The following is a 45812-nucleotide window of genomic DNA, read 5'->3' as shown; positions in this document are numbered from 1 at the left end:
AGCAGGGCGCGCCGGGCGCCCTTGGCCGCCGCACACGCTCGCCAGGCCTTGCACAGCCGCACAAACGGCCCTCACACCGCTCCCGCTGCGCATCGGCTCCCGCCTCCTCGCGCCACTGCTGCAATCAGCAGCCATGCGCTCCCCACGGTCGATCGGCGGTTCGTTCACGGCTTGTCAGCCCTCCAGCGCCGCCTCCAGCGTGTCGTGCAGCGCCTGGTACTCCTGCGTCAGCTTGTGGCGCGGATCCAGGTGCACCAGCGGCAGGCCGCGCTCGTGCGATTCCTTGACCAGCACGCTGGAGCGCAGACAGGGGTCGAGCACCGGCAGGCCCTCGTCGCGCAGCTCCTGCACCAGGCGGCGCGGCAGGCTGGCCCGGGCCTGGAACTGGTTGACGACGATGCCGCTGATGGCCAGCTCGCGGTTGTGGTCGGCGCGGATCTCCTCGACGTTCTCCAGCAGCGCGTAGAGCGCGCGGCGCGAGAAATCATCGCAGTCGAAGGGGATCAGGCAGCCGTGGCCGGCGATCAGCGCCGAGCGGGTGAAGAAGTTCAGCGCCGGCGGCGTGTCGATGTAGATGCGGTCGTAACGACCGAACTCGGCGTCCTCGGCTACGGCATCGAGCGCATCCAGCGCCTCGCGCAGCTTGAAGATCTTGTAGCGCGATTCCAGCTTGCCGTGCAGCTCCTCCAGCAGCGGCCCGGAGGGCATCACATGCAGGTTCTCGAAGCCGGTGGCGTGGATGAACTGCTCCGGCCCGCGGTCGCGCATCGTGAACTTCAGCGTCTGCTCGAAGTACTCGGCCACGCCCTCGCGCGCAGGCTCGCCTTCGGCCACGTCACCGAGCAGGTACTGGCTGCTGTTGCCCTGGGGATCGAGGTCGATCAGCAGCGTGCGCCAGCCAAGCTGGGCGCTGATCGCCGCCAGGTTGCACGCGATGGTGGACTTGCCCACCCCGCCCTTCTGGTTGAACACCACGTAACGCATCGCCGCCGCTCTCCTCGCAGGTCAGCCGTCGGGGCTGTCCGGCGGCCGTTCAGGATCTGTGTCGCACCCTGCACCGGCCGCCTTGCGGAACACCCGGGACAACGGCGCACGGGGCCGTCCTCGCAGCCGGCCGAGGTCGATTGTGCACCGCACCAACCGCGCGCACGCGCATCACCCGGATGCGGGTTCTCCATCAACCGGAATCAGCGTGGGGAAACCTTGCTTTTCGTCATGACACCGTCACGCAGGGCCCGCATACTTCATCCTGTCTGAGCGACAACCGACTGCACCAATGGGCAGGACACCGGAACCCGTCACCGGCGCCAGATCCGGTCAGGCTGCGAGCGAATCTCCAGCCTGTCCTTGTGCAAGGGCCACCATCGTGTGGCCCTTGGCCTTTCCGGACCGCCTGCCGCACCGATCGGGGTCGCGGCAGGCGGTCGATCCACCCGGCGGGAACGTGCGGCGCCGGCTGGCCGTCCGCCGGGCAAGACGCCGCGTTGGACGGACGTCATGGGCAACGGGCGGAGCAAACGCGGAGCGCGGCGGGGCCAGGGCCTCCTCATGCGCCCCGAAATCGTCGCCCCCGGCCCCGCCGCGCTCCGCGCCGACACGCCCTGGCATCCACGCCCCCGCACCCGTCCCCCGTCACCGACCCGCGTGCCGTGCGGCCGCCAGCGGCCAGGGTCGGGGTGGGCCACCCGACGATTTCGGAACGCATGAGGAGGGCGGCCCACCCCGATCCTGGCCGCCCGCACCGATCACCGCCCGTACCGATCACCCACCCCATCACCCGCCTGCACCGAGCCCCCACCCCGCGCATTTCTCCACGGCCGACCCGCCCGACAAAAACCCCACGCGCACGCCCGCCCGGTCTCTGGCACAATCCGCCGCTTCCGCTTCAGACCCAGGGTCAACCCTGAGTCGACGGAAACACGCTCATCCCCTCTGACCCCCTTCAAGCCGGGCCCGAGGCCGGACGCCCACCCGTGGCGCCACCGGCCCACCGTATCGGGCACCCTGGGCCACGCAGCGGACCGCAGTGCCAGTCTTCCCGGACTGGCCCGCCCGCCGACACAGCCCTGCCGCGTCTTGAGTCCCTGGTTGGCGGCGATGCCGTCGCTGTGAGGACCTTGCAGGGCTGATCAGGCCACCCACCCGCCGCCGCGCACCGCCGCAGCGCCCGGGATCCACGGGTCAGGCCATTCCAGGCTCCGCATCCGCCTGTCATGCGACTCCACCCCGGTGGTGCATGGTGCCCGAGTCGCACCGTTGCGCTGCCGAGCGGACCGCTGTCGTGCGTCCGCGCCCGCCCCCGGCTCACCCCGGGTCGCGCAGCGCATGCACACGGCAGCGATCCGCACCGGCCCACCGTGCCGGGCCCGGTGCCCGCACGACAGCCGGATCCCGACCCTAGCTGATCCATGTCTCTCGAACTGAACACCTCGCTGACCGCTGACGACCTCGACCTGGGCGCTGACGCCAGCGAGACCGACACCGGCGACACCACCGCCGTGCCGGGCGCCGCCTTCGCCGAACTCGGCCTCGACGCCTCCATCGTGCGTACCATCGTCGCCGGTGGTTACAACGACCCCACCCCGGTGCAGGCCCAGGCCGTGCCCGCCGCCCTGACCGGCCGCGACCTGCTGGTCTCCTCGCAGACCGGCAGCGGCAAGACCGCCGCCTTCGTCTGGCCCGCACTGCAGAAGATCCTCGAAGCCCGCCGCGCCGGCCGCGCCGAAAAGCGCCCGGCCCCGCAGCCGGCCGTCAGCGAGGAAGGCCAGCCGCAGGGCGAGCGCCGTGGCGCCAACCGCCCGCGTGGCGGCTTCCCGGCCCCGACCGGTCCGCGCGTGCTGGTGCTCGCCCCCACCCGTGAGCTGGCCATGCAGGTCAGCCGCGCCTGCTCCACCTACGGCCAGGCCCTGCAGGGCCTGCGCGTGGCCCACGTGGTCGGCGGCGTGCCCTACCACGCCCAGGTCAAGGCCCTGCGTGGCCCGGTCGACGTGCTGATCGCCACCCCGGGTCGCCTGCTGGACCTGATGGGCTCGGGCACCTGCCGTCTGGACGACGTGCAGATGCTGGTCCTCGACGAAGCCGACCGCATGCTGGACATGGGCTTCATCGACGACATCCAGGCCGTCGCCGATGCGCTGCCGGAAGGCCGCCAGACGCTGATGTTCAGCGCCACGTTCGCCGGCAGCGTCGGTGGCCTGGCCCAGCAGCTGACCCGTGATCCGCAGCGCATCAGCATCAACAACCACAACGACACGCACAGCCAGATCGAGCAGCGCCTGCACTGGGCCGACAGCCTGACGCACAAGAACGCGCTGCTGGAACAGCTGCTGACCGACCGCGAGATCGACCAGGCCGTCATCTTCACCAGCACCCAGCAGGATGCCGATGAGGTGGCCTGGAAGCTGGCCGACATGGGCCACGCCGTCGCCTCGCTGCACGGTGGCATGCCGCAGGGCCGCCGCAACCGCGTGCTGCAGGGCCTGCGCCAGGGCCAGCTGCGCGTGCTGGTGGCCACCGACGTCGCCGCCCGCGGCATCGACGTGCCGACCATCACCCACGTCATCAACTACGGCCTGCCGATGAAGGCCGAGGACTACGTGCACCGCATCGGCCGCACCGGCCGTGCCGGTCGCTCGGGCCTGGCGATCACGCTGGCCGAGCGCCGCGACGTCGGCATGATCCGCCGCATCGAGCGTTTCACGACGCAGACCATCACCCCGGCCGTCGTCGCCGGTCTGGAACCCAAGCTGCCGCCGCCGGCCGCGGCCGGTGCCGGCCCGCGCCGTGAAGGCTTCGGCAACCGCGGTGGCCGTGGCGGCTTCGGCGGTGGCAACCGCGGTGGCTTCGGTGGCCGTCGCGAAGGCGGCTTCTCCGGCTTCGGCCGCGACAGCTTCCGTGAGCGTGACGGCGGCGGCCAGGGCGCTCCGGCCGGCGGCGGTCGCTTCGAATCGCGCGGCCCGCGCCCGGAAGGCCGCACCGACGGCGGCTGGCAGGACCGCGGTCCGCGCCGTGACGAGGGCTTCCGCCCGGCACGCGAAGACGGCGGCGGGTTCCGCGGCGCTCCGCGTGAGGACGGCTTCCGCCCCGCCCGTGATGGGGGCGAGGCCCGCCGCTTCGACCGTCCGACCGGTGACCGTCCGCAAGGCCAGGGCTTCGGCGACCGCGGCCCGCGCGGCCCGCGTCCTTTCGGTGACCGCCCGCAGGGCGATCGCCCCTTCGGCGACCGTCCGCGTCACGCCGACGGCGGCCCGCGCGGCCAGGGTCGCGGCGAGCAGGCCGACGGCGGTGACCGTCCGCGCCGCGGCGGCAAGCCCGACTGGCGCTGAGCCCGGTCCGGCGCCGGTCGAGGCCCCGGTGCTTCGGCCGGCACGGCCTTCGGTGAACGGCCTGCCGCGGCCTCCCCGCGCCTGACCGGACCGCCTGGCGATGCCACGCGACCGCGCCGGCACCGCGCCCCCTCGAAACGCCCCCGCTCCGCGGGGGCGTTCGCGCTTCTGGCGACAATCGGCGCCCCACGTCCCGCCTGTCCGGCCCCACCGGACCGTCCGCAGCACCCCATGGCCGGCATCCACATCACCGACATCGAAGCCGCGATCAACTGGTGGCGTGCGCGCCTGCCGCACGACGAGAGCCCTGGCCACGCGCTGGCGCCCGAGGTGGCGGCCCTCGCCGAGGTCTACGCCCTGCTGGTCTACTACCACGAGGAGCTGGCCGACGAGGGCTCGATGCCGCCGGCCGCGCGGCAGGCCTGGCTGGCCTGGTACGGCCAGACGCCCGATGCACCGTGCATCGCGATCTGCTCGACCGCCCAGGGCGATGCCGTCTGCAAGGGCTGCGGCCGCCACGAGGACGAGGTGCAGGACTGGCCGGTCTACAGCCCGGCCGAGAAGCGCGCCGTCTGGCGCCGCATCACGCTCGACGGCAGCGCCTGGCGCTTCAACCGCTATGCCGAGCGGGCCGCCCTGCACGGACGGTCCGAGGGCGATGCCGCACACCCCGGGACCGGGACGCCAGGCGGGCCACCGGCCGCCGCCGCACCGGACCGCCACGCCCCCCCGCACGGCTGATTCCGCTCCCCCCACGGCGACCGCTGCCGATGCCCACTCCCGTACACCGCTTCACGGCCGATGCCCGCCGCATCCTCACGCTCGCCTGGCCGGTGATCGTCGGCCAGCTCGCCGTGCTGGCCTTCGGCACGCTGGACACCGTGCTGCTGGCGCGCCACGCGACGGCCGATCTGGCCGCGCTGGCCGTCGGCGGCTCGGCCTACATCATCGTCTTCATCGGCCTGATGGGCGTGGTGACGGCCGTCAGCCCGATCGTCGGACGTCTGCACGGCGCCGGCCGCCATGCCGAGGCCGGTCGGCAGCTGTGGCAGGCGCTGTGGCTGGCCGGCGGCCTGACGGGCATCGGTGCGCTGGCGCTGCTGTGGCCGGACGCCCTGCTGCGGGCCTCGCGGCTGTCACCGGCGCTCGACACCCAGGTGCGGACCTATCTGGCCTGGCTGGCGCTGGCCCTGCCCGCCGCGCTCGGTTTCGCCGCCTTCCGCGGCTTCTCCAACGCCATCTCGCGGCCGCGGGTGGTGATGCGCCTGCAGCTCGGCGGCCTGGCGCTGAAGGCGCCCCTGGCCTGGGCCCTCGTCGGCGGCGTGCCGGCCCTGGGTGTGCCGGCGCTCGGCATCACCGGCTGCGGCATCAGCACGGTCGTCGCGTTCTGGGCCCAGGCCCTGGCAGCCATCTGGCTGGCCCGCCGCGACCCGCAGCATCACCGCCATGCCCTGGGCGCCCGCGGCGCCTGGCGACCGGATCCGGCCGCGCTGAAGGCCCTGCTGCGGCTGGGCATCCCGATGGGTGCGGGCATCGCCGTCGAGATCACCGGCTTCGCCGCCATGGCGCTGTTCATCGCCCGCCTGGGCGAGACGGCCGTCGCCGGCCACCAGATCGCGACCAATCTGGTCGGCCTGCTGTTCATGCTGCCGCTGGGCCTGTCGCACGGCACGGCGGCGCTGGTCGCCCAACGCATCGGCGCACAGGATCTGGCCGACGCCCGACGCATCGGCCACCACGGTCTGCTGCTGGCGCTGGGGCTGGCCTTGCTGGCCGGCGGCGCGGTCTGGCTGCTGCGCGGCCCCATCGTCGGGCTCTACACCGACCGGCCGGACGTGGCCGCGGCCGCCTTGCCGCTGCTGTCCTGGGTGCTGGTCTTCCACGCCGTCGACGCGGTGCAGACGCTGACCGCCTTCGTGCTGCGCGCCTGGCACGTGGCGCTGCTGCCGATGGGGGTCTACCTGCTGGCGGTCTGGGGCGTGGGCCTCGGCGGTGGCCAGTGGCTGGCCTTCGGGGCCGATGGCGGCGCCACGGCGGCGGGGGCCTGGCTGGCGCGATGGCCTGCCGACTGGCAGGGCGCCCGCGGTTTCTGGATCGCCAGCACCGCCGGCCTGGGCCTGGCCGCGGTGACGCTGACGCTGCTGCAGTGGCGCGTCACACGGCGCGCAGCGGCGCGCGTGGCCGGCTGAGCCGATCGCGGCGGCGGGCGCGTCACGCCGCGCTGCGCCGCCATGGTGGTCGAGGCCGCCGGCCTCAGCCCGCCGCCGACCCGCCGTGCCGCGGCAGGCTCAGCACGAAGCGGCTGCCGCCGCCGTCGCGATCGGTGCACGTCACCCGACCGCCATGGCGCTCGGCGATCTGCCGCACCAGGCTCAGCCCCAGGCCGACCCCGCCCTCGCGCTCGGCATGGCCGGGCAGGCGGTAGAAGGCCTCGAAGATGCGTTCGCGCAGCGCGACCGGCACGCCGGGGCCGCGGTCCAGCACCTCGACCTGCCAGCAGTCCGCGCCCGGCGCCGCACCGGCCTGGCGACTCAGGCGCAGCAGCACCTCGTCGCCGCCGTAGCGCCGCGCGTTCTCCAGCAGGTTGCGCACGGCGCGGCGCAGCAGGCGCTCGCTGCCGCGCAGCTCGACCGTGTGGCCGACGGCCGAGGCATCGATCTCGGCACCCACCCGCGTCGCCTCCTCGACGGCCAGGCCCAGCAGATCGACCGGATCGTCGGCGGCCACGTTCTGCGCGCCGGCGTCGAGCCGGCTGGCCAGCAGCACCTCCTCGACCAGCGCATCGAGCTCGCGGATGTTGGTGTGGATCTCGTGGCGCAGCGCGTCCCGCTCGGATTCGGGCATGGCATCGACCATCTCGACGGCCATCTTCAGCCGCGCCAGCGGCGAGCGCAGTTCGTGGCTGGCGTTGGCCAGCAGGTTCTGGTGGCTGCGCACCAGCTGCTGCACGCGCTCGGCACTGCGGTTGAAGGTGGCGGCCACGGCGGCGACCTCGTCGCGGCCACGGTCGTCGACCCGGCGCGACAGATCGCCGGCGCCGAAGGCCTCGACGCCCGCCTTCAAGGCCTCCAGCCGGCGCGTGAGCCGGCGCACCACCGGGTAGGCGCCGGCCGCCACGGCGACGAACAGCAGCAGCATCAGCACCAGCGGCACCAGGGTGCGCGGCAGGTCGAAGGGCAAGGGCGGCAACAGGGGCAGTGGCGGGCGCAGGCCGTCGGGGCCTTCACCGCGCACCCGATGCGGGCCCGCGCTGCGGTCCGGATCACCGCCCGGACGGGACGGCGGCCCACTGGCCTGATCGGCCAGGGGATGCGGCGCGTCACCGCGCGACAGCGGCCCATCGCCCGCCGGACCGCCGTCGCGCAAGGGCGGGCCTTCGGGGCCCAGGCCATCGCCGGGCGGCCCGTGGCGCAGGGAGCGGCGCGCCAGCCACAGCTGGCGGCCATCGTCGAGCCGCACCGGGTAGGCAGTGGCATCCTCGCGCGCCATGCGGCGGGTGTAGGACGGCGCTTCGGCGATGCGCTGGCCGCGGGCGTCGTCGAGCGCCAGCGGCACCCGCAGGCGCTCCGACCATTCGAGCAAGGCGGCGCGCTGGGTCTGCGCGTCGGCGCTGGCCGGCGGCAGCGCGTGCTCCAGCAACTCGCCCCAGGACTGCACGCGCGCATCGGCCGCGGCCTGGATCTGCGCCCGCTCGGCGTCGAAATGGCGCTGCCACAGCAGCCCCGAGACCAGCGCGAACAGCGCCAGCGTGGCGATGACCGTGAGCCAGATGCGCAGATAGAGCGAGCGCATGCCTCAGCCTCGCGCCGGCGCGATCACCGTCACCTTGACCGGCGTCCACGGGCGGCGGGTGCCGCGGCGCCCGGATGCGGCACGCGGGCTCAATCCTCGATGTCCTGCTTGCGGGCGAACACGTAGCCCGCGCCGCGCACCGTCAGCACCCGCTTGGGCGCCTTGGCATCGTCCTCGATGCAGGCCCGGATGCGCGAGACATGGACGTCGATGCTGCGGTCGAAGGCATCCATCGGATGGCCCTTGAGCGCGTCCATGATCTGGTCGCGGCTGAGCACGCGGCCGGCGCTCTTGGCCAGCACCACCAGCAGGTCGAACTGGTGGCCGGTGAGGTCGCAGGCCTTGCCGTCGATGCGGGCCTGGCGGGCGCCGAGGTCGATCTCCAGGCGGCCGAAGCGCAGCACGTCGTCGGCCTCGGGCTCGGGCTGGGCACGGCGCAGCAGGGCCTTGACGCGAGCCAGCAACTCGCGCGCCTCGAAGGGCTTGGACAGGTAGTCGTCGGCGCCCAGCTCCAGGCCGACGACGCGGTCCAGCGGCTCGCCGCGGGCGGTCAGCATCAGCAGCGGCAGCCGACGGGTGCGTGGCTCGCCGCGCAGCTCACGCGTGAGGTCCAGGCCGTCGCCATCGGGCAGCATCAGGTCGAGCACCAGCGCGTCGTACTGGCCCTGACGCAGGCGCTCGCGGCCCTGGCCCAGCGAGCCAGCGACATCGACCTCGTAGCCGTTGCCCCGCAGATAGCTGCCGACCATGGTCGTCAGGCGGGCGTCGTCATCGATCAGGAGCAGGCGGGAAGCGGTCATGGCAGGCGAAGGCAAGGGCACGGAAGTCACGGCATCGGCACCCCGGCCGGAGCGGGAGCACCTGGAGGATCCGACCGCCCTCAGGCACCGGATCCCGGGCCCGGATCCGGGCCTCGATCGGCGCGATTGTCGAGCCGCCGCGTGCAGCCGCACCGTCCCCAAGGTAAAGAAGCTTGTCGCGGCACCCGATCTGTGTCAGGCGTCGCAGGTCGATCAGCCCTGGGGATCGCGATGACCGCCGGACGCCCCACCGGGGCCCTCGCGCCAGGGCGCCGGACGCATCGCGCCCTCGTCGTCCGGCCCGCCGTGCCGGCGCACCTCGCGCAGCGCATCGGCGAACCGCGTGCGCTGGTCGGCGCTGAGCACGGCCTGCGCCTCCCGCCAGGCCCGCAGCTCCCGCTGGCTGCGCACATTCATGCCGGCGACCAGCCGGACCCGCAGCGCCTCCACCGCGGCCGCATCGGGCACCGGCTGCAGCAGGGCCTCGCCCAGTTGGCCGTGCAGCGTGCGCTGCGCGCGCCCCAGGCGATCCAGATCCCGCTGAAGGGCATCGTCCAGGCTGTGCAGGCGCGCGCTCTGCTCGGCCGTCAAGCGCAGACGCTGCTGCAGCCGGGGATCACCGAGCATGCGCAGGCCCGGCACCAGCGAACCGTCAGCGCCCGGATGGTGACGCACGGGCATCGGCCCTGGCTCGTAGGGGTCGCGGGCCTGCGGGCCATCGGCCTCGTCGCGGGCCTCGAGCGGCGGCGGGCCACGACGCCCATCGGGCCCGGTGCGCGTGGTGGCCGCCGGTGCGGCGGCCGGAGCAGACGCCCCCTCGGCCCGGGCGACACCGGTCTGCGCCAGCACCAGTGCGACGCCCACGGCCGCCAGCGCCAACGTGGCCAGGCTCAGACCCCAGCGCTGCATGAGCGGCATCTCGCTGATCCGGCCCAGCACACCGGCGCGCCGCGCCGGCCACTGACGCTCCGGCCGGTCGGCCCAGGCCGGCAGACGGGAAACAGAACAATTCGCGGCCGTGGCGGCCCCGGCCCCGAGCGGGCCCTGCAGCGGTGTCATCGTGTGCCTTTCGAGCCGCGCCCGCAGCCGGGCGGCGGCAGGCCCGGACTGTGCGCCGCCGGCGTCAGGCCGGCTGTGCGTGCACGTAAAGATGCATGAACCATGGCCGCAGCCACCCGGTGGCCATCGATCCACGAGACCCGGACCGGGAATGCTCAGCCCGGCGCCAGAAAGCAAAAAACCCCAAGTGCGACAAGCACTTGGGGTTTCAGTTTGGCGGAGAAGGGGGGATTCGAACCCCCGATACGGTATAACCGTATGCCGGATTTCGAATCCGGTGCATTCGACCACTCTGCCACCTCTCCTGGTGTTCACCGTGGTCTGTTCGGTGAAGCCCTCTACTATAGCATCGTTTCGGGCTTTGGCCAGCGTTTTTTGCGCTGGTGGATGATCGGCGCGCTCAGCCGATGAACTCGGCGCCGCCCAGATAGGGCCGCAGCGCGGCCGGCACGCGGATGCGGCCGTCGGCCTGCTGGTGGTTCTCCAGCACCGCGACCAGCGCGCGGCCCACGGCCAGGCCCGAGCCGTTGAGCGTGTGGACGAACTCCGGCTTGCCCGCCGCGTTGCGCACGCGGGCCTGCATGCGGCGGGCCTGGAAGGCGCCGCAGTTGCTGACCGAGCTGATCTCGCGGTAGGTGTCCTGCGCCGGCAGCCAGACCTCCAGGTCATAGGTCTTCTGCGCGCCGAAGCCCATGTCGCCGGTCGACAGCAGCACCACGCGGTAGGGCAGCTCCAGCGCCTGCAGCACGGCCTCGGCATGGCCGACCATCTCCTCGAGCGCGGCGTCGCTGGCCTCGGGCGCGGTGATCTGCACCATCTCGACCTTGTCGAACTGGTGCTGGCGGATCATGCCGCGGGTGTCACGGCCGGCCGAGCCGGCTTCCGAGCGGAAGCACGGGGTGTGGCCGGTCAGCTTGATCGGCAGCTGCTCGGGCGCCAGGATGGTGTCGGCCACCGTGTTGGTCAGCGTGACCTCGGAGGTCGGGATCAGGTACCACTTGCTGTCCGAGGCCTCGCCGTCGCCGGAGGTGACGTGGAACAGGTCCTGCTCGAACTTCGGCAGCTGGCCGGTGCCGCGCAGCACGTGGCCCTGCACCATGTACGGCGTCCAGCACTCGGTGTAGCCGTGGCGCTCGGTCTGCGTGTCCAGCATGAACTGGGCGAGCGCGCGGTGCAGGCGGGCGATCGGGCCGCGCATCAGCGTGAAGCGGGCACCCGACAGCTTGACGCCGGCCTCGAAGTCCAGGCCCAGCGGGGCGCCGAGATCGACATGGTCCTTGACCGGGAAGTCGTAGGCGCCGGGCGTGCCCCAGCGGCGTGCCTCGACGTTGGCGCTCTCGTCGGCCCCCACCGGCACGCTGGGGTCCGGCAGATTGGGCACGGACAGCAGCAGGCCCTGCAGCTCGGCCTGCAGCGCGTCCAGGCGGGTGGCACCGGCCGTCATCTCGTCGGCGGCGGCGCTGACCTGGGCCATCAGCGCGGCGGTCTCGGCCGAGGTGTCCTCGCCGGTCTTGGCGGCCTTGCCCTTGAGCATGCCGATCTGCTTGGACAGGCTGTTGCGCTGCGCCTGCAGCTCCTCGGTGCGGGTCTGCAGCGTCTTGCGCTCGGCCTCCAGCGCGGTGAAGCGCTCGACGTCGAGGAAGGGTTGCGGGGTCTTGCGCGTCTCCAGGCGCGCCACCACGGCAGCCAGGTCACGGCGCAGTTGGGTGATGTCCAGCATGTCGGTAGAGGTCCAGGTTGGGGGCGGCTGCGCGGGAGCGGTGCCGGAGCACCGCAGCCCGGACGCAGCGGCCGGAAAAGTCAGGCGGGATGGGAGGGCACGGGACGGAGCGCCAGCGGGCGACCGGCGCGTGCTCAGGCGGCCGGGCCGGCGCCGTCGGCCGCCGCGGCCTCGCGCATCGAGCGGTCGCCCAGCCCCATCGGCAGCGGAAAGCGCACCGATTCCTCGATGCCGGGCATGCGCCGCACGGCCAGCGCGCCGAGTGAGCGCAGCCGCTCGATGACCTGGTCGACCAGGATCTGCGGCGCCGAGGCGCCGGCGGTCAGGCCGACACGCGGGCGGCCCTCGAACCAGGCCGGCTGCAGGTCGGCGGCCGAGTCGATCATGTGGGCCGGCGTGCCCAGGCGCTCGGCCAGCTCGCGCAGGCGGTTGCTGTTGCTGCTGGTCGGGCTGCCGACGACGATGACGATGTCGACCTGCGGCGCCATCAGCTTGACCGCGTCCTGGCGGTTCTGCGTCGCGTAGCAGATGTCCTGCTGCTTGGGCTCGCGCACGTGCGGGAACACGCGCTTGACCTCGGCCAGGATGGCGGCGGCGTCATCGACGCTGAGCGTGGTCTGGGTGACGACGGCCAGCTTGTCGCTGCCCGGGCGCACGCGGCCCACGTCGGCGACGTCCTCGACCAGATGGATGCCGGCGCTGAGCTGGCCCATCGTGCCCTCGACCTCGGGATGGCCCTTGTGGCCGATCATCAGGAACTCGAAGCCTTCCTTGGCCAGCTTGGCGACCTCGACATGCACCTTGGTCACCAGCGGACAGGTGGCGTCGAAGATCTGGAAGCCGCGGGCCGTGGCCTCGTCACGCACCGCCCGGCTGACGCCGTGGGCGCTGAAGATCAGCGTGGCGCCGGCCGGCACCTCGGCCAGGTCCTCGATGAAGATCGCGCCCTTGGCCTTCAGATCGGCCACGACGTAGGTGTTGTGGACGATCTCGTGGCGCACGTAGATCGGCGCGCCGAAACGCTGCAGCGCGCGTTCGACGATCTCGATGGCGCGGTCGACGCCGGCGCAGAAGCCGCGCGGCTCGGCCAGCAGCACGTCGTCGACGCGGGGACCGGAGGCGGCCTGGGCGGCATGGGCTGGGGCGTCGGTCATCTCAGAGCACCCCGATGATCTGCACCTCGAACTGCACGGGCAGGCCGGCCAGCGGGTGGTTGAAGTCGAACAGCAGCCAGCCGCCGTCGGCCGCCGCGGTGTCGCCGAGCTCGCGCACGACGCCGGCATAGCGCGACTGGCCATCGGGGGTCGGAAACTCGACCACGTCGCCGACGTGGTACTCGGCGTCCTTGTCGCCCAGCTGCGTCAGCAGGCTGCGACGCACCTTCTGCAGCATCTGCGGATTGCGCTCGCCGAAGGCCTCGCCCGGCGCTAGTTCGACACGGGTGCGGCTGCCCTCGGCCAGGCCGATCAGGTGGCGTTCGATGGCGGGCGCCAGTTGCCCGGCCCCCAGCGTCAGCGTGGCCGGGGTGCCGTCGAAGGTGTTGACGACGTCGGCGCCGTCGGGTCCGGTCAGCCGGTAGTGCAGGGTCAGGAACGACCCCTCCTGAATGGTGTTCACGCCTGTGGGGGGTTGGAAGGGGGAAGCGCGGAGCGCGGTACGGTGCCTAGACTGAGGCCGCATTCTACGAGGGGCCCCATGACGACCGAGATCTCCGACCCGAACCCGGCCCGGCGCCCGACACGGCCGCACCCTGCCCCGCCCGGCACGGCCGCCCTGAGCGCCGACCCACGCCCGGCCGGCCACACGATGCGCGACCTGCCGGCCGCCCTGCGCCCGCGCGAGAAGCTGCTGAGCCACGGCCCGCAGGCCTTGGCCGATGCCGAACTGCTGGCCCTGCTTCTGCGCACCGGCCTGCGCGGTCAGGGCGTGCTGCAACTGGCCGAGGCCGTGCTGGCCCAGTGCGGCGGTCTGGCGGGCCTGCTGACCGAGGATCCGGCCTCGCTCGGCCGGGTGCGCGGCCTGGGCCCGGCACGGCGCGCCGAGCTGCAGGCGGTGCTGGAACTGGGCCGCCGCGCGATGGCCCAGAGCCTGGGCCGGCGCACCGTGCTCGACAGCCCGCAGACCGTCAAGCAGTACTGCCAGATGCAGCTGGCCACGCGCGACCACGAGGTCTTCGCCGTGCTCTTCCTCGACGCCCAGCTGCGGCTGATCCGGCTCGACGAGCTGTTCCGCGGCACGCTGACGCAGACGAGCGTCTATCCACGCGAAGTGGTCAAGCGCGCGCTGGCGCACAATGCCGCCGCGGTGATCCTCGCGCACAACCACCCGTCGGGCGTGGCCGAGCCGTCACGGGCCGACGAGTTCCTGACGCAGCAGCTGAAGACGGCCCTGGCCCTGGTCGACGTGCGGGTGCTGGATCACCTGGTGGTGGCCCGGGCCGCCGTGGTGTCGATGGCCGAACGAGGACTGGTGTGAAGATCAAGAGCCTGGCGGAGCTGGGGGCGCTGCGCGACGCGGTGGCCCGCGCCGCCCGCGAGGAAGCCGAGGCACGCGCCCGCGAGGCCGCCCGCCAGCGCGAGGCCCAGCGCCGCGCCGAGGCCGATGCCGGTCTGTTCGCCCGCAGCGTCGGCCGCGTGCATCCGATGCCCGAGCGCAACCTGGCCGAGCTGGCGCTGCCACGCCCCAGCCCGCACCCGCGCCAGCGCGAGGCCGACGAGCGCGCGGCGCTGGCCGCCTCGCTGTCCGACGAGGTCACGGTCGAATCGCTGCTGCTGACCGATGACGGGCTGAGCTTCCGCCGCCCGGGCGTCGGCCCCGACGTGGTGACCAAGCTGCGCCGCGGCCACTGGGCGCTGCAGGGTCAGGTCGATCTGCACGGCTACACGCGCGACGGCGCGCGCGAACTGCTGGCCGAGTTCATCCGTGAATCGCACCGCCGCGGCATGCGCTGTCTGCGCGTGGTGCATGGCAAGGGCAACGGCTCACCGCGCAAGCAGCCGGTGCTCAAGGCCAAGGTGCAGCGCTGGCTGGCCCAGCGCGACGAGGTGATCGCCTTCGCCCAGGCCAGCGGTCCGCAGGGGGGCGCCGGGGCGCTGGTGGTGCTGCTGGCCGGGCTGTCGGCGCGCTGAGCCGCCGCGCAATGCGGCACACCGGTGCGAGCGCCCGGGCTCAACCACCCTGGTTGCGCATCCAGTCGGCGGTGCCGTAGAAGGCCTGGGCCAGACGGGCGCTGAAGCCGGCGTCCAGCTTCAGCTCCTCCATCGCCTGGATCATGCAGGCCATCCACTGGTCGCGCTCGCGGATGCCGATCGGAAACGGCATGTGGCGCGCACGCAGGCGTGGATGGCCGAAGCGCTCGATGTAGTGGTTGGGGCCGCCCAGCCAGCCGCAGAGAAACCAGTGCAGCTTGTCGCGTGAGCCATCGAGCGGGGTCGGATGCAGCGCGCGCAGCTCGGCGTAGGCCGGCTCCAGGTCCATCAGGTCGTAGAAACGGTCGACCAGGGCCCGCACGCCGGGTTCCTGGCCGATCAGCTCATAGGCCGTCGGGCCCTCGGGGCGGGCGTCGTCATCGTCACGGGAGGGGGTGCGGGCGTCGGAGTTCATGGTCGGAAGGCCGGCGGCGCGGGCCGCCAGCCATGCAGCAAACATCGCCCGATTGGACCATCAAGACCGGTTCAAGACCGGCCGAGGACCGGCGACGGCCAGCGGACCCCGCCCGCCGGGGCCGGCGGCAGCGGACGGGTGACGGCCGCCCTCGCCCGTCCTCGCCCGCCCTTGCCCGCCCTTGTGCGCCCTCCCCCGCACACCCCCTCAGGCCGCGGCCATCAGCCGCGACGCGGCCAGGGCCAGGGCCAGGGCGGCCGGGCTGCCGGGCGCCTGTTCGAGCAGCAGCTGGCGGCGCAGCACGCAGTCACGCACCGCGGTGTCGGCCGGCACCTCGCCCAGCAGACGCAGCCGCGGCGGCCGCGGCCCGACATAGCGGTCGAGCACCTGCTGGAGCTGTGCGGCCAGCGCGGCGCCCTCGCCGGCACGCTGGACCTGGTTGACCAGCAGATGCAGCGGGCGGGGGCGCTGGTGGCGGTCCAGCACCTTGATGGTGGCGTAGGCATCGGCCAGGGCGGTCGGCTCGGGCGTGGTCACCACCAGCACCTCGTCGGCCAGCGAGACGGTGTAGAGCACGACGTCGGACAGCCCGGCGCCGGTGTCCAGCACGATCACGTCCAGGTAGGGGCGCAGTTGCTGCAGCAGGCGCTGCAGGCGGTCGCGCACCTCGGGCGTCAGGCGTGAGTACTCGACCAGGCCCGAGCCGGCCAGCAGCGCGTGGAAGCCACCGGGCGCATCGACCAGCGCCTCGCGCACGTCGGCCTCGCCGGTGAACACCTGGTGCAGCGTGATGCGGGCGGACAGGTTCAGCACCACGTCGAGGTTGGCCAGCCCGAGGTCGGCATCCAGCACCAGCACCCGCTGCCCGCCGCGGGCCAGCGCCGCGGCCAGATTGGCGCCGACCTGGGTCTTGCCGACGCCGCCCTTGCCGCTGGTGACCGCCAGCACCCGCGCGCCGTCACCGCCACGCGGCCGACCCAGACGATCGGACAGATCGGGCCAGGCGGCGGCCTCGGCGGACAGGGAATCGTGCGTCGGGTCGGTCATCGTCGGAACATCGGAGGACACGGCATCCGCGGGCTGCGGAGGCAACGGGGAAACAGCCGGCGGGCGGGGGCTCATGCGACATGCGGCGCCACGAGGCCGCCCAGAAGCAGTTCACGTTCGGCCACGCTGACGTCGGAGCTGACGGCGGCCTCGAAGCAGGCCCGGTCACGGCCCTCGGACTTGGCCCGGTAGAGCTGGAGATCGGCCCGCGCCAGCCACAGGGCGGGTGTCGATCGCACCCACTGCGGCGCATAGGCCCCGCCGACGCTGACCGTGACCGACAGCCGCTGGCCACCGGACTGCGGCCAGTCCGCGCGCGCCAGGCGCTGGCGCACCCGCTCGGCGATCTGCGGGGCGAAGGCCGGTGGGCAGTTGGGCAACAGCAGGCCGAACTCCTCGCCACCGAGCCGGGCGACGAGGTCCATCGGCCGGATGCTGTCGGCCAGCGCACGGGCGACGGTGCGGATCACCGCATCACCGGCCGGATGGCCATGGGTGTCGTTGACGCGCTTGAAGTGATCGATGTCGACCAGCAGCAGCAGCGCCGGCTCGGCCGTGCGCGCGACACGGTCGATCTCGCGCACCAGCGCCAGCTCGAAGCTGCGGCGGTTGGCGATGCCGGTCAGCGCATCGCGGCTGGACAGCGCGACCAGGGCGTCGATCAGCCGCTGCAGACCGGCCGCGTCGCACGGCGCCGTCATCGGACCGTCGATGCCCGCGTGGTGCAGCAGGGCCAGGGCCTCGTCCAGGCACAGCCCGGCCAGCGGCGTGGAGGGATCGGTCGGAGCATCGGGGCCCGCGGGCCGCAGCGGATCGCTCACGCCGGTCAGCGGAGTACAGGTCGAATGAGCCGGAGCAGACACGGTAGTGGCACGCGGAGGAAACAGCAGGACGCGGGACAGGACACGGGCAGACGGACAGGACACCGGACCCGGGGCACGACCTGCGCAGCCCCCCGAGCGGTGCACCGCAGTCTGCCCGCCGCCCGACCGGGGCAAACCCTGAACAGCGGGCCGGGGCGCGGGCAGTTTTCTCATCCCGCCACCGCCGCCCGCCTCAAGCCCCGGGCGGGGCGGCCGAAACCGTTCTCAGCGTCGCCAGACACCCGCTGCCGTGTCCCGTCCCGTGCCACCGCGCGCACCCTGCCAGGGTGTGGCGGCCGCGGCGTCGCTGCCCCGCGTCTTCCAGCCCCGTATTTGCCGATGACCGATCCCGCCACGCTCAGCCGCAGCAGCCCGTCCGAGAGCCAGGAGTTCGCGTTCTCCGCCGCCGACTTCGACAAGGTGCGCGAGCTGATCTACCAGCGCGCCGGCATCAGCCTGCATGCCGGCAAGCAGGCGATGGTCTACAGCCGGCTGTCGCGCCGGCTGCGCGAGACCGAGCACCGCAGCTTCGCCACCTACCTGCAGTGGCTGCAGCAGAACACCGGCCCCTCGGGCGAGGCCGAATGGCAGGAATTCATCAACTGCCTGACCACCAACCTGACCTCCTTCTTCCGCGAGGAACACCATTTCCACGCGCTGACCGACGATCTGAAGGCCCGCGCCGGTCAGCCGATCCGCATCTGGTGCAGTGCCTCGTCGACCGGTGAGGAGCCCTATTCGATCGCGATCACGGCGGCCGAGACGCTCGGCGCCGGCGCCAACGTGCGCATCGTGGCCAGCGACATCGACACCAAGGTGCTGGGCACCGCCCAACGCGGCGTCTACGAGGCCAGTGCACGCGGCCTGTCGCCCGAGCGGCTGAGCCGCCACTTCCTGCGCGGCAAGGGCGGCAACGCCGGCTACATCCGCGTCAAGCCGGAGCTGGCACGGCTGATCGAGTTCCGCAGCTTCAACCTCATGACCCGCGGCTGGCAGCTGGGCGAGCCCTTCGACCTGATCTTCTGCCGCAACGTGATGATCTATTTCGACGCGCCCACGCAGCGCCAGGTGCTGCAGCAGATGCACGGCGTGCTCAAGCCCGGCGGGCTGCTCTACGTGGGCCACTCCGAGAACTTCACCGACGCGCGCGACCTGTTCCGCCTGCGCGGCAAGACCATCTACCAGAAGCAGTGAGGACGGCCCCCGCCGCGACGACCGCATGATCTCCAGTGCCCCTGCCTCCGCCCTCGCCCGCCCCGGCCATGCCGCGCCGGTCAGCAGCAGCGTGCTGCAGAACTCGGCCCGCCTGACCAAGCTGAAAGCCGCGCCCCGGGCCCCGGGCGAAGCGTCGTTCTTCTTCTGGGACGCGCATTTCCGCAACGAAGCCGTCAAGGTGCTGCCCGGCGAGTGGTTCGTCCACGACGAGGACATCCTGATCACCACCACGCTGGGCAGCTGCATCGCCGCCTGCATCTGGGACCGTGAGCGCCGCATCGGCGGCATGAACCATTTCATGCTGCCGGAAGGCAACGACTCCAGTGGCCGCTACGGCAGCTACGCGATGGAACTGCTGATCAACAACCTGATGAAGCGCGGCGCCTCGCGCCTGACGCTGGAAGCCAAGATCTTCGGTGGCGGCGCGGTGATCGGCGGCATGAACACCATCAACGTCGGCGAGCGCAACACGCAGTTCGTCATCGACTACCTGAACACCGAACGGATCCCGATCGTCAGCCGCGACGTGCTCGAGATCTACCCGCGCAAGGTCTGCTTCCTGCCCGCCTCGGGCAAGGCCATGGTCAAGCGCCTGGCGCCGACGCACACCGACAACCTGCTCGCACAGGACCGCGCCGCCGCACAGCGTGCGGCCGCACCGGCGAGCACCGGTGGCGGCTCCGTCGACCTGTTCTGAGCCCCGGCCCCGACGATCAACCTGGCGCCGTCCGTCCTGCGGGCGGCGCTGCAAGAAGCAGCCCGAACAATGTCAAAGACCAAAGTGGTGGTGGTGGACGATTCCGCCCTGGTGCGCGGCCTGCTGGCCGAGATCATCAACCAGCAGCCGGACATGCAGTGCATCGGCGCGGCGGCTGATCCGCTGCAGGCCCGCGAGATGATCCGCACCCTCAATCCGGACGTCATCACGCTGGACGTCGAGATGCCGAAGATGGACGGCATCGACTTCCTGTCGCGCCTGATGCGGCTGCGCCCGATGCCGGTGGTGATGGTCTCGACGCTGACCGAGCGCGGTGCCGAGGTGACGATGCGCGCGCTCGAACTCGGCGCGGTCGACTTCGTGGCCAAGCCCAAGATCGGCGTGGCCGACGGCCTGCGCCAGCTGGCCGAGGACATCACCGACAAGATCCGCACCGCCGCGCAGGCCACCGTCAAGCGCCTGCCGCCGGCCGCCGCGCCGGCCCCGGGCGCACCGGCCGGCGCCGCCGCGGCACCGACGATCCGGCCGGCCGCACCGGTGGCCGGCCTCGGCCGGCTGTCGACCGAGAAGATCATCTTCATCGGCGCGTCCACCGGCGGCACCGAGGCGACCAAGGAAGTGCTGATGAACCTGCCGCCGGACGCGCCGGCGGTGATGATCACCCAGCACATGCCGCCGGGCTTCACCAAGAGCTACGCGACGCGGCTGGACGGCCTGTGCCGCATCCGCGTCAAGGAGGCGAGCGACGGCGAACGCGTGCTGCCCGGCCATGCCTACATCGCGCCGGGCGGCCTGCATCTGAGCGTCGAGCGCTCGGGCGCCAACTACATCGCCCGCGTGAAGGATGGCGACCCGGTCAACCGCCACAAGCCCAGCGTCGAGGTGCTGTTCGAGTCGGCGGCCCGCGTGGTCGGCCAGAACGCGCTCGGCGTGATGCTGACCGGCATGGGCGCCGACGGCGCCCGCGCGATGAAGGTCATGCGCGACGCCGGCAGCTTCAACATCTGCCAGGACGAGGCCAGCTGCGTGGTCTTCGGCATGCCGCGCGAGGCGATCGCGCAAGGCGCGGCGCACGAGGTGCTGCCGCTGCAGCGCATCGCGCCCTCGCTGGTCGAGCACCTGCGCGTGAACTACGGCAGCTCGATGAACCGGGTCTGAGACCCGTCGCCCGGCCGGCGTGCCGGGCGCGCCGTCTCAGTCCGCCAGGAACAGCGACTGCACGTCGCTGAGGAAATCGAAGCCGCGGGCACTCGGCCGCACCTGGGTGTCGTCGCCCAGGCCCACGCGCTCGATCAGGCCTCGCCGCTCGGCCTCGTCCAGGCCACGGGCGATGGCCGACGGCGGCAGCCCGGTGCGCTCGCGGAACTGCGCGATCGAGAAGCCGTCCTTCAGCCGCAGCGCGTTGAGCATGTACTCGAAGGGCAGCTGCTTGCGCGCCACCTCCTCGTCATTGCTCATCGCCTGGCCGGCATCGCCCGACAGCGCCTTCTCGACGTAGGTGGCCGGATCGCGCCAGCGCACCTGGCGCACGATGCGGTGCGGATAGCTGAGCTTGCCGTGGGCGCCGGCGCCCAGGCCGAGGTAGTCGCCGAACTGCCAGTAGTTCAGGTTGTGCAGGCAGCGGTGGCCGCCACGCGCGAAGGCCGAGACCTCGTAGCGGTTCAGACCCGCGGCCGCGGTGCGCGCGACGATGGCGTCGAGCATCTCGCTGGCCAGATCGTCGTCGGGCAGGTCCGGCGGCGGCTCGTTGGCGAAGCGCGTGTTGGGCTCGACCGTCAGGTGGTAGATCGACAGGTGCGGCGGGTGGAAGCCCAGCGCGGTGTCGAGCTCGCCGTGCAGGTGCGCCAGGCTCTGGCCGGGCAGCGCGTACATCAGGTCGAGGTTGAAGGTGTCGAAGCAGGCCGCGGCCTCGGCCACCGCGGCACGCGCCTGTGCGCCGTCGTGCACCCGACCCAGCCGCCGCAGCATCGCGTCGTCGAAGCTCTGCACGCCGATCGACAGCCGCGTCACGCCCGCCTGGCGGAAGGCGCGGAAGCGGTCGCGCTCGAAGGTGCCGGGGTTGGCCTCCAGCGTGATCTCGCAGCCCGGCAGCGTGGGCAGCAGGGTGCGCACCTGGGTCAGCAGGCGGTCGATGCCGTCGGGGCTGAACAGGCTGGGCGTGCCGCCGCCGATGAAGATGCTGGCCACCGGCCGGCCCCAGACCTGGGGCAGCGCGGCCATCAGGTCGGCCAGCACCGCCTCGATGTAGCGGTCCTCGGGCAGCGCGGCGCGGCCCTCGGCATCGCGCGGTGCGGCATGGCTGTTGAAGTCGCAGTACGGGCACTTGGCCAGGCACCACGGCAGGTGGATGTAGAGCGACAGCGGCGGCGGATCGCCGAGCTGCAGGGTGCCCGGGCGCAGATAGCGCGAGACGATGTCGGTCATGCGCGCTCCGTCAGGCCCCGATCCGCCAGGCGTCGCGCAGCTGGCGGCGCAGTTCGGCGGCGGCCCGCGCGCGGTGGCTGTGGGCGTTCTTGATCCCGGACGGCAGTTCGGCCACGGTGGCCTGCTGGTCGGGGACGAACATCAGCGGGTCATAGCCGAAGCCGTGGTCGCCACGCGGCTCGTCCAGGATCAGGCCGGGCCAGCGGCCGACGGCCACCAGCGGCTCCGGGTCCTCGGCATGGCGGATCGCCACCAGCGTGCAGATGAAGTGGGCATGGCGCTCGGCCGGTGCACCGGCGGCCTCGCGGGCCTGCAGCGCGGCCCGCAGCGCGGCGTTGTTGGCCGCATCCTGGCGCCGGCGCAGCGCCTCGCGCGCCTCGCCGGGCTGCGCGTCGAGCAGGCCGCCGTAGTGGGCCGAGATCACGCCCGGCGCCCCACCGAGCACGCCCACGCACAGGCCGGAGTCGTCGGCGATGGCTGCGCCGCCGCTGGCCGCGGCCGCATGGCGGGCCTTGGCCAGCGCGTTCTCGACGAAGCTGTGGTGCGGCTCCTCGGCTTCGGCGATGCCCAGGCTGCCCTGGGTGACGAGGCCCAGCGGCAGACCGTCGAGCAGCGCCTGCAGCTCGGCGAGCTTCTTGGCGTTGTTCGAGGCCAGCACCAGGCGCAGCGGACGGGTGGCGGAGATCGGTGCGGACATGGACATGGCGGCGGCTCCGGCCTCAGGCGGCGGCCGGCAGCACGCGCTGCGCGACCTCGCCGAGGGCCACGCGCTGCGCGGCCAGCAGCTCACGGATGCCGGCATCGGCCAGATCCAGCAGCTGGCCCATCTCGGTGCGGCTGAAGGCCACGCCCTCGGCGGTGCCCTGCACCTCGACGAAGTGACCGGCGCCGGTCATCACCACGTTCATGTCGGTGTCGCAGGCCGAGTCCTCGACGTACTCCAGGTCCAGCAGCGGCGTGCCCTCGACGAGGCCCACCGAGATCGCGGCCACCTGGTCACGGATCGGGCTGCGCGCCAGCTTGCCCTCGGCCAGCAGGCGGCCGACCGCATCGGCCGCGGCCACCCAGGCGCCGGTGATGGCCGCGGTGCGGGTGCCACCGTCGGCCTGCAGCACGTCGCAGTCCAGCGTGATCGTGCGCTCGCCGAGCGCGGCGAGGTCGAACACCGCGCGCAGCGAGCGGCCGATCAGGCGCTGGATCTCCTGCGTGCGGCCGCTCTGCTTGCCCTTGGCCGCCTCGCGGGCGCCGCGGGTGTGGGTGGCGCGCGGCAGCATGCCGTACTCGGCCGTCACCCAGCCCTCGCCGCTGCCCTTCTTGTGCGGCGGCACGCGGTCCTCGACCGAGGCGGTGCACAGCACCTGGGTGGCGCCGAAGCTCACCAGCACCGAGCCCTCGGCATGGCAGGTGAAGCCGCGCTGGAGACGGACAGGGCGCAGGGCAGCGGCGGCACGGCCGGCGCTGCGGGAATAGGTGGCGGTCATGGTGGAAGAAGCGGCGGAAGGGAACGGGGATCGGCCAGCCCCGGAGGAGGCCGGCCGCAGGAAAGCGGACGATCGGACGGCGCGGGCCGGATCATGCACCGGTGCGGCGCAGCGGGCCGACGCCGGCCCGGCGGTACCGCGTCAGGCCGCGTCGGTCAGGCCCGTGCGGCCTCAGACGCGGCGCTGCGAGGCCCGGCGGATGGCCTCGTTGATCTCGCGGATCGAGCGCTCGATCTCGGCCTCGTCGAGATCGCCGCTGGCATCGCCCGGAGCGCTCACGCTGGCCTGGATGGTCGAGGCGAAGATCTCGTCACCGCTCGCACGGGTGGCCGCCGCAGCGGCCGCATCGGCATGGTCGTCCCCCTCGAACTCGAGGGCCAGCACGGTGACGTTGTCGCTGCGGGCACCGGCGGTGCGCAGCGCCTGCTCGGCCAGCTCGGGCACCGCGTCGGTGACGCTGCGCTTGCACAACACGTCGAGGATGGCGGCGTCGTTGACGGCACCCCACAGGCCATCGCTGCACAGCATGATGCGGTCGCCCGGCTGCATCGGCGCGGGGCCACCGGTGTCGACCACCGGCCGGCCCGGGCTGCCCAGGCAGGTGAACAGCACGTTGCGGTTGGCCGCCTGGCTGGCGGTGGCCGCGGCGGTGGCCGGCGGCAGGTTGCCGCTGCCGTGGAGCTCGGAGTAGCTGTGGTCGCGCGTGCGCGCCAGCAGCTGCTCGCCGCGCACGAGGTACAGCCGCGAGTCACCGCAATGCGACCAGTAGGCGGTCGAGCCCTGCACCACGCAGGCGACGATGGTCGTGCGCGGCGTGTCCAGCAGGCCGCGCTCATGGGCATAACGCAGCAGCGCCTGGTGCGCGGCCATGATGGACTCGGCCAGGAAGCGGGCCGGGTCCTTCAGCGTCGGCTTGGCCTCACGCTGGAAGTGGGCGGCCAGCGTCTGCAGGGCCATCTGCGAGGCGACCTCGCCTTCCGGATGGCCGCCCATGCCGTCGGCCAGCGCGAACAGCCCGGCCGCCCGCGTGTAGCAGTAGCCCATCCGGTCCTCGTTCTTCGGCCGGCCGCCCTTGCGGCTGACCTGGTAGACGGAGAACCTCATGGCTTGGCCCCGGTCTTCAGGCTCTCGATCTGCAGCTTCATGCGCTCGGTGAAGCTGAGCTTGGTGTAGCGGCGCTCGGTCTCGCGGCTGAGTTCCTTCTGCAGCGCGAACACGCTCTGCGGCCGGCTCAGCGGATCGAGCGACATGCACCACTCCGTGACCTCGATCAGGTTGTCGGAGTAGACATTGCGCAGCCGCGACAGCGACAGCGCCAGGCGGTCCTTGTCGAGCCGCTGCGGCGCGTCGTTGGGCGGATAACCCTGCATGCACGCGTAGATGCAGGCGCCGATCGCGTAGATGTCGGTCCAGGGGCCCAGCGTGCCGTCGCGGCGGTACATCTCGGGCGCGGCGAAGCCCGGCGTGTACATCGGCCGGATGAAGTGGCCTTCCTTGCTCAGCACCTCACGCGCGGCACCGAAGTCCAGCATCACCGCCTTGTTCTCGTTGGTGATGAAGATGTTGGCCGGCTTGATGTCCAGGTGCAGCATCTTGTGCTGGTGCACGATGCGCAGGCCGCGCAGGATCTCGTCGAACAGGCTGCGGATGGTGCTCTCGCGGAACACCTTGTCGCGCTTGAGATCGCGGGCGGTGACGATGAAGTCCTGCAGCGTGTCGCCCTGCAGGTAGTTCATCACCATGTAGACCGTCTCGTTCTGACGGAAGAAGTTCAGCACCGAGACCACGCTCGGATGGCTGATCTGGGCCAGCGAGCGGCCCTCCTCGAAGAAGCTCTTGAGGCCCAGGCGGTACAGCGGCTGCTTCTCGGGCTTGACGCGCGGGATCAGCTCGCCCGACGCACGCTCGGCCAGCGAGGCGGGCAGGTATTCCTTGATCGCGACCAGATGGCCCTGCTCGTCCTCGGCCACGTAGACGACGCCGAAGCCCCCGGCCGCCAGCTTCTTGACCACGCGGTAGTCCCCTACCACGGTACCAGCGGGCAAGGGTGCCGGCTTGGTCTTTGACATAATCGATGAGCAGGCTTGAGCGGTCGGTTGGGAGTGACGACCCGGCTGCCCGCGGGCGACACGACCGATGCCGTGCGCGCCGTTCCGGCATCGTGCCGCCCGTGGCGGTGCCCTCCGGCACAGGCCGCCGGCACGGTGGCCGGCCACGCTTGCTGCGCCCCGCCATCCACGCCGTACGCCCCACGCCCTGCGCCGTACCGGTCATCACAGCAGCCGACCCGGCGACCCTGACACCCCCGATCCAGCACGAGATGAAAGCCAAGCCAGTTTACAGCATGACCGGTTACGCACAGGCCGTCTGCGAGCCCCCCGCCGCGGGTGGCGATGAAGCGCCGGCACGGCCGGCCGGCCGTGCCGCGGCAGCGGTCGAGCTGCGCTCGGTCAACAGCCGTTTTCTCGACTTGGCACTGCGCATGCCTGACGAACTGCGCGGGCTCGAACCGGGCCTGCGCGAGCTGCTGACCCAGTCCTTGCGCCGCGGCAAGGTGGAGCTGCGGCTGAGCACCCAGCAGCAAGCCGACGGGGCCTGGCCGCAGCCACAGCCCGAGCAACTGCTGCGACTGGCCCAGCTCGAATCGACCGTCGCCACCTGGCTGCCGCGGGCGCAGCCCCTGTCGGTCAACGAGGTGCTGCAGTGGTGCCGTGGCAGCCAGACCGCCCCGCGACTGGACGAGGCCGTGATGCACGCCGCCCGCCAGGCGGTCGACGGCCTGCTGGAGGCCCGCGCCCGCGAGGGCGCCCGCCTGGTGCAGGTGCTGCTGGAGCGCTGCGCCCATCTGCGCACGCTGGCCACGCAGGCCGCCCCGCTGCTGCCGCAGGTCGTGCAGCGCCAGCAGCAGCGCTTCCTGGAACGCTGGAACGAGGCGCTGGGCCAGGCCGGCGCAGCCGCCAGCCTGACCGCCACCCAACTGGCCGAGCGCGCCCTCAACGAGGCCGCCGCCTACGCGATCCGCATCGACGTGGCCGAGGAACTGGCGCGCCTGAACGCCCACCTCGACGAGATCACCCGCCTGCTGCAGGCCGGCGGCGAGGTCGGCAAGCGGCTGGACTTCCTGATCCAGGAACTGCACCGCGAGGCCAACACCCTCGGCAGCAAGTCCGCGGCGCTCGAACTGACCACCATCTCGGTCGAGATGAAGGTGGCCATCGAGCAGATGCGCGAGCAGGTGCAGAACCTGGAGTGATGTCCTGGATCGCCAGCGCGCGCGGCTTTGCGACAATCCGGCGATGGAAACCCCCGGCAACCTCTTCGTCGTCGCCGCGCCGAGTGGCGCAGGCAAGTCCAGCCTCGTCAAGGCGCTGCTCGAGCTCGACTCGCACCTGCAGGTCTCCGTCTCCCACACCACGCGCAAGCCCCGCGGCCAGGAGGTCGACGGGCGCGAGTACTGGTTCACCGACATGGCCACGTTCCGCGCCATGGTCGACGCCGGTGACTTCATCGAATGGGCCGAAGTGCATGGCAACTGCTACGGCACCTCGCGCCGCGCCGTCGACGCCCGCCTGGCCCAGGGCGAGGACGTGGTGCTGGAGATCGACTACCAGGGCGCGCTGCAGATCAAGCAGCTGTTCCCGCACGCGATCCTGATCTTCATCCTGCCGCCGAGCTACGTCGAGCTGCGCCAGCGCCTGACGCGCCGCGGCGAGGACCCGCCCGAGGTCATCGAGCAGCGCATGGTCAACGCCCGCCACGAGGTCGCGCAGGCACGGCACTTCGACTTTGTTATCATCAACGGTTTGTTCGAGACGGCGCTTTTCGATCTGAAATGCGTCGTGCACTCGCAGCGGCTGCGCTACGCGGCCCAGCTGCGCAACAAGTCGCAGGTGTTCTCCGCCCTGGATCTGATCCCGGCGCAGCACACCACCGGCGCCTGAGACGGCTCCGGCGACCCCCCTCACGGAGCACCGTCATGGCCCGCATCACCGTCGAAGACTGCCTGAACAAGATCCCGAACCGCTTCCAGCTGGTGCTGGCCGCGACCTATCGCGCCCGCATGCTGAGCCAGGGCCACGCGCCCAAGATCGACAGCAAGAACAAGCCGGGCGTGACCGCACTGCGCGAGATCGCCGCCGGCGAGGTCGGCACCGAGATGCTGCGCCGCGTGCCGCTGTAAGCCAGTCCCGCACGGGCCTGCGGTCCGCGATGCGGCGCATGCCCCTCCCTCCGATGTCCGGCCGCCTCGCGGGCCGGCATCGACAAGGCACCCCCGGGTGCCTTTTTCATTTCCGGCCGGTGCGGCCATCCAAAGCAGGCTAAATTCCGTCACATGGGGATCCGCACCTTCGCCGCCGAACTGTTGTTGCCCGCCGCACTGCAGCCCAAGAGCCGGGCCGCCGCCCAGAACCCGAACGGCACGGTCAGCCCGCCGGACGAGGTCAGCACCTACGCCGAGCTGGCCGACAAGCTCGGCTACCTCGGCAAGGCCGAGGTCAAGCAGGTGCGCGAGGCCTACAAGTTCGCCGACGAGGCCCATCTGGGCCAGTTCCGCGCCTCGGGCCAGCCCTACATCACGCACCCGCTGGCCGTCGCCGGTCTGGTGGCCGACTGGCGGCTGGACGCCCAGGCCGTGATGGCCGCGCTGATGCACGACGCGATGGAGGACTGCGGCATCACCAAGGTCGAGCTGATCGAGCGCTTCGGCGCACCGACGGCCGAGCTGGTCGACGGGCTGACCAAGCTCGACAAGCTGCAGTTCAGTACCCGCGAGGAAAGCCAGGCCGAGAGCTTCCGCAAGATGCTGCTGGCGATGACGCGCGACGTGCGCGTCATCCTGGTCAAGCTGGCCGACCGGCTGCACAACATGCGCACCATGGCCGCGATGGCGCCGCACAAACGGGCCCGCATCGCCCGCGAGACGCTGGACATCTACGCGCCGATCGCCCACCGGCTGGGTCTGAACATGATCTACCGGGAGCTGCAGGAGCTCTCCTTCGCCTACCTGCACCCCTGGCGCCATGCGGCACTGTCCAAGGCCGTGCAGCGCGCCCGCGGCTACCGGCGCGACATCGTCGAGCGGGTGCGCGGCGATGTCGACAAGGCCTTCGCCGGCCACAAGATCAAGGTCCAGGTCTCGGGCCGAGAGAAGACGGTCTACAGCATCTACCGCAAGATGCGCGAGAAGCACGCCGGCTTCGCCCAGGTCAACGACATCTTCGGCTTCCGCATCCTGGTGCCGACGCTGCTGGAGTGCTACACGGCCATCGGCGCGCTGCACCAGCTCTACAAGCCGGTGCCCGGCCGCTTCAAGGACTACATCGCGATCCCCAAGGCCAACGGCTACCAGAGCCTGCACACCACGCTGGTCAGCCCGCTGGGCACGGCGGTGGAGTTCCAGGTGCGCACCGAGCCGATGCACGCGGTGGCCGAGAGCGGCATCGCCGCGCACTGGATCTACAAGCACGAGGGCAAGTCCGGCGGCGCCGGCGAGGCCCAGCGCCTGGGCGCGATGTGGCTCAAGAGCCTGCTCGACATCCAGGACGACACGCGCGACGCGACCGAGTTCCTGGAGCACGTGAAGATCGACCTCGTGCCCGAGGCCGTCTACGTCTTCACGCCGATGAGCAAGATCCTGGCGCTGCCGCGCGGCGCCACCGCGGTCGACTTCGCCTACGCGATCCACTCCGACGTCGGCGACCACACGGTGGCGGCCAAGATCAACGGTGAGCCGGTGGCCCTGCGCACCGAGCTCAAGAGCGGCGACGTGGTCGAGGTCATCACCGCGCCGAACGCGCGCCCCAACCCGGCCTGGCTGAACTTCGTGCGCACGGGCCGGGCACGCAGCAAGATCCGCCACTACCTGAAGAACCTGGAGCTGGAGGAGTCCCGCACGCTGGGCGAAAAGCTGCTGGCCCAGGCGCTGCGTGCCGAAGGACTGCTGCTGCCCTCGGAAGAGGCGGACGACGGCGACGCGCTGGCCCTCTGGCAGGCCCTGATCCGCTGGAGCGGCAACCGCAGCCGCACCGATCTGCTGGTGGACATCGGCCTGGGTCGCAAGATCGCCACCATCGTGGCCAAGCGACTGGCGCAGCTGATGCGCGAACGGGGCAACCGCCCGGATGCGGTCACGCTGACGCTCAACCGCTACGCGCACGACGACGTGACGCCGGCCGCCGCCGCGGTGGCGCTCGACGGCACGGAAGGCGCGTCGGTGCAGCTGGCCACCTGCTGTCATCCGATCCCCGGCGACGAGGTGCGCGGCTACCTGGGCCGCGGCGAGGGCCTGGTGGTGCACACCTGCGACTGCGCGACCGGACGGCGCCAGGCCGAACGTGATCCGGAGCGCTGGATGGCCATCGAATGGGCCGAGCAGCCCAAGCGGGCCTTCGACACCGGCGTCAAGCTGATGGTGCGCAACGGCAAGGGCGTGCTGGCGCAGATCGCCCAGGCCATCAGCGCGGCCGAGGCCGACATCCGCCACATCGACATGGACCATGACGGCCAGGCCGACGCGACCGAGCTGCGCCTGCTGCTGTCGGTGCGCGACCGCCAGCATCTGGCCGACGTGCTGCGCACCCTCAAGCGCAGCCCGCCGGTGCTGCGCGCGGCCCGCATCAAGCCCTGAACCGGCGCGTGAATTTCGCACAACCCACGCCCCAGGCGGGCTCCTAGAGTCGACTCCAGACCGCGCACGCACGCGGCACTTGCTCAGGGTTTGGGCCGGCCGGCTCCCGATGACGGATTCCGTCTTCGGGGCCGGCCCTGTCCTTCGCCGCCATCGGTGGTGGCGGCAGGGCCCGCCGGCTCAGGCCGGTGGCGCCGGATAGCGCACCTCGACGACCTCCAGCACCTCGACGCCACCGGGCGTCTGCAGGCGCACCTCGTCACCCTCGCGTGCTTTCAGCAGCGCGCGCGCGATCGGCGAGATCCAGCTCACCTCACCTGCCAGCGCATCGGCCTCGTCGATGCCCTTGATCGTGATCGTCCGCTCCTCGCCACGGGTGGTGGCGTAGGTGACGGTCGCACCGAAGAAGATCTGGTCATTGCCGTGGTGGAGCGACGGATCGGCCACTTCGGCCTGGTCCAGACGCCGGGTCAGGAAGCGGATGCGACGGTCGATCTCGCGCAGGCGCTTCTTGCCGTAGAGGTAGTCCCCGTTCTCGCTGCGGTCGCCGTTCTTGGCCGCCCAGCTGACGGTCTCGACCATCTTCGGCCGCTCCTCATCCATCAGCTGCAGCCACTCGGCGCGCAGGCGGGCGTAGCCCTGCGGCGTCATGTAGTTCTTCGTCCCCTGCGGCAGGGGCGACGGACCGCCGGGATCATCGTCCTCGTCGTCAGCGGCATCGGATTCGCGGGTGAAGGCTTTGCTCATGCGTCGGGCCTGGCGGACGGCAGCGGGGATGGCGGGGCCGAGGGCGGCGGCGGGGGCACGCAGGGATCCTCGGCCGGTCGGCCGGGCGTCTGCCACAGCAGGTCGTAGGGGCCGTCGGCCGGCTCGCCCACGACGCCGAAGCCCACGCTCAGCACCCGCCAGCCGGGCTGCGCGGCCGCGGCCAGCACCGGCACGCCGTAGTCGAGCCGGACATGGCCGTTGCCGGCCAGCAGCACGGCCAGATCGGTGCGCTGGCGGGCTGCGGCCAGGGCCTGCCACATCGCCGCGTCACGGGCGCGCTGGGCCAGCCGCATGCCCGGCAGCCGGGCCTCGGGCATCTGGCCGCAGTGGCTGTCACGCAGGTCGGCATCCAGTCGGCTGCGGGCCACCGGGCCCAGCGGAGCGGCCTGCAGCAAGGCCAGCAGCGCCGGCGGCAGTGCGGATTCGCCCTCGCGCACCACCCGCCGCACCTGCTCCAGCGGCAGATTGGCGCCGCCGAACTCGACGGCCAGACCGTCGCGCCGGCCCAGATCCAGCGGATCGAACAGCGGCTCGTACAACGGCCAGCCCCAGATGCGAGGGTCGAAACCGGCCGCCTGCAGGCGGGCCAGCAGCGCCGACGGCCCCTGGGTGGCGGCGTCCGCCGACGGGATCTGGCGGCCCTGCAACAGCTGCTCGGCGACCACGCCGAGGCGCTGTCGCGCGGCGCCGGCCGCCGCGGGGCCGGCCGGCTGCCGGGCCAGGGCCAGCAGCAGCGCCCCGCGGCGCACATGGTGTTCGGGCTCGTCGTGGCGCTCGCCGAGCAGCAGCAGATCGGTGGTGGCCAAGCGCTCGCGCAGCAGCCGCTCGTCCAGCGGTTGCTGGCGCGGATCACGCAGATCGATCAGGCGGTCGGACGGGCCGAGCCAGGGCGCCACCGGCAGGGCCGCAGCGCCCGGCGCGCGATCGCCGGCGCGTGCGATGCCCGTGGCAGCGCACCAGGAGGCCGCCAGGGCCAGGCCGGCACGGCACACGGCATGCCGCCGGCCGGTATCGGTCCGGCCGGGCCGGCCGGACCGGGAGTCGCGGCCGTCGTCCTCGCTCCGCCCATCACGCACATCGACTGACCACCTTCGCACCCTGCACCTCCATGACTGCCGGAATCCCCGATGCCGTCGGCGGCCGGCGTGGACCGCCGGCCCGCCGCTCACCTGCCGCGCGACACGGCGGGACGGCAACGGTACCGGATCGATTGTGGGGCCGCAGACGCAACGGTCATGGCGTGGCGCCCGGCATCGCCTGTGCAGACGCCGGACGCGGCCCGTCACGGCCACGCGGCATGCCGCGGCGCCGGTCGATGCAGCGCCGGCCGGCCGCCGCCCGCGCATCGGCTAAGCTGCGCGGCCTTGCCGCTTTCCGCCGTGCGGCCCGCCCTGCCGCCCACCGCCCCTGGCCGATGCCCCTGCGAACCGACTCCCCGACCGCCCGACCGCTGCTGCGTCGACTGGCGCTGCTGCTGGCCGGCCTGTGTGCCCTCGGCAGCGGGCTGGTCCTGCCCGAGAACGCGGAGGCCGCACCGGCCAGCACGGCCAAGCCGAAGAAGTCCGCCAAGCCAGCCACGGGCCGCCAGGCCGTCGCCACGCCGCGGCGCGCGGGAAGCCGTGCCGGCGCACGCGAGGCACGGCCGTCCACGACGCGGGGACGGGACGCCAGGCGAGCGGCGGCCGCGGTGCCGGCCCTGTCGGCCGCCGAGGCCGAACGCCAGAACGCGGCCCTGGCCGCACGGACCGAATCGCGGCTGACCGAGGAGCGCAAGGCCGCCGAGGCCGCCGCGCTGCGACCGGACGCGCCCTGTGGTGTGCGCTGGCAGCTGCACCTGGGCCAGGGCGGCGCGCCGGCCCGGCTCAGCCTGCACATGGCCACCGAAGCCGGCGTGCCACTGCAACTGCGGCTGCCGGTGGGCTGGCAAGCGCTGCAGGCCTTGCCCGACGACGAGGGCCAGACACCGGCCTGGCAGGAGGTGGCCGGCGATCCGAGCCTGCGGCGCCTGACGAGCGGCAGCACCGGCATCGCGACCTGGCGCTGGACCCTGCGCCCCGAGCAGACCGGTCCCGCCCTGCGTCTGGGCGAGGGCTGGTACGCGGCACTGGGCCAGGCGCTGCTGCCGGCACCGGTGTCGGCCGATGACGAACCACGGCTGCAGCTGCTGTGCGTCGAGGTGCAGGGCGCGGCCGAGGGCAGCCCGCACATGAGCAGCCACGGCCGTGCCCAGGGCAGCCGCGCGCAGTGGCGCTTCGTCGGCACGCCCCAGCTCGCCCAGCGCGGTCTGTACGCGGGCGGCGCGTTGCGCGGCCTGACCCGCAGCGTCGACGGCCACGGCGTGCGCCTGCTGTGGCCGGCCGAGCTGGACGAGGGCGGCGCGCCGGCAGCCGAAACCCCGGCCCCGGGCGCGGGCGAATCGGGCACCGACCCGGCCCTGCCCACCGCCCGCGAGGCGCTGGCCGAGCGCGTGCTGCGCGAGATGCACCACCAGCGCCAGTTCTGGCGTGACGAAGGCCCGGCGACCCAGGACGTGCTGCTGCTGCCCGCCCCGCGCGGCCTGGCGCCCGAGGCGCTGGCCTTCGACCGCGCGCTGATGCTGCGGCTCCAGCCCGGCCCGACCGCGCCCGACACGCGGCTGGACGCCAGCCTGACCGAGGCCCTGCTGCGCCAGCGCCTGCCCGACCGCCTGGGCCCGGCCGTCCACCATGGACGCCAGGACGAGGCGATGCGCGCCTGGCTGTCCGAGGGACTGATCGCCTACTACCGCCACCGCCTGCCGCTGGTCAGCGGCCAGCAGACGCTGCAGGACTATGCGGACACCCTGAACGCGCGCATCGCCCGCTACCTGGCGTTGCCGGTGATCAAGGCCGACAACGTGAGCGTGGCCACCGGCTGGATGATGGATCCGGCGCTGGCCGAGCTGCCGGCGCTGCGCGGCGAGTTCCTGGCCCTGCAGTGGCAGGCCGAGCTGCGCGCCCGGCGTCACCCCGGGCTGGACGCCTTGCTGCGGCCGCTGATGCTGCCGCCCGAACAGGTCCGCCACGAGGGCCTGAGCTCGCAACCGCTGGCCAGCCACCGGGTGGTGGCCGCGCTGCGGCGGGCGCTCGACGACTCGCCGCTGGACGGCATCGAACGCCACATCGATCGCGGCCAGCCGTTCTCGTTCGGCCCCCAGGCGCTGGGCCCGTGCTTCAGCCAGAGCCTGCAGCCGCGGCCGGTCTGGCGCCTGGGCTTCGACCGGGCCTCGCTGACGCTCGGCGTGATCCGCGGGCTCGAACCCGATGGCCCGGCCGCGCTGGCCGGCGTGCGCGACGGCATGGCCGTCCGCGGCTATCTGGTGGCCTGGGGGGATGTCGAGCAGGCCGTGCTGCTGCAGGTCCAGGAGGGCAGCGCGCTGCGCACCCTGTCGTGGCGACCGGCAGGCACCCGGACGGTGTCGGTGCCGGTCTACCGGCCACAGGCCGACGCCCTGCAAGCCACGGCCTGCAAGGCCTGGCTGGGCCTGACGCGCGAGGAGCCGGCCGCCGAGGCGCACACCGCCGACGAGAGCCCGGCCGCCGCCGCGCCGGCCACCCGCTGCCGCAGCGTCAAGGTGGTCGAGAAGACCCGTGGCGCCAACGGCCGCCTGGTGCGCAAGACCGTCACCCGGCAGGACTGCCAGGCCGTGGCCACACGCAGCGGCGGCAGCAGCAGCGCCAAGGCGACGGCACGCAGCGCGGCCAAGTCCACCAAGTCAGCCAAGGCTGACAAAGCGGCCAGAACAGCCAAGGCCACCAAGGCCACCAAGGCGGACAAGACCGCCAAGCCGCGCAAGCCGGCCCGCACCGCCGCGCGCTGAGCCGGCCCGGGCGCCGCGGCCCGGCCGCCGTACGCCCGCCTCCCAGAACCCGACCCCGACCCTGACCGATTCCGTGACCCCTACCGCCCCGGCCGCCCGGCCCCGCAGCCAGCCCCCCGCCGACGCCGATCCGCATGCGCGCTTCACCCACCGCCTGCGCGAGGCGCTGGCCGACGGCAGCCTGGTGCGGCTGCAGCTAGCGCGCCCGCATCCGCCGGCCGAGCCCACGCTGGACAAGCTGCTGGCCCGGCCGGTGCGCCTGCGCGGCATCGATCACCTGGCCCTGGTCTGGCGCCACCGCAGCAAGGACATCACCAAGAACCTGCCGCTGGACGAGGCCTGCGCGCTGGTCGAGGAGCTGCTGCGCAGCCAGTTCCACCACGGCCATCTGCTGACCCGCAGCCACGACGTGCAGCTGGTGCATGACCGCAAGGGCCGCTGGGCGCTGCGCGCCGGCCGCATCGCGCCCGATGCCGCGGCACCCGGCGCCAGCGGCACGACGGCTGCAGGGCCGCGGGCCGCCGGCCTGGCGGACGGCCGCACGGTCCCGGGCGCTCACGGCGCCGGCGCCAGCGTCGACCCGACATCGCCGAGGACCGCGCCGGCCGCCACCGACGAGGCCCCGGACGCACCCGGCGGCGCCTACCTGGGCCACCTCGCGCGCCAGGGCGCGGCCGACGACGCGCCCGACGGCCGCGCCCTGGCCCACGACCAGGCCCGGCGCTACCCGCTGACGCTGGATCTGCCCTTCCTCGCCGCCCTCGGCGTGACCGACGCGCAGGCGCGGCTGATCCCGTCGATGGCGCGCAAATGGCGTCAGATCAACAAGTTCGTCGAGGTGCTGGGCCAGGCGATCGCGCGTTCGCCGCTGGCCGCGCGCGCCGGCGTGGCCGACGCACCGCCGGTGCAGGTGCTGGACTTCGGCGCCGGCCGCGGCTACCTGACCTTCGCCGTCCACCACCACCTGCGGCAGGCCGGCCTGCGGCCGCAGGTCACCGGCGTCGAGCTGCGCGAGGCGCTGTGCGACGAGGTCAACGGCATCATCGACACCCTCGGCCTGGACGGCCTGCGCTTTGCCGCCGGCGACGTGCGCAGCCACCAGGCGGCCGCGGCCGACGTGATGATCGCGCTGCACGCCTGCGACACCGCGACCGACGTCGCGCTGCACCGCGGCGTGGCCGCCGGGGCGGCGCTGATCGTCGCCTCGCCCTGCTGCCACAAGCAGCTGCGGCCGCAGATGCGCGCGCCCGAACTGCTGGCGCCGCTGCTGCGTCACGGCATCCACATGGCCCAGCAGGCCGAGATGCTGACCGACACGCTGCGCGCGCTGCGGCTGCAGCGGGCCGGCTACGACACCCAGGTCTTCGAGTTCATCTCGCCCGAGGCGACCAGCAAGAACAAGATGGTGCTGGCCGTGCGCCGCAGCCAGCCGCTGCCGGCCGCCCGGCTGGGCGAACTGCAGGCCCAGGCGGACGCGCTCAAGGCCGCCTTCGGCATCACCGACTTCGCGCTCGACGCGCTGTTCGACGCCGAGCCGGTGGCCTGAGCGCCACCACCGCCCCCCGGAAAGCACACCGCCCGCGCGCAACGGGCTGCGGGCGGGCGGACAGGCGGATCACGGGCCAGCGCGGCCGGCCGACCCGATCACTTGATCACTTGATCGGCTTGAAGCGCAGACGCTTGGGCTTGGCGCCTTCCTCACCCAGGCGCTTCTTCTTGTCGGCCTCGTACTCCTGGTAGTTGCCGTCGTAGAAGAACCACTTCGAGTCGCCTTCGCAGGCCAGGATGTGGGTGCAGATGCGGTCGAGGAACCAGCGGTCGTGGGAGATCACCATGGCCGAGCCGGCGAACTCCAGCATCGCCTCTTCCAGCGCGCGCAGGGTTTCGACGTCCAGATCGTTCGACGGTTCATCGAGCATCAGCACGTTGCCGCCCTGGGCCAGGGTCTTGGCCAGGTGCAGACGGCCGCGCTCACCGCCCGACAGGCTGCCCACCAGCTTCTGCTGGTCGTTGCCCTTGAAGTTGAAGCGGCCGATGTAGGCGCGGCTGGGCATCGTGAACTTGCCGACCACGATGTTGTCCAGGCCGCCCGAGACGTCTTCCCAGACGGTCTTCTCGCCCGCCAGGCCTTCACGGCTCTGGTCGACGAAGGCCAGCTTGGCGGTCTTGCCGATCGACACCGTGCCGGCATCGGGCGTCTCGACGCCCTGGATCATGCGGAACAGCGTCGACTTGCCGGCGCCGTTCGGGCCGATGATGCCGACGATGGCGCCCGCCGGCACCTTGAAGCTCAGGTTGTCGATCAGCACCCGGTCGCCGAAGCTCTTGGTGACGCCGTCGAACTCGATGACCTCGTTGCCCAGGCGCTCGGCCACGGGGATGAAGATCTCGTTGGTGACGTTGCGCTGCTGGTACTCGACGTCGCTCAGTTCCTCGAAGCGGGCCAGACGCGCCTTGCTCTTGGCCTGGCGGCCCTTGGCATTGCTGCGCACCCACTTCAGTTCTTCCTTCATGGCCTTGGCGCGGGCGTCCTCGGCCTTCTGCTCGCTTTCCAGGCGCTTTTCCTTCTGGTCCAGCCAGTCGGAGTAGTTGCCCTTCCAGGGGATGCCGTGGCCACGGTCCAGTTCGAGGATCCACTCGGCGGCGTTGTCCAGGAAGTAGCGATCGTGGGTGATGGCCACGACCGTGCCCGGGAAGCGCTGCAGGAAGTGCTCCAGCCATTCCACCGACTCGGCGTCCAGGTGGTTGGTGGGTTCGTCGAGCAGCAGCATGTCGGGCTTGGACAGCAGCAGGCGGCACAGGGCCACGCGGCGCTTCTCGCCGCCGGACAGCACGCCGATCTTCTGCTCCCAGGGCGGCAGGCGCAGCGCGTCGGCGGCCAGTTCCAGCTGCAGGTCGGTGTTCTCGGAGCCGGCGGCGGCGATGATGGCCTCCAGCTCGGCCTGCTCGGCGGCCAGGGCGTCGAAGTCGGCGTCCTCGGCGGCGTACTCGGCGTAGACCTCGTCCAGGCGCTTCTTGGCGGCCAGCACGCCGCCGATGCCTTCCTCGACCGCCTCGCGCACGGTCTGGTCGGGGTTGACCAGCGGCTCCTGCGGCAGGTAGCCGATCTTGATGCCGGGCATCGGATAGGCCTCGCCCTCGATCTCCTTGTCGAGGCCGGCCATGATCTTCAGCAGCGTGGACTTGCCCGAGCCGTTGAGGCCCAGCACGCCGATCTTGGCGCCGGGGAAGAAGGACAGCGAGACGTCCTTGAGGATCTGGCGCTTGGGCGGAACCGTCTTCGAGACACGGTTCATCGTGAACACGTACTGGGCCATGGCAGCTTTCTTCGTCGTGGGCGCGGTCGTGGGCGCGGGTATGGGCGCGGAGGTGCGGGCAGGTGCGGCCGGCCGTGGCACGCCCTCGTGCGACGACCCGGCCGGAGGTCGGGCGGGTCCGCAGGCGGCTGCGGCAACGCGCCCGGCGCGCGGCAAAACCCGGATTATCCCTGCTGCCGGCGCGTGGTGGCACCGACCTCGCGCAGCACGAGCCCGCCGGCCTCACCGTCACGGGCCGTCGACAGGGGCGCACGACCGGCATCGGGCGCCAGCGGCCGCCAGTTGGCCAGCAACCGGCGCAGCTCGTCGAGCGGCATCGGACGGGCGACCAGCCAGCCCTGGATCGCCTCGCAGCCGGCCTCGCGCAGCAGCTGCAGCTGGGCGGGTTCCTCGACGCCCTCGGCCAGCGTGTGCATGCCCAGCGTGCGGGCCAGCTCGATGATGGTCTGCACGATGGCCCGCGCATCGTGGCGGCTCATCAGCTCGCGCACGAAGGCGCGGTCGATCTTCAGCGTGTCGAACGGGAAGCGCCGCAGATAGGCCAGGCTGGAGTAGCCGGTGCCGAAGTCGTCGAGCGCGACCTGCACCCCGCACTGGCGCAGCTGGTGCAGATGGCGCAGCGGCAGCGTCGCGTCGGCGATGAACACCGACTCGGTGATCTCCAGCTCCAGCCGCTCGGCCGGCAGACCGCTGGCGTGCAGTTCCTGCAGCACGCTGTCGGCGAAGTGCGCGCGGCGCAGCTGGATCGGCGAGACATTGACCGAGACCTGCAGGTGTGCGGGCAGCCGCAGCGCCTCCATGCAGGCCCGCGCCAGCACCTGCTGGCCGAGCGCCTCGATCAGGCCGGATTCCTCGGCGATCGGGATGAACTCGCTCGGCGGCACCGAGCCCAGCGTGCCGTGGTGCCAGCGCAGCAGGGCCTCGGCGCCGATCACCTGCCAGCCGTCGATGGCGATGCGCGGCTGCCAGTGCAGCTGCAGGCGACCGACCTCGTCGGGCACCTCGATGCAGGGCGCCAGACCGCCGGCCGCGGCCGCCGTGCCATGGCCGGCCGTGGCCTCCAGCAGCGTGCGCAGCGAACGCTCCAGCGTGACCCGGCGACGGTGGCGGTCGCCCAGGCGCGGCACGAAGACCGCGTAGCGGCCGCGACCGGCCTCCTTGGCGGCGTACAGCGCCAGATCGGCATGGGCCATCAGCGCGTCGATGTCCTGGCCATGGTCGGGTGCCACCGCCAGACCGAGGCTGATGCCGAGGGCCAGCTGCTGGCCCTCGACCTCGCAGGGCCGGTTCAGGGCCAGGGTCAGGCGTCGGGCCAGGGCATCGACCTCGTCGTCGCTGCCGGCCGCATCGATCAGCAGCGCGAACTCGTCGCCGCCCTGGCGCGCGGCCAGGTCACCCAGCCGCAGATTGGCCCGCAGGCGCTCGGCCACGGTCACCAGCACCGCGTCACCACCGGCATGGCCGAGGGTGTCGTTGATGCGCTTGAAATGGTCGACGTCCAGCAGCACCAGCGCGCAACGCTTGCGGCCGTCGGCCGCCTCGGCCAGGGCCTGGTGCAGCACCTCGCGCAGGCGCACGCGGTTGGCCAGGCCGGTCAAGGGATCGTGGTGGGCGAGGCGGGCCAGGCGCTGGTGGGCCTCGCGCGCCTCGGTGACGTCGCTGATCACGCCGCGCCAGCCGGCATGGCGGCCGCGCTCGTCGGCCAGCGGCTTGGCCGTCAGCGACCACCAGCGCCAGCCGCCCGCCGTCAGCACCGGCACCTCCAGATCACGGAAGGCCCGGTCCTGGGCCAGCGCACTGCGCAAGGCGGCCAGATGCGCGAGCCCCTGCGGCTGCCCGGCCGCGTCGCGCGGCGGCGGCGTGTGCACCAGCGGCGCGGTGCGTGACAGGCGTTCGGCCGCCGCCCCGGCGCCGGAGGCGGGGGCATCGGGCTGGCCGCGCTGCAGGGCCTGCAGCAGCGTCAGGTGCTGCAGCCGCTCGGGGGCCAGCCCCAGCGTGGCGGCCAGCCGCGGCGAGACGTGGCCGAGGTGGCCGTCGGGCCCGGTCTCCCACAGCAGATCGGCCGCGTGCTCCTCGAAGTCACGCAGCAGCAGGCCCACCAGCTGGCCCTGGCGCGCCGCCTCGCGCTCGGAGATCAGACGGGCGGTGGCCAGCCGGGCCGTCGACAGCACGCACCAGCCCAGCACCGCGGTGTAGACCGCCAGCAGGGCCATCAGCGGCAGCACCAGCGGCTCCTGGCCGAGCACGGCCGCACCGACGGCCGCCGCCGCCAGCACCACCATGTAGGCCAGCGCCGCCTGCGGCACGGTGGCCAGCGCGAACGCCCCGCCGCACATCATGCCGACCACCAGCACGCCGAGCAGCAGACGCTGGCCGCCGTCGGCCTGCGGAAACCAGCGCACCACGGCCCAGGCCCAGACCAGGGCCAGCGAGACCGCGCCCTGCACCTGGCGGCGGATCGCCCGCACGCTGGCCGAGGCCGGTGCCCGGCGCCCGGCCTGACGCCAGCGGCGGCGCAGCGCGTCGACACAGCACAGCGACAGCACCAGCAGCCACAGCAGCCCCTCGTGCCAGGGCAGCTGACGGTAGAGCGCGGCCCAGACGAGCAGACCGTTGAGCAGATTGGCCACCATCAGCTGCGGCACCAGCCGGTTGATGGCGGCCAGATGGCGGGCGCGCAGCTCGGCCGAGTCGCGGTCCAGCGCGCCGTAGACCGCGAATTCCTGCCACCAGCGGGCGAGCCAGCGCCGCCAGGCGGCCACCGGGCCAGCCCCCACCCCGGAATCGGCCGTGCGGACGGAAGAGGAGCGGACACCGGGCTTCATCCCGGGCGATTTCGGCAGCGGGCGCCCGACACTTGAGCGGCCACGGCCACCACGGCCACCACGGCCACCACGGCCACCACGGCCACCACGGCCACCACGGCCGCTACGGCCAGCGGCCTGGGCACGGGCCGTTGCGGCGGGCCCGGGGCACCGGATGCACCGGGCCGGTCCGCGGGCCGCTCGGCCGCTGGATCGGCCGCCGGATCGGTGGCCGGATCAGCCGCGCGATCAGGCGCTGACGCTCAGGCTGCTGCTGCTCGATTCGGCCGCCGAGGCGGCACTGATCGCGGCGTAGCGCTCGGCCAGGTGCTGCAGCAGTTGACGCACATCGGGCTGCTGGCTGGCGGCGGCCGTCGTGCCGGCGTCACTGCTGCTGTCGTCCGAGCCGGACGACGAGGCGGCATCGCCACCCGAGGCGTCGGCCGCGGCGCCCGGCGGCGGCGGGGGCGGCATGCCCTGCGCGCCGCCCATGCCGCCCGGCCCGCCCGGCCCGCCCGGGCCACCCGGACCTTCGGCCGCCATCATCTGCTCGCGGAAGCTGTCGAGCTCCTCGGTGCTCAGGCTGCCGTCGCCGCTGGTGTCCATCGCGTCGAACAGCGCCTGCAGCTGGGCGGTGTCCTCGGTCGAGGTCGTCGAGGTGGTCGAGGTCGTCGCCTCGCCCGTGCTGGCGGACGCGGACTCCAGCCCGAACTCGGTCGCCGAGACGCCGCCGTCACCGTCGGCATCCAGCGCGGCGATCGGGTCCTGCCGCGCGGCGCCCATCTCGGCCGTCGGACGCGAGACCTCGAACTGCTGCGGTGGCGGCGGTGGGCGGCTGCCCTGGGTGGCCGTGCTGCCGGACGCCCCCTCCTGCCCGCCGGCCTGGGCCAGCAGCTGGGCCCAGTCGGTGCCACCGGACGACGCGGTCGATGAGGTACTGGCTGTGGTGGACGTGGATGTGGACGTGGACTGACGCGCACTGGCGAGCGCGGCCATCTGCTGCATCCACTGGGCGGCGGACTGCCCACCACCCACACTGGAGATCGAACCCATCATCAGCTCCTTGTGCCCGCAGGTCACGGGCCGGGTCTGGAGGCCGACCGGCCCCCCGCGCGGCAGGATCGCCGCAGCGCAGACCTGATGTTGGGTGCCGGTCGTTGACCGTCCTTCAAGCCTCTGTAGCCAACCCGTTACAAGAGGCCCACTTGAGCGCCGATGAACGGGGGCCGCGCCGGTCTGTTGCCGTGATCAGCCCGCAGCCGTCCGCGGATCAGGCCTCGGGCACGTCGAAGCGGTAGCCACGGCCGCGCACCGTGCGGATCCAGCGCGGCGCGCGGGCATCGTCGCCGAGCTTGCCGCGCAGGCGCGAGACCAGCAGATCGACGCCCCGGCTGCCGGCGGAGGCCTCGGCGGCATCGACCGCCACCTCGTCCTCGGTGGCCAGGGCCAGCAGGTCCGAGCGCTCGAGCACATGGCGCGGCCGCTCGAAGAAGGCGCGCATCAGCCGGAACTCGGCCGGCGTCAGCGGCACCACCGGGCCGTTCATGCGGCGCAGCGTGCGCGACAGCGGACACAGGCGCCAGGCCCCGGCCGACAAGGGCAGCGAGGCCACCGTCGCCGGCGCACGCCGCTCGTGGCCACGCCAGCGCCGCAACACGGCCGCGATGCGGGCCAGCAGTTCGCCGACGACCACGGGCTGCGACAGACAGTCATCGGCGCCGCTGTGCAGGGCCAGCACACGGTCGGCCGCATCGTCGACATCGGTCAGCACGATCACCGGCAGCGCACTGTGCAGGCGCAGGGCGCGCAACAGCGCCAGCGCGTCCAGGCCATGGGCCGGGCCCAGGTGTTCGGGGCGCAGCGGAATGGACAGGTTCAGCAGCAGCAGGTCGGGCGGATCCGGCCAGTCGGCCCGCAGCAGGCGCTGCACGTCGTCGAGCCATTCGACGCGGTGGCCGCGGGCACGCAAGGTGACGGCCAGCGACTGGCAGGCGGTGGGGTCGGCACCGGCAAGCAGCAGATGGTGGCAGGCGGACATGGACTGGAGACTCCCGACGGAACGCAGCCGGCGTGCACAGGGCACGCACCGCACGGTCGCGCACCCCACCCGGCCTGATGGACTGAGGCTGGTCTTGTGGGCGACGGTGTCCACGCCCTGCACCTGGGCGCTACCCGTCGTCCCTCCCCTCCTGCGGCGACCGGTCCCACGTCCCGGCCATGCCTGATGCGGCAGTGTCGGGCGGGCACGCCAGCCCCGATGGGCGGAACACCCGCCCCTGAAGCGTGCTGTTTGGACGCGCCGGACATCCGTCAGGGGCATGGTGCAGGGCGGTACAATGACGGGTCAGGCCGCGCATCCAGTCGCGCGGCACCCACATCAGGTGCCCAGGCACCGGTGTCCTCCTTCCTCGCATCGGCTCGTCCAGACTGGTGGGTCCGCTTCGGACCGCAGCAGCCGGTGTCCACCGCGCTCCGGCCTCAGCCGCCGGGCGCCCCGAACCGCATGAACTTTGCCGACCTCGGCCTGGCCGAGCCGATCCTGCGCGCGGTGCGCGAGCAGGGTTACGAGACCCCGACCCCGATCCAGGCGCAAGCCATTCCCGCCGTCCTGCAAGGCGGCGACCTGATGGCCGGTGCCCAGACCGGCACCGGCAAGACCGCCGGCTTCACCCTGCCCCTGCTGCACCGCCTGAGCCAGGGCAAGCCGGCGCGCGACAGCCGCGGCCGCCTCGCCGTGCGCGCCCTGATCCTGACGCCGACGCGCGAACTCGCCGCCCAGGTCGAGGAAAGCGTGCGCGCCTACGGCAAGTACCTGCCGCTGACCAGCATGGTGATGTTCGGCGGCGTGGGCATGCAGCCGCAGATCGACCGCCTGCGCAAGGGCGTCGACATCCTGGTGGCCACGCCGGGCCGCCTGCTCGACCACCACCAGCAGGGCACGCTGGACCTCAGCCACATCGAGCTGCTGGTGCTCGACGAGGCCGACCGCATGCTGGACATGGGCTTCATCCACGACATCAAGAAGGTGCTCGCGGTGCTGCCGGTCAAGAAGCAGAGCCTGCTGTTCTCGGCCACCTTCAGCGACGACATCAAGGCCCTGGCCGACCGCCTGCTGGACCAGCCGGCGCTGATCGAGGTCGCCCGCCGCAACCAGACCAACGACGCGATCGCGCAGAAGATCCACCCCTGCGGCCGCGAGAAGAAGAAGGAACTGCTGGCCCACCTGATCCGCCAGGGCGACTGGCACCAGGTGCTGGTGTTCACGCGCATGAAGCACGGCGCCAACCGCCTGGCCGAGTACCTGAACGAGACCGGCATCGGCGCCATGGCCATCCACGGCAACAAGAGCCAGAGCGCGCGCACCAAGGCGCTGGCCGAGTTCAAGAGCGGTGAGCTGCCGGTGCTGGTGGCCACCGACATCGCCGCGCGCGGCATCGACATCGACCAGCTGCCTCACGTCGTCAACTTCGAGCTGCCGAACGTGCCCGAGGACTACGTGCACCGCATCGGCCGCACCGGCCGTGCCGGCGCCCAGGGCGAGGCGGTCAGCCTGGTGTGCCTGGACGAGGAGATCTTCCTGCGCGACATCGAGAAGCTGATCAAGCGTCAGGTGCCGCGCGAGGTGATCCCGGGCTTCGAGGCGGCGCCCGGCGAGAAGGCCGAGCCCATCGTGCTGGGCCGCATGACCATCGGTGTCGGCGGCACGCGCCGCAATGCGGGCGGCGGCGGTGGCGGTGGCCGTCCGGGCGGTGGCCAGGGCGGTCGTCCGGGCCAGGGCGCGCAGGCCGGCCAGGGCCGCGGTCCGGCGTCCAAGCCGGGTACCGGCGGGGGTGGCGGTGGCCGTCCGCAAGGCGGTGGCGGTCGTCCGCAGGGCGGCGGCAAGCCGGCCGGCGCCGCACCGCAAGGCAATGGCCGCGGTGGCAACCCGGCTCCGGCGGGCGGTGGCCGGCCGCAGAACGGCGGCGGCCGTCCGGCAGCGGGTGGCTCGGGCCGTCCGGCCGGTGGCGGTGCGGCCGGTCTGGTCGCCCGTCTGGCCCAGCCCAAGCGCTGAGCGCACGGCCGGGGCGCCCCGCGGGCTTGCGGCCTGCGGGCCGCCCCGCGGCGGCTCAGCCGCTCAGTTGAACTCGCGCTCGCGCAGCCACTTGGTGGCGACCCACTTCTCGCCATCGATCACCGGGGCACCCCCATGCAGGGTGCGGGTGACGGCATGCGGTCGGTCGTAGCTGAAGAACACCGCGTGGCCCTTGATCGGTGACACCGCCAGATCGACGTCCGGGAAGGTCGTCGCGCCACCCCGCTCGGGCGTGTTCAGGTAGATCACCAGCGTGCCCACGCGCTGGCCACCGCGTGCCAGCACACTGCCCATGCCGGGCTGGGCCGGGTCGAAATAGTCGTGGTGCGGCTTGTACTCGGCCCCGGGCCGGTAGTGCAGCACCTGCAGCCCCTCGCCATTGACCACCGGCCAGCGCAGCAGCGCGGCGATGCGCATCTCGATGCGCTGGCACAGCGCGTTCTCGCCGCGGCCGAAGAACATGCCGGTCGAGGTGCGCGCCGGGTTGACCTCGTTGCCCCCGGTGGCGTTGACCACCGTCTCCGAGCGCGTCATGCGCGGGCGGGCCAGCGCGACCAGTTCGTCGCACTCGGCATCCGACAGGAAGCCGCCGAACAGCACGACGCGCGGCTGGCGCATCGTCATCAGCACCCGCACCTCGCGGTCGTGGGCCCACAGCGCGGGCGGTTCGCGGGCGAGGTCCGGTTCAGGCACCGGGACGGCCAGCGGCAAGGCCTCGCCGAGGCCGCCACCGCGGGTCTGGCCGGTGACGGCCGCCGCGGCCGCGGCCTCGGTGTCCTGTCCCGCCAGCACGCCGCTGAGGAAGTCCCGCAGCGTGGCCTCCAGGGCCTGGGTGGCCACGTCCTCGCTCCAGCCGCTGCTGACCATCGACGACAACAGCACGTCCGGCTGACAGCCCGCCTGCGACTGTTCGATGATCCAGCGACGAAGTTCCGGAGTGACTGCCTGGGCGCTCATGGTCCGGATTGTTCCAGAAGCGCGGGCGCCGGCCGCGCACCACACACCGTCTGCGGTGTGCGCCCATGGCCGCACGGGACGCTCAGGCCGGGAGCCGGCGACGGAAGACCGGGCGCTCGGGCGTCGAGACCGACGCGTCCCAGGCATAGCCGTCGCGGTCGAAGCCGCGCAGGTCGTCGGCGCTGGACGGGCGCTGGTCGATCATCCAGCGCGCCATCAGGCCACGGGCGCGCTTGGCGTGGAAGCTGATGATCTTCCAGCCGGCGCCCTTCCAGTCCTCGAACACGCAGTCGATGACCGGATGGCGCAGCGCGCGGCGCGGCACCGACTTGAAGTACTCCTGCGAGGCCAGGTTGACCAGCCAGGGCACGCGCTGCGCGT

The 45812-nt window shown here is 72.7% G+C and carries 38 protein-coding genes and 1 tRNA gene (1 of these 39 cut by a window edge); 15 read left to right on the top strand and 24 right to left on the bottom strand.

Going from position 1 to position 45812, the window contains the following annotated elements; genetic code table 11:
* Window positions 1-174: 174 nt before the first annotated feature.
* On the bottom strand, window positions 175-984 hold the full coding sequence (locus tag AACH11_RS19765; RefSeq protein ID WP_341375986.1) for a ParA family protein: 810 nt from the start codon (window positions 982-984) through the stop codon (window positions 175-177).
* Window positions 985-2408: 1424 nt separating this feature from the next.
* Between AACH11_RS19765 and AACH11_RS19760 the strand changes: the two genes are divergently transcribed.
* The 3 genes from AACH11_RS19760 (at window position 2409) to AACH11_RS19750 (ending at window position 6514) form a co-directional block, all read left to right on the top strand.
* On the top strand, window positions 2409-4325 hold the full coding sequence (locus AACH11_RS19760) for a DEAD/DEAH box helicase (protein WP_341375985.1): 1917 nt from the start codon (window positions 2409-2411) through the stop codon (window positions 4323-4325).
* Between the two features lie 231 nt (window positions 4326-4556).
* Entirely contained in the window at window positions 4557-5066 is a 510-nt protein-coding gene (locus AACH11_RS19755) for a DUF3717 domain-containing protein (RefSeq protein WP_341375984.1), read from the top strand.
* Between the two features lie 29 nt (window positions 5067-5095).
* Window positions 5096-6514: an MATE family efflux transporter gene (locus AACH11_RS19750; protein WP_341375983.1), complete on the top strand. Its 1419-nt coding sequence runs from the start codon at window positions 5096-5098 to the stop codon at window positions 6512-6514.
* Window positions 6515-6578: 64 nt separating this feature from the next.
* Here AACH11_RS19750 and AACH11_RS19745 read toward each other — a convergent pair whose 3' ends face one another.
* The 7 genes from AACH11_RS19745 to AACH11_RS19715 all read right to left on the bottom strand — a co-directional run bounded on the left by AACH11_RS19745 (window position 6579) and on the right by AACH11_RS19715 (window position 13313).
* Window positions 6579-8117, bottom strand: a complete 1539-nt coding sequence (locus tag AACH11_RS19745; protein WP_341375982.1) for a sensor histidine kinase — start codon at window positions 8115-8117, stop codon at window positions 6579-6581.
* Window positions 8118-8206: 89 nt separating this feature from the next.
* Window positions 8207-8917 carry a response regulator transcription factor gene (locus tag AACH11_RS19740; RefSeq protein WP_341375981.1) on the bottom strand — a complete coding sequence of 237 codons (711 nt, stop codon included), beginning with the start codon at window positions 8915-8917 and terminating at the stop codon, window positions 8207-8209.
* A gap of 213 nt (window positions 8918-9130) precedes the next feature.
* On the bottom strand, window positions 9131-9835 hold the full coding sequence (locus tag AACH11_RS19735; RefSeq protein WP_341375980.1) for a Spy/CpxP family protein refolding chaperone: 705 nt from the start codon (window positions 9833-9835) through the stop codon (window positions 9131-9133).
* Window positions 9836-10190: 355 nt separating this feature from the next.
* Window positions 10191-10281 (bottom strand) — tRNA-Ser (locus tag AACH11_RS19730).
* Between the two features lie 95 nt (window positions 10282-10376).
* Window positions 10377-11696, bottom strand: a complete 1320-nt coding sequence (serS, locus tag AACH11_RS19725) for a serine--tRNA ligase (protein WP_341375979.1) — start codon at window positions 11694-11696, stop codon at window positions 10377-10379.
* Between the two features lie 134 nt (window positions 11697-11830).
* Window positions 11831-12850 carry a 4-hydroxy-3-methylbut-2-enyl diphosphate reductase gene (ispH, locus tag AACH11_RS19720; protein ID WP_341375978.1) on the bottom strand — a complete coding sequence of 340 codons (1020 nt, stop codon included), beginning with the start codon at window positions 12848-12850 and terminating at the stop codon, window positions 11831-11833.
* Between the two features lies 1 nt (window position 12851).
* Window positions 12852-13313: an FKBP-type peptidyl-prolyl cis-trans isomerase gene (locus AACH11_RS19715; RefSeq protein WP_341375977.1), complete on the bottom strand. Its 462-nt coding sequence runs from the start codon at window positions 13311-13313 to the stop codon at window positions 12852-12854.
* A gap of 189 nt (window positions 13314-13502) precedes the next feature.
* On the opposite strand from AACH11_RS19715, the gene radC reads away from it, so the two are divergent.
* Both radC and AACH11_RS19705 read left to right on the top strand, forming a co-directional pair.
* A complete protein-coding gene (radC, locus tag AACH11_RS19710; RefSeq protein WP_341375990.1) occupies window positions 13503-14171 on the top strand; it encodes a RadC family protein in 669 nt (222 codons plus the stop codon).
* On the top strand, window positions 14168-14824 hold the full coding sequence (locus tag AACH11_RS19705; protein ID WP_341375976.1) for a Smr/MutS family protein: 657 nt from the start codon (window positions 14168-14170) through the stop codon (window positions 14822-14824). The genes radC and AACH11_RS19705 overlap by 4 nt, the downstream gene beginning before the upstream one ends.
* Window positions 14825-14864: 40 nt before the next feature.
* Here AACH11_RS19705 and AACH11_RS19700 read toward each other — a convergent pair whose 3' ends face one another.
* From AACH11_RS19700 to AACH11_RS19690, 3 genes are all read right to left on the bottom strand, one after another.
* Window positions 14865-15299 carry a group II truncated hemoglobin gene (locus AACH11_RS19700; protein WP_341375975.1) on the bottom strand — a complete coding sequence of 145 codons (435 nt, stop codon included), beginning with the start codon at window positions 15297-15299 and terminating at the stop codon, window positions 14865-14867.
* 207 nt (window positions 15300-15506) lie between these two features.
* Window positions 15507-16346, bottom strand: a complete 840-nt coding sequence (locus tag AACH11_RS19695; protein ID WP_341375974.1) for a MinD/ParA family protein — start codon at window positions 16344-16346, stop codon at window positions 15507-15509.
* 71 nt (window positions 16347-16417) lie between these two features.
* Complete coding sequence (locus AACH11_RS19690) at window positions 16418-17167, bottom strand: GGDEF domain-containing protein (protein WP_341375973.1); 750 nt, start codon at window positions 17165-17167, stop codon at window positions 16418-16420.
* A 381-nt stretch (window positions 17168-17548) separates the two neighbouring features.
* Here AACH11_RS19690 and AACH11_RS19685 point away from each other — a divergent pair, with 381 nt between their 5' ends.
* The 3 genes from AACH11_RS19685 to AACH11_RS19675 all read left to right on the top strand — a co-directional run bounded on the left by AACH11_RS19685 (window position 17549) and on the right by AACH11_RS19675 (window position 20300).
* The gene (locus AACH11_RS19685) at window positions 17549-18403 is read left to right on the top strand and encodes a CheR family methyltransferase (protein ID WP_341375972.1); all 855 of its coding nucleotides are present in this window, start codon (window positions 17549-17551) and stop codon (window positions 18401-18403) included.
* A 25-nt stretch (window positions 18404-18428) separates the two neighbouring features.
* Window positions 18429-19121, top strand: a complete 693-nt coding sequence (gene cheD, locus AACH11_RS19680) for a chemoreceptor glutamine deamidase CheD (protein WP_341375971.1) — start codon at window positions 18429-18431, stop codon at window positions 19119-19121.
* A gap of 69 nt (window positions 19122-19190) precedes the next feature.
* Entirely contained in the window at window positions 19191-20300 is a 1110-nt protein-coding gene (locus tag AACH11_RS19675) for a protein-glutamate methylesterase/protein-glutamine glutaminase (RefSeq protein ID WP_341375970.1), read from the top strand.
* Window positions 20301-20336: 36 nt separating this feature from the next.
* Here the strand turns inward: AACH11_RS19675 and hemW are convergent, their stop codons facing one another.
* From hemW to AACH11_RS19650, 5 genes are all read right to left on the bottom strand, one after another.
* Window positions 20337-21566, bottom strand: a complete 1230-nt coding sequence (gene hemW / locus AACH11_RS19670) for a radical SAM family heme chaperone HemW (protein ID WP_341375969.1) — start codon at window positions 21564-21566, stop codon at window positions 20337-20339.
* A gap of 10 nt (window positions 21567-21576) precedes the next feature.
* The gene (locus AACH11_RS19665; protein WP_341375989.1) at window positions 21577-22233 is read right to left on the bottom strand and encodes a non-canonical purine NTP pyrophosphatase; all 657 of its coding nucleotides are present in this window, start codon (window positions 22231-22233) and stop codon (window positions 21577-21579) included.
* Window positions 22234-22285: 52 nt separating this feature from the next.
* Window positions 22286-23047, bottom strand: a complete 762-nt coding sequence (rph, locus tag AACH11_RS19660) for a ribonuclease PH (RefSeq protein WP_341375968.1) — start codon at window positions 23045-23047, stop codon at window positions 22286-22288.
* 171 nt (window positions 23048-23218) lie between these two features.
* A complete protein-coding gene (locus AACH11_RS19655) occupies window positions 23219-24151 on the bottom strand; it encodes a PP2C family protein-serine/threonine phosphatase (protein WP_341375967.1) in 933 nt (310 codons plus the stop codon).
* Window positions 24148-25116 carry a serine/threonine protein kinase gene (locus AACH11_RS19650; RefSeq protein ID WP_341375966.1) on the bottom strand — a complete coding sequence of 323 codons (969 nt, stop codon included), beginning with the start codon at window positions 25114-25116 and terminating at the stop codon, window positions 24148-24150. The genes AACH11_RS19655 and AACH11_RS19650 overlap by 4 nt, the downstream gene beginning before the upstream one ends.
* Window positions 25117-25391: 275 nt before the next feature.
* On the opposite strand from AACH11_RS19650, the gene AACH11_RS19645 reads away from it, so the two are divergent.
* The 4 genes from AACH11_RS19645 (at window position 25392) to AACH11_RS19630 (ending at window position 29675) form a co-directional block, all read left to right on the top strand.
* Window positions 25392-26300 (top strand): YicC/YloC family endoribonuclease, encoded by a 909-nt coding sequence (locus AACH11_RS19645; protein ID WP_341375965.1) that lies wholly within the window; start codon window positions 25392-25394, stop codon window positions 26298-26300.
* A 43-nt stretch (window positions 26301-26343) separates the two neighbouring features.
* Window positions 26344-26988 (top strand): guanylate kinase, encoded by a 645-nt coding sequence (gmk, locus tag AACH11_RS19640; RefSeq protein WP_341375964.1) that lies wholly within the window; start codon window positions 26344-26346, stop codon window positions 26986-26988.
* Between the two features lie 35 nt (window positions 26989-27023).
* Window positions 27024-27227 (top strand): DNA-directed RNA polymerase subunit omega, encoded by a 204-nt coding sequence (gene rpoZ / locus AACH11_RS19635; RefSeq protein ID WP_341375963.1) that lies wholly within the window; start codon window positions 27024-27026, stop codon window positions 27225-27227.
* Window positions 27228-27380: 153 nt separating this feature from the next.
* Entirely contained in the window at window positions 27381-29675 is a 2295-nt protein-coding gene (locus AACH11_RS19630; protein WP_341375962.1) for a RelA/SpoT family protein, read from the top strand.
* A 180-nt stretch (window positions 29676-29855) separates the two neighbouring features.
* Here the strand turns inward: AACH11_RS19630 and greB are convergent, their stop codons facing one another.
* Window positions 29856-30422, bottom strand: coding sequence for a transcription elongation factor GreB (gene greB / locus AACH11_RS19625; protein WP_341375961.1), 567 nt, complete (start codon window positions 30420-30422; stop codon window positions 29856-29858).
* Entirely contained in the window at window positions 30419-31435 is a 1017-nt protein-coding gene (locus tag AACH11_RS19620) for a ChaN family lipoprotein (RefSeq protein WP_341375960.1), read from the bottom strand. The genes greB and AACH11_RS19620 overlap by 4 nt, the downstream gene beginning before the upstream one ends.
* 422 nt (window positions 31436-31857) lie before the next feature.
* Here AACH11_RS19620 and AACH11_RS19615 point away from each other — a divergent pair, with 422 nt between their 5' ends.
* Both AACH11_RS19615 and AACH11_RS19610 read left to right on the top strand, forming a co-directional pair.
* Window positions 31858-34281, top strand: coding sequence for a hypothetical protein (locus tag AACH11_RS19615; protein ID WP_341375959.1), 2424 nt, complete (start codon window positions 31858-31860; stop codon window positions 34279-34281).
* A gap of 73 nt (window positions 34282-34354) precedes the next feature.
* On the top strand, window positions 34355-35827 hold the full coding sequence (locus AACH11_RS19610; protein ID WP_341375958.1) for a class I SAM-dependent methyltransferase: 1473 nt from the start codon (window positions 34355-34357) through the stop codon (window positions 35825-35827).
* A gap of 106 nt (window positions 35828-35933) precedes the next feature.
* Here AACH11_RS19610 and ettA read toward each other — a convergent pair whose 3' ends face one another.
* From ettA to AACH11_RS19590, 4 genes are all read right to left on the bottom strand, one after another.
* Window positions 35934-37598 (bottom strand): energy-dependent translational throttle protein EttA, encoded by a 1665-nt coding sequence (ettA, locus tag AACH11_RS19605; RefSeq protein WP_341375957.1) that lies wholly within the window; start codon window positions 37596-37598, stop codon window positions 35934-35936.
* A 164-nt stretch (window positions 37599-37762) separates the two neighbouring features.
* A complete protein-coding gene (locus AACH11_RS19600; protein WP_341375956.1) occupies window positions 37763-40423 on the bottom strand; it encodes a putative bifunctional diguanylate cyclase/phosphodiesterase in 2661 nt (886 codons plus the stop codon).
* Between the two features lie 228 nt (window positions 40424-40651).
* Window positions 40652-41455, bottom strand: coding sequence for an EF-hand domain-containing protein (locus tag AACH11_RS19595; RefSeq protein WP_341375955.1), 804 nt, complete (start codon window positions 41453-41455; stop codon window positions 40652-40654).
* A gap of 217 nt (window positions 41456-41672) precedes the next feature.
* The gene (locus AACH11_RS19590; RefSeq protein ID WP_341375954.1) at window positions 41673-42440 is read right to left on the bottom strand and encodes a winged helix-turn-helix domain-containing protein; all 768 of its coding nucleotides are present in this window, start codon (window positions 42438-42440) and stop codon (window positions 41673-41675) included.
* Between the two features lie 465 nt (window positions 42441-42905).
* Here AACH11_RS19590 and AACH11_RS19585 point away from each other — a divergent pair, with 465 nt between their 5' ends.
* Window positions 42906-44453: a DEAD/DEAH box helicase gene (locus AACH11_RS19585; RefSeq protein ID WP_341375953.1), complete on the top strand. Its 1548-nt coding sequence runs from the start codon at window positions 42906-42908 to the stop codon at window positions 44451-44453.
* A 63-nt stretch (window positions 44454-44516) separates the two neighbouring features.
* Here the strand turns inward: AACH11_RS19585 and AACH11_RS19580 are convergent, their stop codons facing one another.
* Both AACH11_RS19580 and yaaA read right to left on the bottom strand, forming a co-directional pair.
* Window positions 44517-45431, bottom strand: a complete 915-nt coding sequence (locus tag AACH11_RS19580; RefSeq protein WP_341375952.1) for a 2OG-Fe(II) oxygenase — start codon at window positions 45429-45431, stop codon at window positions 44517-44519.
* Window positions 45432-45513: 82 nt separating this feature from the next.
* A protein-coding gene (gene yaaA, locus AACH11_RS19575) for a peroxide stress protein YaaA (protein ID WP_341375951.1) crosses the window boundary here: on the bottom strand, window positions 45514-45812 show its end. The gene runs 487 nt beyond the window's last position; only the last 299 of its 786 coding nucleotides appear in the window; its start codon lies off the right edge, out of view; its stop codon occupies window positions 45514-45516.

This window comes from Pseudaquabacterium rugosum (assembly GCF_038066575.1).
Lineage (GTDB): Bacteria > Pseudomonadota > Gammaproteobacteria > Burkholderiales > Burkholderiaceae_C > Pseudaquabacterium > Pseudaquabacterium rugosum.
The sequence above is the reverse complement of the archived record's forward strand: the minus strand, read 5'-3'. Positions and strand labels throughout refer to the sequence as shown.

What these genes read in the sequence shown, in the direction of transcription:
- AACH11_RS19765 (WP_341375986.1), bottom strand. Translation starts at nt 984, where the DNA reads ATGCGTTACGTGGTGTTCAACCAGAAGGGCGGGGTGGGCAAGTCCACC.
- AACH11_RS19760 (WP_341375985.1), top strand. Translation starts at nt 2,409, where the DNA reads ATGTCTCTCGAACTGAACACCTCGCTGACCGCTGACGACCTCGACCTG.
- AACH11_RS19755 (WP_341375984.1), top strand. Translation starts at nt 4,557, where the DNA reads ATGGCCGGCATCCACATCACCGACATCGAAGCCGCGATCAACTGGTGG.
- AACH11_RS19750 (WP_341375983.1), top strand. Translation starts at nt 5,096, where the DNA reads ATGCCCACTCCCGTACACCGCTTCACGGCCGATGCCCGCCGCATCCTC.
- AACH11_RS19745 (WP_341375982.1), bottom strand. Translation starts at nt 8,117, where the DNA reads ATGCGCTCGCTCTATCTGCGCATCTGGCTCACGGTCATCGCCACGCTG.
- AACH11_RS19740 (WP_341375981.1), bottom strand. Translation starts at nt 8,917, where the DNA reads ATGACCGCTTCCCGCCTGCTCCTGATCGATGACGACGCCCGCCTGACG.
- AACH11_RS19735 (WP_341375980.1), bottom strand. Translation starts at nt 9,835, where the DNA reads ATGCCGCTCATGCAGCGCTGGGGTCTGAGCCTGGCCACGTTGGCGCTG.
- serS (WP_341375979.1), bottom strand. Translation starts at nt 11,696, where the DNA reads ATGCTGGACATCACCCAACTGCGCCGTGACCTGGCTGCCGTGGTGGCG.
- ispH (WP_341375978.1), bottom strand. Translation starts at nt 12,850, where the DNA reads ATGACCGACGCCCCAGCCCATGCCGCCCAGGCCGCCTCCGGTCCCCGC.
- radC (WP_341375990.1), top strand. Translation starts at nt 13,503, where the DNA reads ATGCGCGACCTGCCGGCCGCCCTGCGCCCGCGCGAGAAGCTGCTGAGC.
- AACH11_RS19700 (WP_341375975.1), bottom strand. Translation starts at nt 15,299, where the DNA reads ATGAACTCCGACGCCCGCACCCCCTCCCGTGACGATGACGACGCCCGC.
- AACH11_RS19695 (WP_341375974.1), bottom strand. Translation starts at nt 16,346, where the DNA reads ATGACCGACCCGACGCACGATTCCCTGTCCGCCGAGGCCGCCGCCTGG.
- AACH11_RS19685 (WP_341375972.1), top strand. Translation starts at nt 17,549, where the DNA reads ATGACCGATCCCGCCACGCTCAGCCGCAGCAGCCCGTCCGAGAGCCAG.
- cheD (WP_341375971.1), top strand. Translation starts at nt 18,429, where the DNA reads ATGATCTCCAGTGCCCCTGCCTCCGCCCTCGCCCGCCCCGGCCATGCC.
- AACH11_RS19675 (WP_341375970.1), top strand. Translation starts at nt 19,191, where the DNA reads ATGTCAAAGACCAAAGTGGTGGTGGTGGACGATTCCGCCCTGGTGCGC.
- hemW (WP_341375969.1), bottom strand. Translation starts at nt 21,566, where the DNA reads ATGACCGACATCGTCTCGCGCTATCTGCGCCCGGGCACCCTGCAGCTC.
- rph (WP_341375968.1), bottom strand. Translation starts at nt 23,047, where the DNA reads ATGACCGCCACCTATTCCCGCAGCGCCGGCCGTGCCGCCGCTGCCCTG.
- AACH11_RS19655 (WP_341375967.1), bottom strand. Translation starts at nt 24,151, where the DNA reads ATGAGGTTCTCCGTCTACCAGGTCAGCCGCAAGGGCGGCCGGCCGAAG.
- AACH11_RS19650 (WP_341375966.1), bottom strand. Translation starts at nt 25,116, where the DNA reads ATGTCAAAGACCAAGCCGGCACCCTTGCCCGCTGGTACCGTGGTAGGG.
- AACH11_RS19645 (WP_341375965.1), top strand. Translation starts at nt 25,392, where the DNA reads ATGACCGGTTACGCACAGGCCGTCTGCGAGCCCCCCGCCGCGGGTGGC.
- gmk (WP_341375964.1), top strand. Translation starts at nt 26,344, where the DNA reads ATGGAAACCCCCGGCAACCTCTTCGTCGTCGCCGCGCCGAGTGGCGCA.
- rpoZ (WP_341375963.1), top strand. Translation starts at nt 27,024, where the DNA reads ATGGCCCGCATCACCGTCGAAGACTGCCTGAACAAGATCCCGAACCGC.
- AACH11_RS19630 (WP_341375962.1), top strand. Translation starts at nt 27,381, where the DNA reads ATGGGGATCCGCACCTTCGCCGCCGAACTGTTGTTGCCCGCCGCACTG.
- greB (WP_341375961.1), bottom strand. Translation starts at nt 30,422, where the DNA reads ATGAGCAAAGCCTTCACCCGCGAATCCGATGCCGCTGACGACGAGGAC.
- AACH11_RS19615 (WP_341375959.1), top strand. Translation starts at nt 31,858, where the DNA reads ATGCCCCTGCGAACCGACTCCCCGACCGCCCGACCGCTGCTGCGTCGA.
- ettA (WP_341375957.1), bottom strand. Translation starts at nt 37,598, where the DNA reads ATGGCCCAGTACGTGTTCACGATGAACCGTGTCTCGAAGACGGTTCCG.
- AACH11_RS19600 (WP_341375956.1), bottom strand. Translation starts at nt 40,423, where the DNA reads ATGAAGCCCGGTGTCCGCTCCTCTTCCGTCCGCACGGCCGATTCCGGG.
- AACH11_RS19595 (WP_341375955.1), bottom strand. Translation starts at nt 41,455, where the DNA reads ATGGGTTCGATCTCCAGTGTGGGTGGTGGGCAGTCCGCCGCCCAGTGG.
- AACH11_RS19590 (WP_341375954.1), bottom strand. Translation starts at nt 42,440, where the DNA reads ATGTCCGCCTGCCACCATCTGCTGCTTGCCGGTGCCGACCCCACCGCC.
- AACH11_RS19585 (WP_341375953.1), top strand. Translation starts at nt 42,906, where the DNA reads ATGAACTTTGCCGACCTCGGCCTGGCCGAGCCGATCCTGCGCGCGGTG.
- AACH11_RS19580 (WP_341375952.1), bottom strand. Translation starts at nt 45,431, where the DNA reads ATGAGCGCCCAGGCAGTCACTCCGGAACTTCGTCGCTGGATCATCGAA.